The organism is Aquirufa sp. ROCK2-A2 (genome assembly GCF_054558485.1).
This window is the reverse complement of sequence record NZ_JBPXKA010000008.1, coordinates 1-57,671: the sequence shown is the minus strand read 5'-3', so window position 1 is coordinate 57,671 and position 57,671 is coordinate 1. Positions and strand designations below refer to the sequence as shown.

General features: G+C 36.2%; 55 protein-coding genes, 1 tRNA gene and 1 pseudogene (1 of these 57 running past the window's edge). 38 read left to right on the top strand and 19 right to left on the bottom strand.

The annotated features are described in order from the left end of the window. On the bottom strand, positions 1-174 hold the beginning of the coding sequence (locus V7S76_RS10535; RefSeq protein WP_459510063.1) for an MFS transporter. Its footprint begins 1,386 nt before the window's first position; the window shows 174 of its 1,560 coding nt (coding positions 1-174); its start codon is at positions 172-174; its stop codon lies off the left edge, out of view. A gap of 196 nt (positions 175-370) precedes the next feature. Here V7S76_RS10535 and V7S76_RS10530 point away from each other — a divergent pair, with 196 nt between their 5' ends. The 5 genes and pseudogenes from V7S76_RS10530 to V7S76_RS10510 all read left to right on the top strand — a co-directional run bounded on the left by V7S76_RS10530 (position 371) and on the right by V7S76_RS10510 (position 3,414). After that, positions 371-856, top strand: coding sequence for a hypothetical protein (locus V7S76_RS10530; protein ID WP_459510062.1), 486 nt, complete (start codon positions 371-373; stop codon positions 854-856). Positions 857-865: 9 nt separating this feature from the next. Then, positions 866-1,753 carry a tRNA (adenosine(37)-N6)-dimethylallyltransferase MiaA gene (miaA, locus tag V7S76_RS10525; protein ID WP_459510061.1) on the top strand — a complete coding sequence of 296 codons (888 nt, stop codon included), beginning with the start codon at positions 866-868 and terminating at the stop codon, positions 1,751-1,753. An 18-nt stretch (positions 1,754-1,771) separates the two neighbouring features. After that, on the top strand, positions 1,772-2,650 hold the full coding sequence (locus tag V7S76_RS10520; protein WP_459510060.1) for a sulfurtransferase: 879 nt from the start codon (positions 1,772-1,774) through the stop codon (positions 2,648-2,650). A gap of 82 nt (positions 2,651-2,732) precedes the next feature. Next, positions 2,733-2,960: pseudogene (locus V7S76_RS10515) on the top strand (HNH endonuclease); the annotation flags it as partial. A 58-nt stretch (positions 2,961-3,018) separates the two neighbouring features. Then, the gene (locus V7S76_RS10510; protein ID WP_459510144.1) at positions 3,019-3,414 is read left to right on the top strand and encodes a hypothetical protein; all 396 of its coding nucleotides are present in this window, start codon (positions 3,019-3,021) and stop codon (positions 3,412-3,414) included. A 139-nt stretch (positions 3,415-3,553) separates the two neighbouring features. Here the strand turns inward: V7S76_RS10510 and V7S76_RS10505 are convergent, their stop codons facing one another. Next, positions 3,554-3,832, bottom strand: coding sequence for a rhodanese-like domain-containing protein (locus tag V7S76_RS10505; RefSeq protein ID WP_459510059.1), 279 nt, complete (start codon positions 3,830-3,832; stop codon positions 3,554-3,556). A 652-nt stretch (positions 3,833-4,484) separates the two neighbouring features. Then, positions 4,485-5,528: a LuxE/PaaK family acyltransferase gene (locus V7S76_RS10500; RefSeq protein ID WP_459510058.1), complete on the bottom strand. Its 1,044-nt coding sequence runs from the start codon at positions 5,526-5,528 to the stop codon at positions 4,485-4,487. Positions 5,529-5,603: 75 nt separating this feature from the next. On the opposite strand from V7S76_RS10500, the gene V7S76_RS10495 reads away from it, so the two are divergent. The 3 genes from V7S76_RS10495 to V7S76_RS10485 all read left to right on the top strand — a co-directional run bounded on the left by V7S76_RS10495 (position 5,604) and on the right by V7S76_RS10485 (position 9,124). Next, positions 5,604-6,158: a hypothetical protein gene (locus V7S76_RS10495; RefSeq protein WP_459510057.1), complete on the top strand. Its 555-nt coding sequence runs from the start codon at positions 5,604-5,606 to the stop codon at positions 6,156-6,158. A gap of 8 nt (positions 6,159-6,166) precedes the next feature. After that, positions 6,167-8,353 carry a S9 family peptidase gene (locus V7S76_RS10490; RefSeq protein ID WP_459510056.1) on the top strand — a complete coding sequence of 729 codons (2,187 nt, stop codon included), beginning with the start codon at positions 6,167-6,169 and terminating at the stop codon, positions 8,351-8,353. A 114-nt stretch (positions 8,354-8,467) separates the two neighbouring features. After that, entirely contained in the window at positions 8,468-9,124 is a 657-nt protein-coding gene (locus V7S76_RS10485; RefSeq protein WP_459510055.1) for a phosphatidylserine decarboxylase family protein, read from the top strand. A gap of 480 nt (positions 9,125-9,604) precedes the next feature. Here V7S76_RS10485 and V7S76_RS10480 read toward each other — a convergent pair whose 3' ends face one another. The 6 genes from V7S76_RS10480 to V7S76_RS10455 are packed head-to-tail and all read right to left on the bottom strand — an operon-like array spanning position 9,605 to position 14,585. Continuing rightward, positions 9,605-10,099, bottom strand: coding sequence for a GAF domain-containing protein (locus V7S76_RS10480; RefSeq protein ID WP_459510054.1), 495 nt, complete (start codon positions 10,097-10,099; stop codon positions 9,605-9,607). After that, positions 10,100-10,600, bottom strand: coding sequence for a hypothetical protein (locus V7S76_RS10475; RefSeq protein ID WP_459510053.1), 501 nt, complete (start codon positions 10,598-10,600; stop codon positions 10,100-10,102). It lies immediately after the preceding gene. A 3-nt stretch (positions 10,601-10,603) separates the two neighbouring features. Continuing rightward, complete coding sequence (locus tag V7S76_RS10470) at positions 10,604-11,383, bottom strand: (Fe-S)-binding protein (protein ID WP_459510052.1); 780 nt, start codon at positions 11,381-11,383, stop codon at positions 10,604-10,606. Continuing rightward, a complete protein-coding gene (locus V7S76_RS10465; RefSeq protein ID WP_459510051.1) occupies positions 11,383-12,264 on the bottom strand; it encodes a sterol desaturase family protein in 882 nt (293 codons plus the stop codon). Before V7S76_RS10465 ends, V7S76_RS10470 begins: the two co-directional genes overlap by 1 nt. Before the next feature lies 1 nt (position 12,265). Beyond that, positions 12,266-13,258 (bottom strand): alpha/beta hydrolase, encoded by a 993-nt coding sequence (locus V7S76_RS10460; RefSeq protein ID WP_459510050.1) that lies wholly within the window; start codon positions 13,256-13,258, stop codon positions 12,266-12,268. 1 nt (position 13,259) lies between these two features. After that, a complete protein-coding gene (locus tag V7S76_RS10455; RefSeq protein WP_459510049.1) occupies positions 13,260-14,585 on the bottom strand; it encodes a 4Fe-4S dicluster domain-containing protein in 1,326 nt (441 codons plus the stop codon). A gap of 309 nt (positions 14,586-14,894) precedes the next feature. Between V7S76_RS10455 and V7S76_RS10450 the strand changes: the two genes are divergently transcribed. The 13 genes from V7S76_RS10450 (at position 14,895) to V7S76_RS10390 (ending at position 24,528) form a co-directional block, all read left to right on the top strand. Next, positions 14,895-15,755, top strand: a complete 861-nt coding sequence (locus tag V7S76_RS10450) for a TraB/GumN family protein (RefSeq protein WP_459510048.1) — start codon at positions 14,895-14,897, stop codon at positions 15,753-15,755. 26 nt (positions 15,756-15,781) lie between these two features. Continuing rightward, the gene (locus V7S76_RS10445) at positions 15,782-15,922 is read left to right on the top strand and encodes a hypothetical protein (protein ID WP_459510047.1); all 141 of its coding nucleotides are present in this window, start codon (positions 15,782-15,784) and stop codon (positions 15,920-15,922) included. Between the two features lie 53 nt (positions 15,923-15,975). Next, positions 15,976-16,671: a hypothetical protein gene (locus V7S76_RS10440; RefSeq protein ID WP_459510046.1), complete on the top strand. Its 696-nt coding sequence runs from the start codon at positions 15,976-15,978 to the stop codon at positions 16,669-16,671. A gap of 213 nt (positions 16,672-16,884) precedes the next feature. After that, positions 16,885-17,361, top strand: coding sequence for a hypothetical protein (locus V7S76_RS10435; RefSeq protein WP_459510045.1), 477 nt, complete (start codon positions 16,885-16,887; stop codon positions 17,359-17,361). Positions 17,362-17,676: 315 nt separating this feature from the next. After that, a complete protein-coding gene (locus V7S76_RS10430; protein ID WP_459510044.1) occupies positions 17,677-17,895 on the top strand; it encodes a helix-turn-helix transcriptional regulator in 219 nt (72 codons plus the stop codon). Then, positions 17,892-18,215, top strand: coding sequence for a HipA N-terminal domain-containing protein (locus tag V7S76_RS10425; protein WP_459510043.1), 324 nt, complete (start codon positions 17,892-17,894; stop codon positions 18,213-18,215). The genes V7S76_RS10430 and V7S76_RS10425 overlap by 4 nt, the downstream gene beginning before the upstream one ends. Before the next feature lies 1 nt (position 18,216). Further along, positions 18,217-19,200 carry a HipA domain-containing protein gene (locus tag V7S76_RS10420; protein ID WP_459510042.1) on the top strand — a complete coding sequence of 328 codons (984 nt, stop codon included), beginning with the start codon at positions 18,217-18,219 and terminating at the stop codon, positions 19,198-19,200. Between the two features lie 440 nt (positions 19,201-19,640). Further along, positions 19,641-19,850 (top strand): response regulator transcription factor, encoded by a 210-nt coding sequence (locus V7S76_RS10415; protein WP_459510041.1) that lies wholly within the window; start codon positions 19,641-19,643, stop codon positions 19,848-19,850. Between the two features lie 147 nt (positions 19,851-19,997). Next, positions 19,998-20,216: a hypothetical protein gene (locus V7S76_RS10410; protein ID WP_459510040.1), complete on the top strand. Its 219-nt coding sequence runs from the start codon at positions 19,998-20,000 to the stop codon at positions 20,214-20,216. Positions 20,217-20,246: 30 nt separating this feature from the next. Further along, the gene (locus tag V7S76_RS10405; RefSeq protein ID WP_459510039.1) at positions 20,247-20,402 is read left to right on the top strand and encodes a hypothetical protein; all 156 of its coding nucleotides are present in this window, start codon (positions 20,247-20,249) and stop codon (positions 20,400-20,402) included. Positions 20,403-20,462: 60 nt separating this feature from the next. Continuing rightward, entirely contained in the window at positions 20,463-21,128 is a 666-nt protein-coding gene (locus V7S76_RS10400; protein ID WP_459510038.1) for a hypothetical protein, read from the top strand. A gap of 108 nt (positions 21,129-21,236) precedes the next feature. Beyond that, positions 21,237-22,379: an HlyD family secretion protein gene (locus tag V7S76_RS10395; protein WP_459510037.1), complete on the top strand. Its 1,143-nt coding sequence runs from the start codon at positions 21,237-21,239 to the stop codon at positions 22,377-22,379. A 1-nt stretch (position 22,380) separates the two neighbouring features. Further along, entirely contained in the window at positions 22,381-24,528 is a 2,148-nt protein-coding gene (locus tag V7S76_RS10390; RefSeq protein WP_459510036.1) for a peptidase domain-containing ABC transporter, read from the top strand. A gap of 470 nt (positions 24,529-24,998) precedes the next feature. Here the strand turns inward: V7S76_RS10390 and V7S76_RS10385 are convergent, their stop codons facing one another. The 3 genes from V7S76_RS10385 to era all read right to left on the bottom strand — a co-directional run bounded on the left by V7S76_RS10385 (position 24,999) and on the right by era (position 28,730). Further along, positions 24,999-26,363 (bottom strand): TrpB-like pyridoxal phosphate-dependent enzyme, encoded by a 1,365-nt coding sequence (locus V7S76_RS10385; protein WP_459510035.1) that lies wholly within the window; start codon positions 26,361-26,363, stop codon positions 24,999-25,001. A 128-nt stretch (positions 26,364-26,491) separates the two neighbouring features. Further along, positions 26,492-27,817, bottom strand: coding sequence for a ribosome biogenesis GTPase Der (gene der / locus V7S76_RS10380; RefSeq protein WP_459510034.1), 1,326 nt, complete (start codon positions 27,815-27,817; stop codon positions 26,492-26,494). Between the two features lie 10 nt (positions 27,818-27,827). After that, positions 27,828-28,730, bottom strand: coding sequence for a GTPase Era (gene era / locus V7S76_RS10375; RefSeq protein ID WP_459510033.1), 903 nt, complete (start codon positions 28,728-28,730; stop codon positions 27,828-27,830). A 99-nt stretch (positions 28,731-28,829) separates the two neighbouring features. On the opposite strand from era, the gene V7S76_RS10370 reads away from it, so the two are divergent. Further along, positions 28,830-28,902 (top strand) — tRNA-Met (locus tag V7S76_RS10370). 1,169 nt (positions 28,903-30,071) lie between these two features. Here the strand turns inward: V7S76_RS10370 and V7S76_RS10365 are convergent. After that, the gene (locus tag V7S76_RS10365) at positions 30,072-31,088 is read right to left on the bottom strand and encodes a hypothetical protein (protein ID WP_459510032.1); all 1,017 of its coding nucleotides are present in this window, start codon (positions 31,086-31,088) and stop codon (positions 30,072-30,074) included. Between the two features lie 50 nt (positions 31,089-31,138). Then, positions 31,139-34,366 carry a T9SS type A sorting domain-containing protein gene (locus V7S76_RS10360; protein ID WP_459510031.1) on the bottom strand — a complete coding sequence of 1,076 codons (3,228 nt, stop codon included), beginning with the start codon at positions 34,364-34,366 and terminating at the stop codon, positions 31,139-31,141. Positions 34,367-34,596: 230 nt separating this feature from the next. Here V7S76_RS10360 and V7S76_RS10355 point away from each other — a divergent pair, with 230 nt between their 5' ends. Further along, positions 34,597-36,264, top strand: a complete 1,668-nt coding sequence (locus tag V7S76_RS10355) for a glutamine--tRNA ligase/YqeY domain fusion protein (protein WP_459510030.1) — start codon at positions 34,597-34,599, stop codon at positions 36,262-36,264. A gap of 96 nt (positions 36,265-36,360) precedes the next feature. Here the strand turns inward: V7S76_RS10355 and ftsY are convergent, their stop codons facing one another. The 3 genes from ftsY to rpmG form a co-directional block, all read right to left on the bottom strand. Continuing rightward, positions 36,361-37,335 carry a signal recognition particle-docking protein FtsY gene (gene ftsY, locus V7S76_RS10350; protein WP_459510029.1) on the bottom strand — a complete coding sequence of 325 codons (975 nt, stop codon included), beginning with the start codon at positions 37,333-37,335 and terminating at the stop codon, positions 36,361-36,363. Between the two features lie 104 nt (positions 37,336-37,439). Then, on the bottom strand, positions 37,440-37,592 hold the full coding sequence (locus tag V7S76_RS10345; protein ID WP_127805456.1) for a DUF4295 domain-containing protein: 153 nt from the start codon (positions 37,590-37,592) through the stop codon (positions 37,440-37,442). A gap of 18 nt (positions 37,593-37,610) precedes the next feature. Further along, positions 37,611-37,793: a 50S ribosomal protein L33 gene (gene rpmG, locus V7S76_RS10340; protein WP_459489554.1), complete on the bottom strand. Its 183-nt coding sequence runs from the start codon at positions 37,791-37,793 to the stop codon at positions 37,611-37,613. Between the two features lie 155 nt (positions 37,794-37,948). On the opposite strand from rpmG, the gene V7S76_RS10335 reads away from it, so the two are divergent. The 7 genes from V7S76_RS10335 to lon all read left to right on the top strand — a co-directional run bounded on the left by V7S76_RS10335 (position 37,949) and on the right by lon (position 46,507). After that, on the top strand, positions 37,949-39,163 hold the full coding sequence (locus V7S76_RS10335) for an NADH-quinone oxidoreductase subunit D (protein WP_459510028.1): 1,215 nt from the start codon (positions 37,949-37,951) through the stop codon (positions 39,161-39,163). Positions 39,164-39,172: 9 nt separating this feature from the next. After that, the gene (locus tag V7S76_RS10330; protein ID WP_459510027.1) at positions 39,173-40,150 is read left to right on the top strand and encodes a polyprenyl synthetase family protein; all 978 of its coding nucleotides are present in this window, start codon (positions 39,173-39,175) and stop codon (positions 40,148-40,150) included. Between the two features lie 48 nt (positions 40,151-40,198). Next, the gene (locus tag V7S76_RS10325) at positions 40,199-40,822 is read left to right on the top strand and encodes a rhomboid family intramembrane serine protease (protein WP_459510026.1); all 624 of its coding nucleotides are present in this window, start codon (positions 40,199-40,201) and stop codon (positions 40,820-40,822) included. A 5-nt stretch (positions 40,823-40,827) separates the two neighbouring features. Next, positions 40,828-41,988 (top strand): 1-deoxy-D-xylulose-5-phosphate reductoisomerase, encoded by a 1,161-nt coding sequence (locus V7S76_RS10320; RefSeq protein ID WP_459510025.1) that lies wholly within the window; start codon positions 40,828-40,830, stop codon positions 41,986-41,988. Between the two features lie 16 nt (positions 41,989-42,004). After that, positions 42,005-43,396 (top strand): RIP metalloprotease RseP, encoded by a 1,392-nt coding sequence (gene rseP / locus V7S76_RS10315; protein ID WP_459510023.1) that lies wholly within the window; start codon positions 42,005-42,007, stop codon positions 43,394-43,396. 8 nt (positions 43,397-43,404) lie between these two features. Continuing rightward, positions 43,405-43,938 carry a DUF6702 family protein gene (locus V7S76_RS10310; protein WP_459510022.1) on the top strand — a complete coding sequence of 178 codons (534 nt, stop codon included), beginning with the start codon at positions 43,405-43,407 and terminating at the stop codon, positions 43,936-43,938. A 91-nt stretch (positions 43,939-44,029) separates the two neighbouring features. After that, complete coding sequence (gene lon, locus V7S76_RS10305; protein ID WP_459510021.1) at positions 44,030-46,507, top strand: endopeptidase La; 2,478 nt, start codon at positions 44,030-44,032, stop codon at positions 46,505-46,507. Between the two features lie 84 nt (positions 46,508-46,591). Here lon and V7S76_RS10300 read toward each other — a convergent pair whose 3' ends face one another. Both V7S76_RS10300 and V7S76_RS10295 read right to left on the bottom strand, forming a co-directional pair. Further along, positions 46,592-46,954, bottom strand: coding sequence for a four helix bundle protein (locus V7S76_RS10300; RefSeq protein ID WP_459510020.1), 363 nt, complete (start codon positions 46,952-46,954; stop codon positions 46,592-46,594). 147 nt (positions 46,955-47,101) lie between these two features. Next, a complete protein-coding gene (locus V7S76_RS10295) occupies positions 47,102-49,024 on the bottom strand; it encodes a RecQ family ATP-dependent DNA helicase (protein WP_459510019.1) in 1,923 nt (640 codons plus the stop codon). Positions 49,025-49,161: 137 nt separating this feature from the next. Here V7S76_RS10295 and V7S76_RS10290 point away from each other — a divergent pair, with 137 nt between their 5' ends. From V7S76_RS10290 to V7S76_RS10255, 8 genes are all read left to right on the top strand, one after another. Continuing rightward, positions 49,162-50,637: a DUF4301 family protein gene (locus V7S76_RS10290; protein WP_459510018.1), complete on the top strand. Its 1,476-nt coding sequence runs from the start codon at positions 49,162-49,164 to the stop codon at positions 50,635-50,637. A gap of 264 nt (positions 50,638-50,901) precedes the next feature. Further along, on the top strand, positions 50,902-51,420 hold the full coding sequence (locus tag V7S76_RS10285) for a hypothetical protein (RefSeq protein WP_459510017.1): 519 nt from the start codon (positions 50,902-50,904) through the stop codon (positions 51,418-51,420). 63 nt (positions 51,421-51,483) lie between these two features. Further along, a complete protein-coding gene (locus V7S76_RS10280) occupies positions 51,484-51,993 on the top strand; it encodes a hypothetical protein (protein WP_459510016.1) in 510 nt (169 codons plus the stop codon). Between the two features lie 42 nt (positions 51,994-52,035). Continuing rightward, positions 52,036-52,521: a hypothetical protein gene (locus tag V7S76_RS10275; protein ID WP_459510015.1), complete on the top strand. Its 486-nt coding sequence runs from the start codon at positions 52,036-52,038 to the stop codon at positions 52,519-52,521. A 39-nt stretch (positions 52,522-52,560) separates the two neighbouring features. Continuing rightward, positions 52,561-53,748, top strand: a complete 1,188-nt coding sequence (gene uxuA / locus V7S76_RS10270) for a mannonate dehydratase (RefSeq protein ID WP_459510014.1) — start codon at positions 52,561-52,563, stop codon at positions 53,746-53,748. 1,774 nt (positions 53,749-55,522) lie between these two features. Beyond that, on the top strand, positions 55,523-55,933 hold the full coding sequence (rpsL, locus tag V7S76_RS10265) for a 30S ribosomal protein S12 (RefSeq protein WP_459510013.1): 411 nt from the start codon (positions 55,523-55,525) through the stop codon (positions 55,931-55,933). Between the two features lie 75 nt (positions 55,934-56,008). After that, a complete protein-coding gene (gene rpsG, locus V7S76_RS10260; protein ID WP_459490751.1) occupies positions 56,009-56,476 on the top strand; it encodes a 30S ribosomal protein S7 in 468 nt (155 codons plus the stop codon). Between the two features lie 209 nt (positions 56,477-56,685). After that, positions 56,686-57,093, top strand: a complete 408-nt coding sequence (locus V7S76_RS10255; RefSeq protein ID WP_459490752.1) for an RrF2 family transcriptional regulator — start codon at positions 56,686-56,688, stop codon at positions 57,091-57,093. Positions 57,094-57,671: the final 578 nt, after the last annotated feature.

Below are 57,671 nucleotides of genomic sequence, written 5' to 3'. Positions count from 1 at the left end.
GGCGAAAGTCGCCAAGGTATTTAAGAAGGCTGCAGTGGGATTATCGGTTGGGAAAAACTTGGTTGATAAAACCGTTGCTAAGCTCCCGAAAATGTAAAAATCATACCATTCAATCAGCGTGCCAACGGAACTAGCACTGATAATATAAGCAAGACTTTGCTTTTTTTGATTCATAATTGTTCCAAGGTTTAAAGCTGATTTAATTCCCGAAAATCATTTTTCTAAGAAGAAATTAAATCTTTACAATTTAAAAAAATTAATTCTAAAGGCGGACAATCCTTTCACATATTTGCTCAATTTTTTAATTTTTTCTTCTTTTTGATGGCCTAAATAAATGTTCTACTTTTGCATGATTGAAAAATGTGCTTATATGACTGAACAACTTTTTTCTGAAAATCAACGATTTAGTAAATGGTTTCGTTGGCCTATATTATTATTAATTGTTTGGTTAGCTTATTCGCAGTGGGATTTTTTGAGTGTTGAAGAACGCTTTAAATCTTGGAAAAATTGGGAAATAGTTGTGGTACCCATGGTACTTTTTGTGCTTTTTAGTATTCTTCAATTAAAAACCCACATTTCAAAAGAAGGGGTTTCCGTGCAATTTTTACCTTTTCATTGGAAGCCAAAATTGTATTCTTGGGATTCCATATCGACTATTGAGATTCGAAAATACAGTCCTATTCAAGAATATGGCGGTTGGGGGATTAAATATGGTTGGGGTGGACAAGGAATTAGCTATACGGTTTCAGGTTCTATCGGTTTGCAATTGACTTTGAAAAATGGCAAAAAAGTCTTGATTGGAACCAAAAAAGGAGAAGAAATCAAAGAAGTTTTACAACAATTAAACAAGGGGTAATTCAATTTCATGCAAGAAGGAAATTCCAAAAAGCTTTTAATGGTGGTTGCAGGGCCGACGGCGGTTGGTAAAACGGCTTATTGCGTGGAGTTAGCCAAGAAATATCAAACTGAAATTATTTCAGCTGATTCGCGACAGTTTTACAAGGAATTGTCCATTGGAACTGCCAAGCCTAGTGCGGAGGAGCAAGGCGGAATTAAACATCATTTTATTGATTCTCATTCGATAGAGGAATATTTTTCTCCTGGCGATTTTGAGCGGGAGGCCTTGAAGGTGCTCGAGGAATTGTTCAAAACAAAGGAAGTGGTAATTGTTACTGGTGGATCAGGTTTATATCTTAAAGCGCTGATGCATGGCTTGGATGATATGCCTGAAGTGGATTTGATTTTGCGCGAGCAATTGGGGAATCGATTAGCATCGGAAGGAATTGATGTATTGTACCAAGAATTGGCTTTGTTGGATCCTGCATATGCCGCGCAAGTGGACGCCAAAAATCCACAAAGAATCATGCGGGCCTTGGAAGTTTGTTTATCTACTCAACAAACCTATACTAGTTTTCGAACAAAATCTCAGGCTGTTCGGCCATTTGATATTCAGGCGATTTGTTTGGATCGTCCGAGGGAAGAATTGTACCAACGGATTGATGATCGAATGGATCAAATGTTGGCCAATGGATTAGTTGAGGAGGCGAAAGCCTTTGAGGACAAACAACATTTGTATGCATTGAAAACCTTGGGTTATAAAGAGGTGTATGGTTTTCTTCGAGGAGAATACGATGAAGCGGAAATGATTCGTTTATTGAAACGTAATTCGAGGCATTATGCCAAAAAACAATTGACCTGGTTTCGGCACCAAGGAGATTTCGAGTGGGTGGGTTTTTCTATGTGTCCCCTTTAGGTGTTTTTTGTATAAACCTTGGCCTTTAAAAAAATAGAAATTAATATGAGAATACCATCAATTATTGAAGTAGATGAATTACTGAGAATTTATAAAAATTCTGACGTAATGATTTTCGATGTAAGCTACAGTAAAAATGCTAAATCAAATTACGATTTGGAACATATGGAAGGCGCATTTTTTGTTGACCTAAACACGCAATTAGCTGACATCAAAAGCGATTTTGCAGAAGGCGGGCGACATCCATTGCCCTCAATAGAAACTTTTGCCAAAACTTTGACAGATTTAGGGATTTCAAAAAACACACATGTAGTCATTTATGACGACAAAAATGGTTCGAACGCTTCTGCAAGATTTTGGTGGATGTTAAAATCAGTTGGACACGAAAAGGTTCAAGTTTTAAACGGTGGATTAAATCAAGCTAAAAACAATAATTTCCCATTGAGTTCTAAAAAGGAAAGAGTTCAATCAGCTTCAGAATTATACCAAATTGACCAATGGAATTTACCAACAATAGAAATTAACGAGCTAGAAAGCATATCATTAAACCCAAATTATTTAGTCGTTGATGTTCGAGACAAAGAACGATATGACGGTATAACCGAACCCATTGATTTGATAGCAGGACATATTCCGGGTGCGGTAAATATTCCTTTTACGGAAAATTTAGACGAAAACGGATTATTCCTTGATCCTATCGAATTAAGAAATAAATATGAAACAATATTTGGAGAGATAAATAATGAAAATATTGTAATCCATTGTGGTTCAGGAGTTACAGCTTGCCATACTTTATTAGCCTTAGACTATGCTGAAATGGGAACACCAAAGTTATATGTTGGATCATGGAGCGAATGGAGTAGAAACAATAAGCAGATAAATAAAACAAATGCCTAGCCGGAATAACCCTTAGCGACAAACGCAACATGTAACTCATACAAAGGTATCCATCAAATTATGATAAAAAATAGAAAAAGAAATGAGCAAAATATTTTTATTGCTACTACTCTTTGCCAGTATTTCTTGTTTCTCCCAGAGTCGTTATATCTCAGAGACAACCAAAAAAATTGTCTACACAAGGGATGGTGGCGTTTGTAAATGCTGCGGAAGTTCTTCAAAATTAGAGTATGATCATATCACGCCATACTCTTGTGGAGGAAGTAGCGATGTTTCAAATATTCAGTTGCTTTGCCTAAAATGCAATCGAAGCAAGTCCAATAGTTGTATATGTAAAGTGCATGACACGATAGTTGGAACCGATTGTTGTGACAAAAAAACAATCAAAAAATCGGCAAGTATTTCAAGCCAATGCTACGGAACAACAAAAAAAGGAAGTAGATGCAAAAACAAAACAACGAATTCAAATGGCCGATGCCATTTACACTAAATCTAAAGAGCAAAATCATTTAACTGATATGAAAAAGACACTCCTATTCGCCATAGATCTCAAAACCGAAGAAATACTCGTTTCAGAAACTGAAAAAGGCAGCAATAAAGTACATCTCATCGAGCGAATTAAACGAGATAAAAATCAAATACTGTTTGATGCTGTTGTCACCTTAAATAGAATTGTAAATTCATCCGATTTTGATGTAGCAATTTTTAAGGCAATGGATAAAGTCTGCCAAATGGTCTACATCAAACATGCAGATAATAAATAGTCGAACACGCACAGAAAGAAAAACAGTGCCAATAATCTTGCTATAGAGTCTTGGATCATAGTTTTTTCACATTAAAGGCAGTATTTATAATTCAAGTAGAATTAACTCTTCAGCAAATCATCTTTTGGGAATAACTGGCTTACAAACTCAAATACCCCTCAATTCCCCCTTCCAAATGTTGGCATTGAAATCCTTTGGAATTTAATAATCGGCAGGCGATATAACTCTGTGTGCCATTGTAGCAGATGATGGTGTATCGAATCGTTGGGTCTAATTGGTCTATTTTCCCCAATAAATCGTCTAAGGGTAGATGAATTCCCCCGAAATTAAAATCATCCCATTCTCTTGGTGTGCGAATGTCCAAAATGTGTAATTGAGGTAGGGTTTCTTTAAATGTTAAGGGTTTAATTATGTTCATTTAAATGTTAATTGTATGTTATTATAACCTATTATCTTTTGTGTCCCCTGTCGTGAGAGCCTCAACTATCAGTCTTTTACCTAATTGTCTATTACCTATTGCCTAAAACCTTTTACCTATTAATTTTTACCTAATACCTATTACCTATTTCCCAAATTCCTCTTACCTATTACCCCTTCTCACCCCAACTTCATTCTTTTAAATATCAAATAGAGAAAAGTCTAAAAAATAAATCAGTTAATTGATGAAAAATATAAGTCGTCAATTAGCAATAACGTTGTCCTTTTTTTATGGGGAATGGGGCCCCTTACCCCCTGCAATTTAATGGTTTAAAAGTTCAGTTGTTTGATAAAATTATTTGGGTTGATTACCGTTTGATCATGGTAGTGTTTTTAACTGTAACCTATTGCCGATAAATGCGAATTAAGAGTTAAAATCCTTTTGAACAAATAATTCATTAATAGAAAATGGATTCAATAATCTTTGTGGTTAACCGGTCATTTTAACACGAAGAAGGAACAAAGTTTTTTCATATTTTACATCTTCATTTAGCGCATTAGGCATCGATACTTCAACAAACTCAGTAACCATACTTCAAGTCGCGCAGCAAACGGTCTATTACCTAATACCTTTTACCCAGCACCTCATACCATCAAATCGCCATCAAATTACAACCCCTCATTTCCGAGTTATCAAATCGGCCCAACACTTTAAATTGTATCCCATCTTCTTCAAGGGAGCCTAAATCTTTGGTTTCTATGAATGAACATGAATCGATATTGGCTAAATCAATGACTTTAATGCCCCCAACTTTATTTGCTTGTGTGATAATGGCTAAGGGGTCGGCAACTTCTCTGAGTAAAATTCGCATGCTGATACCCGGACTAAAAATTCCTTTATCTGTCGCATAAGCCTGGGAAAATAATTCGGTCATTCCATATTCAGATGCTATTTGGGTGGTCCCCATGTTTTCACTCATGAATTCATGCACCCTATCTCGAATCCATTCCTCCCTCCTCCCTTTCATTCCGCCCGTTTCCATGATCATAATTCGACCATCTTTCATGGCCTCCCTCCAAAATCCGAAATCCTGTCCAGAATCTATCCAATCCAATAAGCCAAACGTAACTCCAATTAACCAAATCTTCTTATCTGTTTCTAATGCCTTTTTGATATTTTTTGTCAACTCTTCATATTGATTTAAATAAAATCCCGATAGATTTGAACCCGATTCTTTGATGAAAAAATCCATCATAAATACCAACGAAGAACTGTTCCTTTCCAAATAAGAAGGCAATAAAGCAAAAATGTGAAATTGCTTCAATGGACCGTATTTTTCTTCAAAAATTCGTTTAGCTATTTTTTGGTAAAATACCGGATCACAAACCGGATGTTTCGATGGAATTTGTCCGGTAGTCCCTGAACTCTCAAAGTTGAACAAGACTTTTCCATTCCCTGTTTGGACTTGATGATTTTTGAAAAGTTCAATTGGTAAAAAGGGAATCTGACTTATTTGATGAATATCCTGCACATCGATTTTCATCAATTGTACATATTGACGATAAAGCGGATTGAATTCATATTGAAATCGAAAAACCTCTATTGCGATTGTTTCAAAATCACTTGCATGCATGTTTAGAACCTTGTTTTTCAATTCTATTTGAGCACTCTCCCACATGGATGAATCAAGTTGCATGCCTTTTATGTAAAATTTTGTACAAAATTAAAGCAAATCATTAACTTTACGGACTTTAATTTACCCTATTTCAACATGTTGAAACTAAGTACATTTATTTTTCTTATTGTAATTGCTCTCCTGGGCTTGGGGTCTTGTGTACAAGAACCGAGTTTCCCAGCGACTCCGGTCATTAAGTTCAATTCGATTCGCAAGATTGTAAAGACTTCATCAGATGGTTTAGGAGGTAAAATTAAAATTGATTCTGTCATCATGTCGGTCGATTTCCAAGATGGAGATGGCGATTTAGGTTTAACAGTTGCCCAAATCAAAGCTGACCCCAAATACAAAGATTTCAGCAATTTTATGGTGGATGTATTCATTCAAAAAAATGGAAAATTTGTCCCCATTACCTTTAGCCCTCGTTTAGGCGGTTTGGTGAATTTTCCTTTTTTGCCAAATCAAAAACCAGGACCTATTGAAGGTACTATCGACTATTCAACTCCTTTTGTTTATGCTTTTTACAAGGGATATTCGCCATTATTTACCGAAAAAAACGATACACTTAAATTTCAAATAAAAATTGTGGACAATGCTTTTAATGTGAGTAATACCATTGAAACAGCACCCATCATCATCTTTCAAGACTAAAAAACAACATGAAATTAACTACTTCAGCCTTCTTTGGCATTTGTCTTTATTTGACCATTCTGCAGCCTATTTCTGCTCAAAAGGAAATTACACTAGAAGACATTTGGAAAAACTATACCTTCCGTCAAAGGTCTATTCAAAACTTCAATTGGACTCGAGATGGACAGTCTTATACCGAATTAAAAGAAGGTAAAATTGTCAAATATTCCGTTGTTGATCCTCAAAAATCGGAAACTATTTTTGATCAAAACATCAATCTGACGGCTGATGGAAAGAAAATTGCCATGCAGGAATTTGCTTTCTCCAAGGATGAACAAAAAATTCTTATTTCAACTGAAATAGAATCCATTTACCGAAGATCGACCAAGGAAATCAATTATATTTTTGATATAAAAACTAAAAAATTAACCTTGTTGTCGAAAGGCGGAAAACAAATGCATGCTACTTTTTCACCTGATGGAAATCTAGTCGCATTTTCGAGGGACAATAACATGTTTTTAGTAAATTTAGCCACCAGCTCTGAAAAAGCGATCACCACTTCTGGTAAGTTCAATTCCATCATTCATGGAGTTTGCGATTGGGTTTATGAAGAAGAATTCTCTTTTTCGCAAGCTTTTGCTTGGTCGCCCGATAGCAAAAAAATTGCCTATTATACCTTTGATGAAACCAAAGTTCCAGAATACAACATGCAAATGTGGGGCGATCTATATCCAAAGGATTATCGTTTTAAATATCCTAAAGCGGGTGAAGCCAATTCAAATGTAACTCTATCGGTCTATCAATTGGAAAATAATAAAACAAATTTGGTAGATGCAGGTACAGAAAAAAATCAATATATCCCTCGTATGAAGTGGACAAAAGATCCGAACATCCTATCATTTATGCGATTGAATCGCTTGCAAAATCATTTGGATTTGATTCACTCAGATGTAAAGTCAGGGAAATCCACTGTCATTTATTCAGAGGATAGTAAGACTTCTTTGGAAATTGAATCTATTGGTAATGACTTAACTTATTTAAGCGATAATAAGCGAATGATTTTATCTTCTGAAAAATCAGGATTTAAGCATCTATATGTAGCAGATATTGCGACCGGAAAATTAACACCGATTACTCAGGGTAATTGGGAAATAGATGATTTCTACGGTTTTGATGAGAAAAGTCAAACTTTGTATTACAATGCTGCCGAAAAGTCGCCAATTAGTCGCCAAGTGTACCAAATTCAATTGGATGGTTCCAATAAAAAATTAATTTCTAGTGAATCAGGTACCAATTCTGCCAATTTTAGTCCCGATTATTCTTATGTAATTTTTAACCGTAGCTCGGCTAGAGAACCATTGACGATTACTTTGAAAACCACTCAAGGAAATCTTTTGCGTGTCTTGGAAGATAATGCCAAATTGAAACAACAGTTGAAAGATTATCAAGTATCTACGCGTGAATTTTTGGAAATTCCATTAGCAAATGGGGATCATTTGAATGCGTATTGCATCAAACCAGCCAACTTTGACCCAACGAAAAAATATCCTGTTTTAATGCACGTGTACGGCGGCCCAGGTAGTCAACAAGTATTGGACTCTTATCCTGGTACCGACCTATATTGGTATCAATTATTATTAAACAAAGGGTATTTGATTTATTGTGTAGATAACCGTGGAACTGGAGCAAGAGGCATCGATTTTGAGCGTATTACTTATCGTAATTTGGGTAAAATTGAAGTGCAAGATCAAATTTATTCAGCTCAATATTTGGGGAATTTGCCTTACGTAGATAAATCTAGAATTGGAATTTGGGGATGGAGCTATGGTGGATTTATGGCTGCGAATTGTTTGATGCAAGGAGCAGATGTATTTAAAGCTGCTATTTCAGTGGCGCCAGTTACCAATTGGAGATTTTACGATTCTATTTATACCGAACGTTATCAAGGTTTGCCACAAGATAATGCTTCCGGATATGATGACAATTCACCGGTATCGCATGTGAATAAATTGAAAGGTAATTTGTTGTTGGTGCATGGAACAGGCGACGATAACGTGCATTTTCAAAATGCTGTTTCTTTACAAGATGCCTTGATTAAAGCGAATAAACAATTTCAAAGTTTCTATTACCCAAATCGAAACCATGGAATTTCAGGCGGTAATACCCGTTTACATTTGTATCAAATGATGACAGATTTCTTATTGAAGAATTTATAATAATAAGGTAAAATTGCAATTTCGAGTTAGTTTTATCTAATTTTTAAACAAAATTGGCTAATTTTACTCTTTCAAATGAAGCCCTACGAATTTCGATTCGATAAATACTATTTTATGACCCTACACAGAGAAGGAAAAACTATTTTAATTAGCACATTAGTCATTGTTTTAACTATCAACGCTTTAATTGCCTATTTTTTTCCAGCAAATATCTATTTGAGAGAAAGTATAGTGGTAGTAACATCTTTATTTTTCTTAATTATTCTTCAATTTTTTAGGGTTCCCAAACGTATTACAGAAATCAATCCCAACCATATCATCGCTCCTGCCGATGGGAAAGTGGTAGTTATTGAAGAAACTGTTGAATCAGAATATTTCAAAGGTCCAAGACGCCAGGTGTCGATTTTTATGTCGCCATTCAATGTACACATCAATTTCAATCCTATTTCAGGAATTGTATCGTATTTCAAATATCACCCAGGTAAATATTTGGTGGCTTGGCATCCAAAATCGAGTACGGAAAACGAACGAACAACCTATGTGGTAAAACATGAAAATGGAACAGAAGTCTTATTTCGTCAAATCGCTGGTGCGCTCGCAAAACGTATTTGTTGGTACGCCAAAGAAGGAGAAGCTGTAACGCAAGGAACGGAATTTGGTTTTATCAAATTCGGAAGTCGTATCGATATTTTTCTTCCTTTAGATGCCAAAATATGCGTTCAATTGGGTGATAAGCCAGTCGGAGGAGAGACGGTGATTGCTACGATTTAATAGAAGAGAGTTATTAATTATTAGTTATTAGGTATTAGTTTTTGAAATTTTTAAATTAGGAACCTAATACCTAATACCTAATAATGTAAATTAAGGGTTAAAATATCCAATTTGCACTTTTCTTTTTACCGCTTTTGGCTTCGACTCAGCTCAGCCAATGCTAATTATTTTTTTTAGGACTTATAAATCAATTTGCGGTTAATCCGACGAAAGATTGGAACGAAGCGGTAGGCGGAGCTTTGATAATGCGCATGGGCGATGTGCGTCAGGGTCAAAGAAAATAGCCGAGAGCGAAGTGAAAATCGGTCAGCTTGCGGATTCTTCTTGGATTAACTGGCAGTAAATAAGTTTTTTTGTTTCTTTTTTTTTTAAAAAAGAAATGCCATGGAAAATAAATTAACCAATAAATAGCAATGCTATATGGAATGTTGAGATCTTAATGAATATTTTAACTCTTAATTCGCATTAATACCTAATACCTCAATTCCAGTTCTCCCAATTCTCCTCAATCAATCGAATAACCTTTTCTAATCCAATTTGGTCTATTTCTGAGAAATCGTTTAGTTGATCACTATCCAAATCAAAGACTAAAATGACATTGCCTTCAGAATCTTTAGCGGGCAAAACGATCTCCGATTTAGAGGCAGAGGCGCAAGCAATATGACCTGGAAATTCATCCACATTGGGTACAATGATGGTTTCTTGTGTCGAATACGCATGGCCGCAAACTCCTTTATGAAAGGGAATTCTGGTACAAGCCACTGGACCTTGAAAGGGACCCAAAACCAATTCTTTTCCTTTGTTCAAATAAAATCCAACCCAGAAAAATCCAAAAGTTTCATGAATAGCCGCCGCAATGTTGGCTAAATTGGCATATTTGTCTGTTTCTCCAGCCAACAAATGCTTAATTTGTGGAAAAAGTAATTGGTATTTTTCTTCCCTTGTCCCTTCGATTTTGATTAAATCTTCTGCCATTTAGGATGCACTAACTTGTTGAACAAAATATCTTTTTACCCACGATTCCGCAGCTAATTCTGGCCAATTATTTCGATAAAATTCCATATGAGGAATTAAGGGTGTTATTACCTTGCTGTCTGGAGTGATTTGCCCTTCTAGAACCGCTTTTTTTATGATAGGTAGCGCGTACATGTCTAGTTTATCTCCATCTACTACCGCTAATGTTCGGTCGAAAAAATCGATGTGTAATTCTGCCCCTAATTCTTTGAGCCATTTGGTAGAAGCGTCAATCGAACAACCAGATGCGGCATTGGCCGACTCATCTAATCCGATGATAACGACTTGATTGTATCGAATTTCAAAAGATCCTTTTAATCCTGCACCATGTGCATTCCATTCATGTATAGCCTGTGGTAAAAATGAAGAAATTTGGCTGTTTTCAGATTCCGAAAATGGTCTATTGCTTTGATATACCCAAATTCTAGCGTGAGATGGAAGTTCGTTGAAAGGGATATACATATATTATTTGTTTAATGACTGCTGAACTAATTCAGCTAAATCTACTACTTGGATTTGTTTATCATGCCCTGATTTATTCAAGCCATCTTGAAGCATTACCATGCAAAATGGACATGCTATCGCTACTTTATTGACACCCGATGCCACGATTTCCTCCGTTCTTCTAGCTTGCATGTCAATCTTACCTTCTTCGGGTTCTTTAAATACTTGAGCACCACCTGCACCGCAACATAAACCTTTGGTGCGGCAACTTTTTAGCTCTTTTACTTCTTTTTTTAAACCTTCAATAACGGCTCTCGGGGCTTCAAAGATACCATTTCCTCTGCCTAAATAGCAAGAATCATGAAAAGCAATTTCTTCTTTTGAAGAGTTATTGGTTTTTATTTGACCACTTTGCAATAATTCGGCCAATAATGTGCTGTGATGAATGACTTCATAATTCCCACCCAATGCTGGATATTCGTTTTTTAATGTATTGAAACAATGCGGACAGGCAGTGACAATTTTTTTGACTTGGTATAGATTCAGGGTCTGTATATTAGTTGCCGCTTGCATTTGAAACAAAAATTCATTTCCAGCTCTTCTTGCAGGATCACCCGTGCAAGCTTCTTCGGTTCCTAAAACAGCAAATTTGATTCCTGCCTCTTGTAAAATTTCACAAAATGCTCTGGTAACTTTCTTTTGTCTATCATCAAACGATCCAGCGCATCCTACCCAAAATAAGTATTCTGGACTTTCGCCTTTAGCGGCCCACTCGGCCATGGTGGTAATTTGTAATTCCATTATTTTTGAAATTTTTCTTTCTCCAATGCACGCATTTCTGACACGGTTAATTTACTTCCATCATGGCTCCATCCCGGAGGACCAAAGACATATAACCATGCGCTTTTAAAGGAATTAGCTTTCACTAAATCTTTGGCTATTTGTACCCATTCATAAAAAGCAATTTTAACTGGATTATAACTCTCAATTTGTGTGGTCAATCCATAACTCGGATGTTGCTCTTCTTTTTGAAAAGAACCAAACATGCGATCCCATATGATCAATACTCCACCATAGTTGGTATCCAAGTAGTTTAAATCTGTTCCATGGTGAACTCGATGGTGGGAGGGCGTATTGAAAATGTATTCAAACCACTTTGGCATTTTGTGAATGAATTCTGTGTGAATCCAATATTGGTACAATAAACTGACCTGTTGAAAGGTGATTAAAATCAAAGGATTAACTCCAATCAGTGGAAGCCAAAGATAAAAGACAAACATCCCAGAAATATTGGAGGTCCAAGTTTGCCTCAAGGCTGCCGCTAAATTATATTTAGGAGACGAATGATGCACAATGTGAGATGCCCAGAAATATCGAATTTCGTGTGACAGTCGGTGCATCCAATAATAGGTAAAATCTTCTGCCAAAAAGGTGAATACCCAAATAGGCCACCAATCAAATGCGAATTCCTGGAGTTTGAAATTCTCATAAACGTATAGAATACTGCCAAATCCAATGGCTTTGGTCAATATTCCGATTATTAAATTGCCGATACCTAAACTGATGGACGTTAATGAATCTTTTGCCTCAACAAATTTCCTCTTTTGTTTATAGGAAACATAAGATTCCCAAAGAACGGTTATTAAAAAAAAGGGGACCGCGTACAAAATAATATTTCTCATCTTAGTTGATTTTGACGGTTTCTTTCAAAAATTGAATACTCGCTTTTAATGGAATTTCAACATGTTCTCCTAATATTGGAGAGGTCATTACATGATAGCCTGATAAAGGAAATGCTTCTTCTTTTTTCAAATTTGACGGTGTGCCTAACAACGGATACATTTCTTTCATTGCTTTAACAGAAACCACGTTATCCTGATGCTCCTCATCCTTATAATAATAAGTTAAAAATACGGGACATTTAACTTCTTTAAATACTTCTTCCGTCATTTCATTCGTCAAGAAATTTTGCAAGGCAATGATGCCATCTACTTTGTAATGAAGACTCCAATATTGATCATGTAAAGGGTTTTTGGCAGGAATATCTCTAAATTCGCTTCCTAAAATCGCTTTGGCAATATGTTTTCCCCAAGGATTATCTAGCATCGTTGCATTGGGGTCAGCAACAGCAATGCATGGGCCATATAAAATCAATGCCTTGATTTCAGGATGCTTGCTTGCCAAAACCAATGATAAGGCTCCTCCAAAAGAGGTACCTAAAACGACCACCTCATCACCCAATTTTTTGGCCAAAGCATAGTAATTTTCTACACTCTCGTAAAAATCATCCGCTGTAATGTTCTCAAAAACATGGTCAGATGTTTTTTCACCATGACCTGCCACACGCGCTAAAACCAAATTGGCGCCATAGGCCTTGGCTAATTCGCGATGTACGGGATCGCCCTCCATTTGAGAAGCAGAAAATCCATGCACATAAAGAAATACGGTTTTGGTTTTCTTCGGATTCAGAGAATCAGCCCAAATGATTTTCCCTTCATTGTTGGCTTTTAAATTTGGATTTGCAGCCTCTTTATTCGCCAAATAGCTTTGAATTTGCGGTAGAGAATCAGGTATGTTTTTCCAAGTTACACCTCGGTCTAATTGGGGTTTTTCGGGACTTGGCCCTAAAAAGTACACTAAAATAAGTAGCGCAACAACAGCAAGGATTTTCTTCATATTAATTTTTTGCCCAATTTAAACGATCATTTGCATCGAATTTCCAGGGAGCTTGATTGGTTTCTATATTACTGAACATGGAATTCCAGGCTGCCGGAGCATCCGATAATTCCATGATTTGATACCTTCTTAATTCTAAAATAATATTAAGTGGCGAGAGCTCCATGGGACAAGCTTCTACACAAGCCATGCAAGAAGTACAAGCGCGTAATTCTTCCGGCTGTATATAATCTCCCAAAAGACTTTTGCCATCTTCTATCCATGCCCCTTTATTGGAAGTTAAACTTTTCCCAACTTCCTCCAAGCGATCTCGAGTATCCATCATGATTTTTCTAGGAGATAGCGCTCTGCCTGATTGGTTGGCAGGACATTGTTCCGTACATCGGCCACATTCTGTGCAACTGTATGCATCCAAAGCATGTTTCCAATTTAAATCTTTTACATCTTTTGCTCCAAACTTCATGTTTTCATTGACTTGAACATGTGGGTCAGTGGGCAATCCTAACATACTATTCACCTCATTGGTGATAGCAGGCATGTTGGCCATTTCTGCTGTTGGTTTCAAATTGGAAAAATAAGTAGCAGGGAAAGCTAAAAAAATGTGTAAATGTTTGGAGTGGGTAACATACAAGGCAAAACTCAAAATCCCTGCCATATGAAACCACCAAGCAAATCTTTCCAATACAATCAAAGTTCCAGTCGAAAGGTTTTCAAACAATGGAAGAAAGTTTTGCGAAATAACAAACGCTCCAACCGGCGAATAATGTTCTACTTGTCTACTTTGTAAAACTGCATCACTGGCATTCATGGTCCACAAAGCCATCATTAAGATTACTTCAATCAATAAAATAGTATAGGCATCTTGAATGGGAAAACCTTTAAGTTCTCGATGTTGATTGGCTTGTAAACGAGGTAAAGATAAAATGGCTCTTCGAGCAAAAAAGACGAGGCAAGCGACAAATACACCGAAGGAAAGTAATTCGAAAAAATTCAACATTAGGGGGTAAAATGTTCCCAAAATTGGAGCGAAAATCCGATGTGTTCCCGCTAATCCATCTATGATGATTTCCAAAATTTCAAGATTGATTAAAACAAACCCTATATAGATAAGAAAATGAAAAACGCCAACCAATGGTTTTTGGAACATCTTTTTTTGGCCAAAAGCCAATAAAAAAACACGCTTCCATCGCTCCGATGATTGATCGTTTAATTGCACGCGTTGCGTAAGATGAATACTGGCAGCAATTTGTTTAAATCGCTGAATAATTAGGTAAGACATACCTCCAAGCAATGCAATAAACGCTATTTGGGAAATAAGGGTGATCATATTGACATAGATAAATACATATCAAAATAGTGTGATTAGCATACTATTTTACAAGACTCAAATCTATTGATTTTTTTTGATGTATGGATAAAGTAAACTGATAATTTCTTGGAAATAGTTGGTAATTTTTTTTATTTAGAAAACTGAAATGATAAACCTAACTGCTATTTAATGTTTTCACGGAAAAATTTCCTCCTAAATGCTTGTCAGTTTTTGCTTTTGGCCACTCATTTTGACCGAAACGCTGTACTTTATCACTTCTAATAGAATTTTTTGAATTAATGAAATCACTCTAAAAAACTTAAAAAAATGAAAAAACTACTAAGCATCGCCTTCCTTTTATCTCTATTTTCGGTTCAAGCACAAGAATTACAAAAATCATTATTGTGGAAAATTTCTGGAAAAGGAATTGAAAAACCATCTTACATTTTTGGAACTATCCACATCACATGCGATGCGAAGTTAAGTCCAAAAGTCATGAACGCCCTGAAAAATACGGATCAATTATGCCTAGAAATGGATATGGATAATCCCAAGATGCAATCAGAAATGATGAGCGCTATGATGATGAAGAATGGAATGTCAATGAGCAAACTAGCTAGTAAAGAAGACTTTGAGTTGGTGGATGCTTACCTAAAAGAACAAATGGGTTATTCATTAAACATGTTAAATGGTTTCAAGCCATTTATTGTAAGTGCAATGTTTTATCCAAAACTAATAGATTGTAAAATGCAGTCGTATGAGGGGGAATTGATGAAGAGTAGCCAAGAACAAAAAAAGGAAATTATTGGATTAGAGACTGTTGAGGAGCAAATGGGTCTTTTTGATGTGATTCCTTATCAAGAACAAATGAATGAGCTCATCAAATCAGTAAGAAATAAATTAGTCAATGATAAAAAGGAACTCATCGAAGCTCTTAACGTGTATGAAAAAGAAGATTTAAATGGAATTATGCAAGTTTTTGAGAAATCGGAAAATGCAATGGTGGCAAAATACAATGATCAATTAGTAGACAATCGAAATCATAATTGGATTCCCAAAATAGAAAAGGAAATTGCGCTAAAGCCTACTTTTTTTGGTGTTGGCGCAGGCCATTTAGTAGGTAAAAATGGTGTCATTTTGCTTTTAAGAAAACAGGGCTATACAGTTGAGCCTGTATTTAACAATTAATTTTTAACCATTAACTAATTTTTCAAATGAAAAAGAACACAAAAACCATCATCGGATTTATTTTAGGAGTTGCCATCGGCATCTATTGTTACAAAGTTGTTTTCCCCGACCTTGTAAGCGGTTTTAGGGAAGGTTGGAATTCAGCAAAAAAAGAGCGAAGTAAGTAGTAGATCGTCTAATCTACTTGTATTAACTTTTAACTCAATACCTAACCACCAATATGCTCAAATCATTTTTTCAATTTTTAATTCATCCTGAAATAAAAGAGAATGACGGTGTTTTTACTTGGAAACATTTGAAAGCGATTTTCCTTGTTTACTTTGTCCGCCTTGTAATTACGGCCATACTTTGTGTAATTATCCGTTTAATAAATGGCGATCTGTTAAAAAGTACGTTGGTTTTGCTTAGATCTACTTTTTCAGGAGAAAACTATGTTCATCCTGTGTATATAGTTATTGTAGCACCTATTTTGGAAGAGTTGCAATTTCGGTTACCAATGGATTTGAAAAGGAATTCAATTTGTTTGGGACTCGCTATTTTTTTAGGGAATTTTATTTTGTATTTTTTAAATATCCCACTTTTTTATGACGATTTTCAGGTCTTAACGTTTTTAGAATTCCTTTTTACTTATGGTGTTTTGTTTTTTGTTTTTACTTGGATTCATAAAACTTACTTAGATAATTGGCGAATGGATATCCCCAATTATCTGGTATTTTATTTTTTATCCATTCTGTTCGCCATCATGCATTTATTCAATTATGTCCCTTTAGATACGAACTTATCATTCGAATATTTGAATCTTGTTTGCCTCTATTTTGTTGGCGCCATTGCACTAGGCTATCTAAGGTGTCATTACGGATTTTGGTGTGGAGTTTTGTTACATATATTATTTAATTTTTTATATATTTTTCGTTAAAATCATTACAAGAATGAATCCATTATTTTTTAAAAAATTATACAATAAATTTTCACCCTTTATCATTTCTGTCACATGCAGTGGCCTTTTTGTTAGTTGTGTTCAGTATGAACAACACAATGTACAAATTGGAGGGCACCATCATGTTTAAACTAACTATTTTGAGAAGAAAGTCAAGATAAAGTCGGATACGGTAAAGATGAAAGTGAAGAAATGAAATCGTATAATTCTGTCTTAATTTATATTTTTAGACTATTTGTCCTTGTTTTCATAGGTTGGTTTTTTGATCTTATCAATTACTATATCTATGGAAATATAGCTGGGCAAACTGGTGAATATGAATTAACTAAACTTAGGTTTTATAGTGCAGTTTTTATTGCTCCTTTTGTAGAAACCTACATATTTTGGATGGGTCCTATATTATTGTTCAAAAAATACATAAGCACCTCATATCGTTTTTTAATCTATTTTCTCTTTTCTATCATTTGGGCTTATTGGCATTATTATAATGTTGTTTATACCATTTCATTGTTACTCATGGCATTGTTTTATTGGTATATAAGGGAGAAGGATACATGGAGTAAATGGAAATATTTCTTTTACATATCTTCTTTACATTCCTTATATAATTTAATTGTTTCAATTACGAATTATGGCTTATTGGATAAATTTGATTTATTATTTAAATGATATCTTTTACCAACAACCTGATAATCTACTTTCACCTATTTCTTTTCTCAAATCCCTCTTTTAAATTTACACTCAATACCTAACCAAACAACTATGTACCACATTGGAGACCACATTGAAAATTTACTCATTATTCATTTCAATTTTTGATTTCTATGTAATTGGTTTTCTTTACCCATTTTACACTATAGAAATAGATTTTACCCTTTGTTTTTTTGAATAGCTTAATAAAATAATACTATTGAAGGGGCATTAAATAGCACATATTATTGTTGTATTAAATAAATTCGATAAATTTGTGTAAAATAGAGCATTATGTCGCACTTTTCATTACTTATTACGCAAATAAAAGAAAGAAGAGAAATGCTGAAGATTACCCAAGAAAGTTTGGCTGATCTATCCGGGGTTGGACTTCGAACCATTAAGCTATTGGAAGCTGGTAAAGCCAATCCAACCTACAAAACTTTACAAGAAATTACAGATGTGCTTGGAATGGAACTGGTTTTACAGGTTAAAAAGCTAAATGGTTTATGAGATCGGGACAGGTTTATTATAAAAATGAGTTGGCTGGAGAGCTGAGTCAACAGGATGATGGAAGCTTTATTTTTAGCTATGCTCTACAGTGGTTGAAGGATAGCAATAAGCCTTCCATAAGTTTGACCTTGCCAAAATCAAAAGTGGAATTCCAATCGGCAACATTATTCCCCTTTTTTTTTAATCTGATTCCAGAAGGGGTAAACAAGCGTTTGCTTTGTAGTAAAAAGCGTATCGATCAGGATGATTATTTTGGTATTTTACTGGAGATTGCTGGTGGCGATACCATTGGCGCAGTTAGGGTGATCAAAAAAAGTTGATATGAGTAAATTGGAAATTAACCGGTGTCCTGGAACGCTATCCTTGGGGTTTACAACTTATAGCCGAACCTGCATAAAACGTGTTTTTAATGGCAGTAAGGTAAATCATGTGTTGCCATATAATTCCTTGCTGTCTAATCTGAATAGTGATGGGTCATTTGAAGAGAATGCAAGTCGGATATCTATTTCAGGCGTGCAAGAAAAGTTTTCACTCATTCAATTAAAAAATAAAATACGATTAACGAAAGAAGGCGAAAATGGCACTCATATCTTGAAACCTATTCCAAATGGTTCTAAAAATGCGGATCAAATGCCTGCCAACGAGCATTTGACGATGCAAATAGCCCGTCAAGTTTTTGGAATTGAAACGGCGGAGAATGCCATTATCTTTTTTGGAAATGGGGACCCTGCCTACATCACCAAGCGTTTTGATGTGTTACCCGATGGACGCAAATGGGCCCAAGAAGATTTTGCCTCGCTTGCGGGTAAGAGTCCACAAACTCATGGAACAGATTATAAATACCAAGGTAGCTATTGGGACTTTTTTGAACTGATGCGAAAAAATTTACCAAGTTATAAAGTTGAATCGCTCAAATTATTCAAACTGTTGGTTTTCAATTATTTGTTTTCCAATGGAGATGCTCATTTAAAGAATTTTTCAGTGATTGAAACACCGCTTGGTGATTTCAAATTGAGTCCAGCTTATGACCTATTGAACAGTCGCATCCACATTGATGATAAAGATTTTGCGTTGGATGAGGGTTTAATCCAAGCTGCATTGGGACAGGGAAATGTTGCAACACAATTTCGAATGCTTGCCAACCAAGCAGGAATTCCCGAAAAACAAATAACTTCCATTTTGGCATTGATGGTTTCTAGAACGGATGATGTTAAGAAATTAATTGATGCGTCATTTTTAAAAGAAAGTATCCAAAGAAATTATTTACAATCTTATCAGATGAGATTAAAGAAACTTAATAAATGATGAATTATGAGTTATGAATTATGTGGTATTCTATATAATTCATAACTCATCATTCACACTTTCTATGTTTCTTTCGTCTGATTAATCATTAGTTCATTTATAAGTTTTAAAAAAGAATAAATATCGTTGGTTGAGCGCGGTTGCTGAGCCTCTCGAAGCATCGGAGCCAAAAGTGGTAAGAGTTTTGTAAAATGTAGCTTTCATCGCTAGCACAATTGAAAAAATACATCAGACAAATTTCAACAGATGCTATCGTCATTATTTCTTCCAATGTCATTGAACAATTAATGGCCTTTATGATGAAATGCTATTGATTGAAAATTAACAAGTTGTAAATATATGTCAAATAGAACTAAAAAAAATTCATATAAATAGGCAGTTTTGTCATAATATTTATTTTACTTAGCATATCTTAAATAAATTACCTTACCGCTAAATAAATGAATCCAAGCAACCACCTTACCCGAAAAGAACTAGAGGTGTTAAACCTTGCCCGTTTAGGTTATTCCAATAAAATCATTGCAGCCAAATTAGTCGTGGCCATCACCACAGTAAAAACGCATCGTAAAAATATCATGCAAAAGTTGGGTATCACCGGCAAAGCCGAAATGACACGGTACTTGTTAAATTTACCCCCCCCCTTAACATAAAATATTATAAAAATATCCTACTAAAATCCTACTTAGGTAGGATTTTTACAAGTAAATTTCCTTTTAGTTTTGCCATGTACTTGCAAGCACTGGTGAATACCGAAAAACCATTAATAGAGTAGGTGATTAATTTCTATTTTTAATAAAATGAAAAATTTTGAAAATCTAGGTTTTAACGAACTTGGCATAACAGAACAAATAAATGAATCAGGAGGCTATTTCTTAAGGCCAGCAGGTGGATATGGTAATTCAACAGTGCTTTCCATTGCTGCGGCTTCTGCAGATTATGTTTTAGATTTCTTTCAAGGTATACACGAAGGACTAACAAATGGACTTAATGATTACAAAAAAGCTAAAAAGTGGTAAAAAAAGTTGAACATATAAAAATTAATTATCATGGATTTTAAAATAATGTCTGATTGTGAAATGATTGAAATTGTTGGTGGTCATAAAGGTACGACCTACAACGTTGGGTATGCAATAGGTCAAACTCTGGCTTTGGGTGCTGCGTGTATGGATATTCTCTCTACAGCCCTTGGTTTTAAGCATTAACTTTTATTTTCCCAATGGGGTGATTGAGATTCCTCATTGGGAAATTTTATATATATCGATATGTTTTTTTTAAAACCTGGGGTTTCCAAAGATGATGGTGTTTTCACTTGGAAACATTTGAAAATGATTTTCACTATTTTATTTTTCTATTATTTAATTCAAGGTACTTTTTTTCTACTTCTTAAGTTAATCGATGGAAATCTTTTTGATCGAACTTTTGATTTACTTAAATCGACTTTTACAGGTGAAAATTATGTTCATCCGATGTATTTGGTAATCATTGCTCCAATTTTGGAAGAAATCCAATTTCGTTTGCCGATGGATTTGAAGAAGAGTTCAATTTGTATGGGTCTCGCTATTTTTTTAGGAAATTTGCTTATGTGGTCATTACATATTCCACTTTTTTATGACGAATTTCAAGTCTTAGCTCTTCTAGAATTCGTTTTTGTTTACAGTGTATTGTTTTATGTTTTTTCTTGGATTCATATAACTTTTTTATATAATTGGCGAATTAGTGTTTCCAATTATGTTATATTTTACTTTTTTTCTATACTTTTCGCCCTTATGCACTTGATTAATTACCTACCTCTTGAATTAAATTTGAGCTTTGAATACATAATTATTGTTTTTAGTCATTTTATAAGTGCTTGTTTATTTGGTTACTTAAGGTGTCAATATGGCTTTTGGAGTGGGGTTATCATGCATGGATTCGTGAATTATTTTTGAAGCTATTCTATCTGTATAATTTTACCAACAACCTGATAATCTACTTTCGCCTATTTTTTTTCTCAAATCCCTCTTTTAAATTTACACTCAATACCTAATCAAAATACTATGTACCACATTGGAGACGACATTGAAAACTCGGTTGAGAATCTCATTGCCAAAAATCGGGAAAATACACTTTCCATTTATTTAGTTTTTATCTTGGCTATTGCTGGCCTTCTTTTTTCACTGCCTTATATCTGGGTAGATATCAGTTCCCAAAGTCGGGGGATCATTCGCTCTGCTGATGAAAATGTACCCCTTATTTCATTGGTTAATGGGAAAATCACCTACCTCAATATCCACAATAACCAAACGGTTAAAAAGGGAGACACGCTTTTAATGATTAATCCAGAAGTGATTCAGTCGCAAGAAGGACTTAATCAAGATTTCAAAACCCAAACCATTCAATCCATTCAAGATTTAGATCAAATCAATCAGTCGCCTCAACCTGTGTTTACCCAACAAAACATCAAAGAGGATTATCAAAAATTTATCCAGCAAAAAACGGAATTGGAAAGTAAACTTTCTTTGGCGGACATCAACTTTCAAAGAAACAAGAAACTCTATGATGATCACGTGATTTCCACCTCGGATTATGAGCGTTTTGTCTATGATCTGACCTTTGCCAAAGATGCATTAAATAGCTTTTTACAACAGCAAAAATTCGCTTGGGAAAAGCAGAAAAAAGAATTAACAGACGCCTTAAAAAATTATCAAAACACCTTAGAAAAATTGCGCCTAGAAAAAAAGAATTACGTGCTGACCGCTCCAATTAGTGGTACAATTGTCAATTTTAAAGGATTCCAGGCCAATTCGTTTATAGGTGGAGCTTCTACTATTGCAGACATTTCACCCAATCATGGCTTATTGGTGGAATGCCAAGTCCAACCCAAAGATATTGGACTCATTCGGCATGGCCAGCGAGTCCGTTTTGAATTAGATGCCTTTAATTATAACCAATGGGGCTTCATTGATGGAGAAGTGATGGAGATGGATCAAAATGTGAGTATCCAAGATAAAGAAGTGTTTTTTAAAGTCCGGTGTCTGTTGAACGAAACGCATTTAAAGTTGAAAAATGGCTATAAAGCCAAAGTGGGAAAAGGCATGACGCTCACCGGTCGTTTTATTCTCAACCGCAGAAACTTGTATCAATTGTTGTTCGATAAAATTGACAATTGGTTAAATCCAAACCAACAAGCATCCAATTAATATGGCTTCTGTGAAAATTAAACAGCACGATATCAAGGATTGTGGTGCTGCTTGCTTGGCTTCCATCGGAAATCATTACCAAGTTAATTTGCCCATTGCTAAAATTCGTTTATTGGCTCAAACCGATTTACGAGGGACCAATGTATTGGGAATTGTTCAGGCGGCAGAGAAAATGGGTTTCTCCGCCAAAGGAGTAAAAGGGACGTTGGAGTCTATTCCCAAAATTCCTCTTCCCGCCATTGCTCATGTGGTATTAAAAAATCAACTACATCATTTTGTGGTGATCTATAAAGTCTCGAAAAAATACATAGAGGTAATGGATCCCGCTTTTGGGAAAATGGAAAAACACAGCTGGGATGATTTTAAGGAAATTTGGACAGGCGTATTGATATTGTTTGCGCCTAGCGAAGACTTTCAAAAATACAATGCAACGGTTTCGCCCTTTAAGCGCTTTTGGGATTTGGTTCAACCACACAAAAGTATATTGTTGCAATCCATTTTTGGTGCGATGCTCTTTACGGTGTTGGGACTTGCCATGTCCATTTATATTCAAAAAATCACCGATTACGTATTGGTGGATGGCAATAAAAACTTGTTGAATTTAATGAGTATTGGGATGTTGATAGTGGTTGGCTTACAAGCTTTTATTGGAAGCAAGAAAAGTATTTTAATGATGAAAACGGGGCAACTAATGGATGCTCAATTGATTTTGGGTTACTACAAACATCTACTTCATTTACCCCAACGGTTTTTTGACACCATGCGCATTGGTGAAATTACCTCAAGAATCAATGATGCCATTAAAATCCGAAATTTCATCAATGAAGTAGCCATAGAAATGGTTGTGAATGTCTTTGTTGTGATTTTTTCCTTCGCATTGATGTTTACCTATTATTGGAAACTTGCCTTGGTCATGCTGATTTTGATACCCTTTTACACAACGATTTATGTCATCATGAATCACCTTAATAAGAAAGTGGAAAGAACCATCATGGAAAATGCTGCCGACTTAGAAACGCAGTTGGTGGAGTCCGTTAATCATATTCGGACCATCAAGGAGTTTGGAGTGGAGGATTTTTCCAATTTAAAGACAGAAAATAGATTTGTTAAACTCTTATTTTCTGCCATGCAATCGGGATATAATGCTGTTTTTGCGGGAACATCCACTTCCTTTATTTCATCCCTTTTTACCATTATATTGATGTGGCTAGGAGCAGGTTTTGTCTTAGAAAGACAAATTACCCCTGGTGAATTATTTTCATTTTATGCTCTGATTGGCTATTTTACTTCGCCTGTTGCTTCTTTAATTGGAGCCAATAAATCCATTCAAAATGCATTGATTGCAGCAGATCGATTATTTGAAATCATGGATTTGGAGAGGGAGTCTACCGAAGATAAGTTTACACTTCATAAATATGATTTGGGAGATATCAAATTGGATCGTGTATCATTTTCTTATGGTAATCGAGTACAGGTTTTCAAGAATTTTAGTGCCTGCTTCAAAAAGAACGAAATGACGGCAATTGTAGGGGAAAGTGGAAGTGGGAAAACATCCTTATTTGCCATTCTACAAAATTTATACCCTCTTAACGATGGAAAAATCCATTTTGGCGAATATTCCTTGGATAGCATTCATTACCAAAGCTTACGAAATTTGATTGGAGTTGTACCTCAACAAGTAAGTCTGTTTTCGGGAAATGTGATCGAAAACATAGCATTGGGAGATTCCTTTCCTGATATTAAAAGGGTGTTAGGATTATGTCAAGAGCTGGGCATTTCTGAATTTATTGAAAAATTACCTGCCAATTATCAAACCCCTTTAGGTGAAAATGGAGCTATGTTATCGGGAGGCCAAAAACAACGCATTGCGATCGCTAGAGCATTGTACAAAAATCCAGAGGTATTGTTATTGGATGAAGCAACATCATCATTGGATTCGAATGCAGAGGCTATGATACATGAGGTGATCCATAATTTCAAAACTCAAAATAAAACAGTGATTACTATTGCACATCGATTGTCTACCATTGTCTTAGCTGACCATATTTTGGTGATGAAAGAAGGCCAAGTGATGGAAGCTGGGAATCATCAAGAATTGATCAACAGGAGGGGATTGTATTTTGAGATGTGGAATAAGCAAGTGGCTTAAATTATGGGCTAGATGCAAATCAAATTTAGGTATTAGTGATTAGTTATTAGTGTTTAGTTAGTAATGCGAATCAAGGGTTGAAACTTCTAATTAAAATGTCTTTGTAATGCAGCTCTTCGATTCGTAACAGCCTTTACAAACGTGGCTTCGATATTTCGACAGGCTCAGTAAAACCGAGCTCAGCCAAGGCTATTTATTCTTTTTTAGAACTAATAAATGAATTTGCGGTTAATTCGACGACAGAAAATTAACAAATGATGAATGATGAAATTAAAAAATAACTCATCATTCATCATTCAAAATTTTGCCACTGAATTTAAAGTACTTATTTTAATCCTTGATTAGCATTAGTAATTATTAGTCTTTAGTTTTTTACCTCGTACATCTTACACCATTCACTAATAACTGATATCTAATAATGCTATAAGAAAATACATTTGGCTTCGAGAACCCCAGTTATCAAATATAATTTAGATAGCAGGAGTATTTAATTCCGCCAAAGAGGAATCAATTTGATCTTGAGTTACTTCAAAATCCACCAATTTGCCATTTAAATATTGTTCGTAAGAACCAAGGTCGAAATTACCATGGCCACACAAGTTGAATAAAATTGTTTTGGAAACTCCTTCTGCCTCTGCTTGTTTCACTTGACGAATAACCTCCGCAATTCCATGTGTAGCTTCTGGAGCAGGGATGATACCTTCTGTTCTAGAGAATAATATTCCTGCCTCAAAACACTCATTTTGGTTGATGGCATCGGCCTCAATCAAGCCATCTTTTAATAATTGACTTACAATAGCACCGGCACCATGGTAACGTAATCCACCCGCGTGAATAGGAGAGGGAACAAAATTATGACCCAATGTATACATCGGAATCAAGGGAGTCATGCCGACCGTATCTCCAAAATCATAGCGAAATACTCCACGAGTCAGCTTTGGACAAGAGGTAGGTTCAACCGCAATGGCACGTGTTTTAGGGCCACCGTTTAGGTTATTTTGTAAGAAAGGAAAAGCAATTCCAGCGAAATTCGAGCCACCGCCAAATGGTGCAACGATGATGTCAGGATAATCGCCTGCTTTTTCCAATTGTTTCATTGATTCCAATCCGATGATGGTTTGGTGCATCAATACATGGTTTAATACGGAACCTAAGGCATATTTTGTATCTTCATTCATGGCAGCAATTTCCACTGCTTCTGAAATAGCAATACCAAGACTGCCAGGAGAATTCGGATCTTGAGCTAATATTTTTCTGCCAGCCTCCGTTAAATTGGTGGGAGATGCATGTACTTTTGAACCCCAAGTATTCATCATAATTTTTCGGTATGGCTTTCCTTCGTAGCTTACTTTCACCATAAAAACCTCGCATTCGATATCGAATAATTTACAGGCAAAACTCAACGCCGAACCCCATTGGCCAGCACCTGTTTCGGTTGAAATTTTCTTTACCCCCTCTTTGGCATTATAGTAAGCTTGAGGAATGGCAGTATTAGGTTTATGTGATCCAGCAGGACTTACTCCTTCATATTTATAATAAATTTTGCAATTGGTTTTTAAGGCTTTTTCTAATTCCAATGCACGAAACATCGGAGTAGGTCTCCAAATGGAATATAAATTTCGTACTTCATCTGGTATTTCTACCCATCTTTCTTGACTTACTTCTTGTTTGATTAATTCCATCGGAAACAATGGAGCCAAAGCTTCTGGACCTATGGGTTGTTGGGTTCCGGGATGTAAAGGTGGAAGCGGTTTGTTGGGCATATCTGCCACGATGTTATACCAATGAGTAGGTATTTCAGATTCATTTAACAGGATTTTTCTCGACTGTGCCATAGGTAGAAATAGATTAAATTAAGTTGTTTAGCAAATAGTTCTAAAAATTATTCGTAAAATACTAAAATGACCTAAAAAAACAAAAAAGACCTTCTTTGGAAGGTCTTTTGAGATAGCATTTTTTTAATCTATTTTTTTCTAAAAAATAATGAAATCGGTGTACCGTCCAATTTGAAAGCTTTTCGCATTTGATTTTCTAAATAACGTTCATAGCTTTCTTTGATATACTGAGGTAAATTACAGAAAAAGATAAATGTTGGATAAGGTGTTGAAACCTGCGTGCAATATTTGATTTTAATGTATTTTCCTTTCCAAGCTGGAGGCGGGTAACTTTGAATGACATCCAGCATGACATCGTTTAATTTCGAAGTTGTAATTTTCTGAGATCTATTTTGATATACCTCTAACATTAATTCAATGACCTGAAAAATACGTTTTTTCTCCATTACTGAAGTAAAAATGACAGGCATATAATTCAAAGGAGCCATACGATCTTTGATTGCCTTTTCAAGACGAATTGCAGTATTGGTGTCTTTAGCTACTAAATCCCATTTATTAATCATTAAAACAATGCCCTTCTTAGCTTTATCAGCCATGCTGACAATATTCATGTCTTGTGCTTCCAAGCCTGTATTGAAGTCAATGGTTGTCGCGTCTATTAAAATAATAGCTACATCACATTCTTCTAAGGCTTTTATGGATCGTAGAACAGAGTAATATTCGATATTATCATCAATTTTTGCTTTCCGACGAATACCTGCTGTATCAGTTATGATGAAATCTTTTCCATACAAGGTATAATGGTTTTGGATGGCATCTCTGGTAGTACCTGCAATATCTGTAACAATCGAACGATCATTACCCAATAGAGCATTCAAAAATGACGATTTACCTACATTGGGACGTCCTAAGATGGCTACTCTAGGTACGCCAGCTTCTGGGTTTTCGATCCCTTCTTCTTTAAAGTGAGATACCATGACATCCAACATATCCCCCGTACCACTACCGCTTTCTGCCGCTATGGGGAAAGGATCACCTAAGCCTAATTCATAAAATTCGGCAGCAGCAAAGGCTTTTTCATGTGTATCTGCTTTATTTGCAACCAAAAGCACGGGTTTTTTAGAACGACGCAATACTTTCGCAAAGTCCTTATCTAAATCTGTAAGGCCAGTAGAACAATCTACCACAAAAAGTAAAACGGCTGCTTCTTCCATAGCCATTTCCACTTGTTCACGAATGGCACCTTCAAATATATCATCTGAACCGTGCACATAACCACCTGTATCAATTACAGTAAAAAATTTACCTGTCCACTGACCGTAACCATAATGGCGATCTCTCGTAACGCCAGACATGTTGTCCATGATGGCTTTCTTTTGCTCAATTAAACGGTTAAACAAGGTAGATTTACCTACATTGGGACGACCGACAATAGCAATGATATTTGTTGACATTTCTTAAAAATTAATCGAGTGAATACCCGAATGAACGCAATTTGTCTGACTTTGCACGCCAATCTGGCTCCACTTTGACAAACTGCTCTAAAAATATTTTTTTACAAAAGAATTTTTCCAAATCTTCTCTTGCTTGAATACCCACCTTTTTCAGGTTTTCTCCTTTATGGCCAATGATAATGGCTCTTTGAGAAACACGCTCCACATAAATTTCTGATGCGATGCGAATGATATCTGGGCTTTCTTTAAAAGATGTTACTACAACCTCACAAGAGTAGGGGATCTCTTTTTTGTAGTTCAGAAAAATCTTTTCTCGAATAATTTCCGCTGCAAAGAATCGTTCAGATTTATCGGTTAATTCATCCTTATCAAAAAATGGAGGATGAACCGGTAAGTAATCGATCAAATAATGAAAAATTTGATCCAAATGAACTTGTTCTAATGCTGAAATTGGCAGGACTGGCTTGTTTGGAAATATTAATTCCCAATATTCAACGCATTCCTTTAGCTTTTCAGCAGAAACTAAATCGATTTTGTTTAATAAGACAATGATTGGAGTTTGAGTATGGTCTTTCCAACTTGTCAAAAAATCCAAATCTTCATAGGTGTCAAATACGTCTGTCACATATAAAACGACATCCGCGTCTTCCAATGAATTTTTCACAAAAGCCATCATCGACTTATGTAATTCATATTTAGGAAGAAGAACGCCAGGCGTATCCGAATATACAATTTGATAAGGTGTTCCTTCGTGTTCTCCATTCAACATGCCCATAATTCGATGGCGTGTTGTTTGAGCCTTTGAGCTTACAATGGATAGGCGCTCGCCAACCAATGCATTCATCAAAGTACTTTTACCTACGTTGGGCTTGCCAATTATGCTAATAAATCCGGCTTTATGTTCTTGGTTCATGTCTTCCTAATTCTTCAACAACTATTAGTTTTTGGAATTATTTACAAAGATACTTGTTTTTCCCGAAACATTCCTGCATATTTGCACTCCGATTTATATCGCGGGGTGGAGCAGTTGGTAGCTCGTTGGGCTCATAACCCAAAGGTCGTCAGTTCGAGTCTGGCCCCCGCTACTAGAAAGACCTTTTTACGAAGGTCTTTTTTTGTTTAAAGGTTTTCTAGCACCTTCGGCTCATATCTGTCAGCTGACGGACGTCTTTCGAGTCTGGCCCCCGCTAAAGAAAGACCTTTTTACGAAGGTCTTTTTTTGAGGTAACAGAAACTCTTAAAGCACTTTATTTTGTTTCTCTCACTATCAAAATTAACCTATCATTTGCGGTTAATCCGACGAAAGATTTGAGCGAAGCGGTAGGCGGAGCTTTGACAATGCGCATGAGGCAATGTGCGTCAGGGTCAAAGAAAATAGCCGAAAGCGTAGTGAAAATCGGTCAGTCGCTAGACTGATTCGTCTTGGATTAACTGGCAGAATTTAAATTTTTTTGTTTCTTTTTTTCTAAAAAAAAGAAATGCCATAGAAAAAAAAGAACCAACAAATTGCATTGTTGTCGAGAGAAAAAAAATTATAAAATATTATTAATACCTTCAACGTTTGAATTTGTTCTTTTTTTTTTAAGGTATTTATAATTTTGGGGATGCATGTTTGGCTCATATCCGTCAGCTGACGGACGTCTTTCGAGTCTGGCCCCCGCTAAAGAAAGACCATTTTACGAAGGTCTTTTTTTGAGGTAAAAGAACTCTTCAAGTACTTTATTTTGTTTCTCTCACTATCAAAATTAACCTATCATTTGCGGTTAATCCGACGAAAGATTTGAGCGAAGCGGTAGGCGGAGCTTTGACAATGCGCATGAGGCAATGTGCGTCAGGGTCAAAGAAAATAGCCGAAAGCGTAGTGAAAATCGCGCCGCTTGCGGATTCGTCTTGGATTAACTGGCAGAATTTAATTTTTTTTGTTTCTTTTTTTTCTAGAAAAAGAAATGCCATAGAAAAAAAAGAACCAACAAATTGCATTGTTGTCGAGAGAAAAAAAATTATAAAATTTTATTAATACCTTCAACGTTTGAATTTGTTCTTTTTTTTTAAGGTATTTATAATTTTGGGGATGCACTTTGGGCTCATATCCGTCAGCTGACGGACGTCTTTCGAGTCTGGTCCCCGCTAAAGAAAGACCTTTTTTTATGAATGGTTTAGTTAATTCTTTGACTCTTTGTGTTAAAAGGTTTTCAATAAATATGCATCAATGTTTTCTTTTGATTTTATAGGTTAACACTTAAATTTTACAGCTTTAGGGTAATTTTAGCCGCCCAATCTCTCCTTTAGATCCTACGCCAATTAAATATCCATTGATTTCAATAATATTATGATAACCATTTTCCCCTAAACTTTTCCAAGTATTAGTTTTCGGATTATAAATGGCAGTTTCACTAGGTCCTGTCATAATCCAAAAGGGTTTAGACCAAATTACTTTTTCGATATAAAAATTGGGTTGTGATTTGATTCTATTCCAAGATTTTCCTCCATCATTTGTTTCAAGTAGAGGAATTTTATTCTCGGTCATTTTTAAATAATTTCCTCCTGCAACAACTAGTTCTTTGCGGTTTTTTTCTCCCATGCTAAAGAACCCACTCGAAGAGTCTGCTTCAACTTCTTGTGATTTTATTTTCCAATTTTGCAAATCACCTTTTTGACTTTGAATTATTCGGGCATATTGGGAACCTCCAGTAATCAAGGTAGCGATTTCATTATTGTAATGTAAACTACTTCCACTAGCCGCAAAGGCAGCTTCTCTGGGTAATAAGGACGGAAATTCATTTAATGAAATTGGTTGGAAATTTTCACCCTTCAGGTCGAAAGAATAAAATTGAAATTGTCCACCAACGGGATCTGAAACCAATAGACCTTTTTTACTTTTTTGATCAAATTGAATAGCATCAAAAAAGTAGCCGTTGCCATTTTGTTCAAATACAATTTCCCAATCTTTGCCACCATTACCACTTCTGAATATTTTTGCTTGTCCTGTTTCAGATGATCCAGCACTCATTGCTAATATGATGGTTGAATCTATTAAACAAATATCCCTGAAATCTAATTTTTCTGCCTTGTTAATTTTTTTAATCTCCCAGGTTTTACCTTGGTCTTTGGAGTGAATGATGGTACCTCCTGTACCAGATGCCCATAGATGGTTGTTGTATTTTTTCAATCCTCTAAAAGATACTTTTTCTTGAATATCAATTTTTTTCCATTGTGCATTTAGGCAGATAGGAATTACAATAAGTATTAATGTGATTATCTTTTTCATCATAAAAAAAGCCACTCTATTTGTAGAGTGGCTTTCAATTAAATTCTTACTTATTATTTATTAACTAAAATCTTACCTTGATATGATCTATCTCCAGTGCTAGATTTAATATTTAAAATATAAATACCTGAACCTAATGAACTTAAGTCAATTGGTAAGCTTTTTCCATTGGCTGTTTCAGAGTTCATTGTACCTGTATAAACCGCTCTTCCTACTAAATCATATACGGTAACACTTGCATTTTTCCATTCATCCAATAAGTCAATGTTAACTGTTCCGCTTGTTGGGTTTGGATAAACTGCAACTCCAGTAAAATCAGGATCACTTACAAAGGTATATTTAACGGTATTAGAGAAACATACAATGGGTGTGTTATCTACTGTAAAGGAATATTTTCTGCGTACTGAATAATCTCCATTACCATTGTTAGTAGCAGAAACCTTAATGTTGTTAGCAACACTAGTTTGTAGGGATGAACCTGCTTTCCATTGGAAATCACCTGGTGTTCCGTTTGTCCAGTCGCTTAATCCTTCTGATAGTAAACCGTAAGCACCTAATTTGCTAATTTTAGCACCTGCAAAATTTGGATTTGGAACAAAGCTTACTTTGATGCCCTCTGATTTTGGTGAATAACATCCGTTCTTATCCGTTTGGATAGAATAATAAGTTCCATTACTTGATATAGCAGCTAAATTAGCTGTTTTTGATAAAACAGACGATGATTCATTTTTGAACCATTCGTAAGCATATTTATCAGATGCGTTACTCACTGAGAATGCTACGGTAATTTGTTTATCGGTTTCATCTAATGCACAGTTCACTTTGTTTCCAGTGATGGCAATACTAGGTGCAACAGGACTAGTCCATTTCGAAATGGTGTATGCATCAGAACTTACAGACTCACATCCATTTCCGTCCGTAACAACCACTGAATACGTTCCTTCTGTTGTTACTGGGATAACTTTGGTTTTTACGACATTGTTCCATGTGTAAACAGCATCTCCTACCAAACTTGTGTTGGATGATTCTAATGTCAAATCAGACACAGGGAATTTGTAATCACAATAAGCATCCGCACCAGTTTTTCTGGTCACTACTGGTTTTTCTGGTCTTGTATATTTTGCAATCTCATAGGTAGCTGGTAGAGATACACACGAATTCTCATCTGTAACTGTTACACTGTATGTGCCTTCCGTTGTAACGGTTGAAGTTGCATCAGTCGATCCATTGCTCCAAGCGTAAATTGGAGAACCCACTAAACTTGTGTTACTAGATTGTAATGTCACGCTTGCAAATGGGATGGTATAATCACAATATGCATTCTTACCATTTACATTGGTGATGGTTGGTTTTTCTGGTCTAGTATATTTAACGATTTGATAAGATGCTTCAGGAGATACACAACCATTTTCATCTGTTAGTTTAACCGTGTAAGTCCCTTCTGTAGTAATGTTAGCTAAATTATCAGTAGATCCTGTGCTCCATAAGTATTTCGCTGTTCCAAATGTAGTATTACTAGACTCTAATGCGATGGCTTGGAATGGAATGTTATAATCACAATAAGCATCTTTGCCGTTTGTATTGGTAATGGTAGGTTTGCTTGGGCTGATGAATTTCGTTAACACAAACTTATCTGACGGTAATGAAACACATCCGTTACCATCTGTTAATATAACGGAATATTCTCCTTCTGTCATTGTTACATTGGATCCTTGTAATTGTTGGGTGTTACCTCCAATGCTATTGTTTCCAAATTTCCAAGCATAAACGGCATCCCCAGCTAAACTTGTATTGCTAGCCTCTAATGTTAAATCAACAGCTGGCAAGTTGTAATCGCAATAGCCATTAGAACCTGAAACTTTGCTAATAACGGGTTGTGCAGGTCTGCTGAAAGGGCTGATGGTGAATTCATCAGATACTGGCGCCACACAATTTGTGCCCAAGCTACTTTGCTTTAAGGAAACATAAGTTGCTTTGATAGTTCTGACATCATCTGCAATATTCAGAGTTGAACTAGTCTCACTATTTTGAACTCCATTTATATACCAAGTATAAGTATTTGGTTGAGTTAAGTCAGACACATTGGCAATCGCAACCGAACTATTTCCACCTGGACAAATATCTTTGTTTCCAGCAATACTTGGCTTTTCAATTTTGATGGCAGGTTTTAGTTCTCTATTGGTTGAAATATTGCTTGAAAAATCATAATTTCTTTCACATGCTGGAATTCCATTAGATAATTTTAACGAATATCTGCCAGGTGTATTTACTTGGATGTTTTTATTTCCTTTGCCCAAGTTATAGGCTGGTCCATTACCCGTATCAATACCCCAATACCAATCATAACCTCTTAAATCATAATTGCCATTCAATAATCCATGGGTTAAAGTAATAGACTCGTCTTCGCACAATTCCGCTGCAGATAAATTAGGTCTGTCTTTGAAATAAGCATAAGTAGTTAAATTGTTTGGCGCTGGGGCTGGAATAACGAAATTATCTGGGATTTTAGCATTTACCCCTGGTGTTAAACCTACAACTGTTGAATGCGATACCTCATCATAATATTGAATTTTACATTTAGCCAAATAAGTGGCCCCGGGTATAACATTACCCCCTGAAACATTTTTGATTGAATTATTGTTAATTGATTCCCAATAGCTATCTGCTCCAACACTTGAAGTGTTTGATGTCGAGTTTGGATGTACCCAAAATATTTCATTCGTAGGGCATCCCATGGTCGATAAGCGAACAATTAAATCTTGACCTGCATTGCAATTAGTATATTCTCCTATTGCAAAATTCGGATTGCCGACAGGATATTTATAAGTAGGGTTTGTTCTTTGGATGTAAATCTTTATTTTACCAGCAAGATGAGTAGATAATGGGGTTCCAAGATTCAATGAATCATTGCATTTGTAGGAGTATTCTACCCATTTTCTAGCATTACCACCTTCTCCTCCTATAGGTTGTGTATAATAGCTATTTCCAAGTGAATCAGCTAATAGATCTCTTGTAGGACCTGAACCTAAAAGCACATCACCTGTGATTGAACCATCCAATTTTTCTTGATTCCAATACCACATTGGACTGCTGCCAGCTGGACAACCTGAGATGGCAAATAATTGACCTTTGTCTTCAGGCCCAATAACAGTTGAATTGGCAGAGCCATTTATCAAAAGCTGCACAGGTCCGGGAATGTTTGTATTATCATTAGCCACCGCTAAAAAGCTAGCAGAAAGAATACCTTGAATGAAAAGTATTTTTAGTAATTTGTTCATCATTGTGTGACTTATTTGAGTAGATGATTGTACAATAATTGTTAATCAATAATTTGAGTACTAAATTAGAAAGATATTATGAAAGAAACAATATGTTTTTTTGGATTGTCGACTAATCAACGAATAATTATCAATTTTGTTATTATTCGGCATAAAATGTTTTAATAGTTTAATTATTCAGTATTTTTACATTTATATTCATCAAATTCAAAGTAAAATTAGTTTCATCTTTCATGGAAGAATTAAAACCTAAGTCGCTTAACTTTTTAGAAGAAATTATTCAAGAGGATTTGGCCGAAGGCAAGTTCAAAGAAGGAATACTTACCCGTTTTCCACCGGAACCCAATGGTTACCTTCATATTGGTCATGCCAAAAGTATCTGCCTAAATTTTGGTTTAGCACAAAAGTTTGGTGGGGCTACTAATTTACGTTTTGATGATACAAATCCCATTACGGAGGAAACAGAATATGTGGAATCTATTCGAAAAGATGTTTCTTGGTTAGGATTTCAATGGGCAGAGGAACTTTATACTTCTGACTATTTTGAACAATTGTATCAATTTGCCTTGGTTTTAATTGAAAAAGGATTGGCCTATGTGGATGATTCAAGTTCGGAAGAAATTGCCGCACAAAAAGGTTCTCCCACAGTGCCGGGAGAAAATAGTCCTTTTCGCAATCGGACCATAGCGGAGAATATGCAGCTTTTTACTCAAATGAGAGCTGGTGAATTTCCAGATGGAGCTAAAGTCTTACGTGCCAAAATAGATATGGCGCATCCCAATATGCATCTTCGGGATCCTTTGTTGTACCGTATTCGTCATGTGGAGCATCATCGAACTGGAAATGCATGGTGCATTTATCCTATGTATGATTTTGCGCATGGTCAAAGTGATTCCATTGAAAAAATCACCCATTCCATTTGTACCTTGGAATTTGATGTGCACCGCCCATTATATGATTGGTTTTTAGAAAAATTAGATATTTTCCCTTCTCATCAATATGAATTCGCCCGTTTGAATTTGTCTCATACGGTTATGAGTAAACGAAAATTGTTGCAATTAGTAAATGAAAAAGTGGTAAATGGTTGGGACGATCCTCGTATGCCAACTATCTCTGCTTTGAGAAGAAGAGGTTTTACTCCGGTTTCTATTCGTAATTTTTGCGAACGCATTGGTGTTGCAAAAAGAGACAATATGATTGATCTGAGTTTATTGGAATTTTGTATTCGTGAGGATTTGAATAAGTCGGCACATAGATACATGGCCGTTTTGGATCCAATCAAATTGGTGATTACCAATTACCCTGAAGGTAAAACTGAAGACCTTTTGGTGGAAAATAATCCAGAGGATCCCGAATCAGGAAAACGTATCGTTCCATTTTCCAAGGAATTGTATATCGAAGCGGAGGATTTTATGATTGATCCGCCTAAGAAATTTTTCCGGCTTGGACCAGGATTAATGGCTCGTTTGAAGGGCGCCTACATTGTTCAGGTAGAAGATTATATTTTGAACGAAGATGGTTCGGTGAAAGAAGTACATGCCAAATATTTCCCAGAAAGTAAATCCGGACAAGATACTTCCGGAATTAATGTCAAAGGAACGATTCACTGGGTGTCGATTCCTGATGCCCTGGAAGCAGAAGCTCGATTATTTGATCGTTTGTTGATCGTTGAGGATGCATCAGAATTAGGGGATGATTTTATGAAATTCATCAATCCTGAATCGCTTCAAATTTTAGAGAAAATTTACATTGAACCGGCTCTGAAAAATGTCGAAATTGGACAAGCCTTGCAATTTATTCGCAAAGGATATTATTGCTTGGATACAGACTCAAGCCCAGAAAAATTAGTGTTTAATCGTACAGTGACTTTAAAAGACACCTGGGCGAAGAATAATCATTGATGTAGAGAAGGAAGAAAAGAGGAAAGAGAAAAGAGGAGAGAGAAAAGAGAAGAGAGAAAACCTATTACCTATTACCTTTTATCTATTACCTCATAGCTATTTCTTAAACAAGGATTCCACAAAGGTTTTCTTGTTGAATACCTGTAAATCCGCGATTTTTTCTCCAACGCCAATGTATTTAACAGGGATTTTGAATTGTTCTGAAATTCCAATAACCACACCTCCTTTGGCAGTTCCATCTAGTTTGGTAATGGCCAAAGAACTTACTTCAGTGGCTTTGGTAAATTCTTGTGCTTGAATAAAGGCATTTTGGCCGGTTGATCCATCCAAAACCAATAGAACTTCGTGTGGTGCTTCTGGTATGAATTTCTGAATTACTCGTTTGATTTTGGTTAATTCAGTCATTAAATTAACCTTTGTATGAAGACGGCCCGCTGTATCAATGATAACAATATCAGCCTCCATTTCAACGGCTTTTTTTACCGTATCAAAGGCTACCGCCGCTGGATCTGTATTCATTCCATGGTCTATTACTGGAATTCCTACCCGTTCACCCCAAAGTTTCAATTGATCTACGGCCGCTGCACGAAAGGTGTCAGCTGCGCCTAAAACCACTTTTAATCCATTTTGGTGAAACTGAGAAGCCAATTTGCCGATAGTTGTTGTTTTGCCTACGCCATTTACTCCAACTACCATGATCACATAGGGTTTTTGCTTCGGTTCAGCAAAAGCATTATCCAAATCTGTCGAATGATTTTCCTCTAGAAGGGCGGCAATTTCCTCCCTCAAAACCACATCTAGCTCCTCCGTAGAAACGAATTTATCCCGCTCAACACGTCTTTCAATACGCTCAATAATTTTTAAAGTGGTTGGTACGCCTACATCTGAACTGAGTAGAATTTCTTCCAAATTGTCCAATATTTCATCATCTACCTTAGATTTTCCTAAGACAGCCCGACCCATTTTACTTAAAAAACCGTCCTTGGTTTTTTCCAATCCTTTCTCCAATGCTTCTAGCTCGGCTTGCTCTTGGGGCTCAGGTTTCTTTTTGAAAAAGTCGAATAATCCCATAATGAAGGATGAATATATTTGTAGAAAATGATTTAATAAAAAAAGTCCCTTCAAGAAGGGACTTCAATATGTAAGCAAAAACCAAAAAATGGGATTGAAAAATACTAGTTTTTCAATGCTGCATTCACATCATCTTGAAGAATGATTTCTTCTTTGAAGGTATATGCTCCTGTGTTTGGATTTTTAACCGCCTTAATGATTTTAGCGTACTTAACGCCACCTTCTTTCTTTAGTGTTGCAACTACTTTCTTTGCCATGATTCCTTGGTATTAAACCTATTTAATTTCTTTATGTAAAGTAACTTTTTTCAATACTGGATTGTATTTTTTTAACTCAATACGAGCCGTTGTATTCTTACGATTTTTTGTCGTGATGTAACGAGACATTCCCGGTACGCCTGACTCTTTGTGCTCCGTGCATTCTAAAATTACTTGAATGCGATTTCCTTTCTTTGCCATAATAGATAAATCTTTTAACGTCTCTTTTTGAAACGGAATGCAAAGATATAAGAATTATTTTTTGCTACAAATATTTATCCTAAAATAATTTATTAAATTAAAGCTAATTCGCAATTCCCTTTTTTTATCATGATTAAATTTAGCATTTTTGTTTAATGAAGTCCCAACAATACCATTTTCTTCCTGAAAATTTTGCCAATTCAGATCCCAACAAATACCAAGTGGAAGGTCTGAAATCGGAGGAAATGATAATTTCCATTGGACCACAACACCCTTCCACACACGGTGTTTTGCGTTTAGAAGTGGTTTCTGATGGTGAATTGGTCGTCGATGTTGTTCCTCATTTAGGTTATTTACACCGTTGTTTTGAAAAGCATGCTGAAGCTTTGCCATTCAATCAAATCATACCTTATGTGGATCGATTGGATTATATGGCTGCCATGAATTCCGAACATGCCTATGTCATGGGAGTGGAAAAATTGTTGAATTTAGAAGGCCAATTGCCCAAAAGAATTGAATATATCCGAGTGTTGGTTGCCGAGTTGAATCGAATTGCTTCCCATTTTGTGGCCATTGGAACTTATGGATTAGATATAGGTGCTTACACGCCTTTTTTGTGGTTAATGCGTGATCGAGAACATATTCAACGCTTGTTGGAATGGCTTTCGGGTGCAAGAATGTTGTATAATTATATTTGGGTCGGAGGTTTGTTTTATGATTTGCCTGTAGGCTTTGAAGAAAAAACAGCTGAATTAGTGCCCATTTTGAAAAATACCATCAAGGAAGTCATTGCTTTGGTGGAAGATAATACCATTTTTATTAAAAGAACAGCTAACATTGGGGTATTGCCGATGGATTTAGCCATCAATTATGGATGTACCGGACCCGTTTTGAGAGGTTCTGGGTTGGAATATGATTTGCGAAAAGTGGATGCCTATTCCGTATATCCAGAAATTGAATTTTCTGTACCTGTCGGAAAAGGAAAAATGGGGTCATTGGGCGACTGTTGGGATAGAAATCACGTTCGTATTAAAGAATGTGAGGAATCAATTAAAATCATTGAGGCTTGTTTGGTACAATTAACGGGTGACCATCGAAGAACCAGAACGTTTAATCCCCAAGAATTTGTCCCCAAAAAAATACGGCCTGCTGCCAAAGATTTGTATGTCCGTGCAGAAAATCCGAAAGGCGAATTAGGTTTCTTCTTTAGAACGGATGGTAGGTCGGATATTCCTCAACGCTTAAAAGTACGTGCTTGCTCTTTCCATCATTTATCCGTGATTCCAACCTTAGCAAAAGGGGCTTATTTAGCTGATTTAGTCGCTATCATTGGTTCTATGGATTTGGTCATGGGAGAAGTGGATCGATAACATTATATCATGATAAAACAATTTTTACCTGCTCTGGAAGACGAAGTTAAACAATTGGATTTGGGAGAAAACCCCATTGAATTGTATGAGCCAATCCGTTATCTAATGGCACTCGGTGGCAAAAGAATGCGACCTGTGTTGAGTTTATTGGCCTATTCTTTATTCAAAAACAATTGGCAAAATGCCATTCGTCCTTCTTTGTCCATTGAGATTTTTCACAATTTCACGTTGATGCATGATGATATCATGGACAAGGCGCCGATTCGAAGAGGGAAACAAACCGTACATGAAAAATGGAACGATAATATTGCCATTCTTTCCGGGGATGTGATGCTGGTGAAGGCTTATGATTATCTGAATGATGCCAAAAATATTTCTCTTGCCGATTTTCAGTATATCTTACAACGTTTCAATAAGACCGCAGCGGAGGTTTGTGAAGGTCAGCAATTGGATATGAATTTTGAAACCAGGGAACAAGTTACTTTGCCTGAATACATTGAGATGATTCGATTAAAAACCTCTGTTTTGGTTGGATTTTCCATGGAATTAGGTGCATTGTTGGCAGGGGCTTCTAGGGAGTTGTCTACTCAGCTTTATCAAATTGGTGAATTAGTTGGTTTAGGTTTTCAGCTCAAAGATGATTTGTTGGATGTTTACGGTGACCCTGTCAAATTTGGCAAACAGGTTGGTGGGGATATTTTAGCGAACAAAAAAACCTATTTGTTGATAAATGCATTAGAAAAAGCTCAAGGGAAACAGTCAGTTGAATTGCAAGATTGGTTATCTCAAACGCAACCTGATCCGCAAGCAAAAGTGGCCGCCATCACACAGATTTATAATTCCTTGTCCATCCATCAACAAACCTCTGAGGAAATTCAATCTTATTTTGATCAAGCATTTGAACGAATGACAGCTCTGGATATCTCAGAAGATAGAAAATTAAGTCTGCTGAACTTTATGTCGGGGTTGGTTGATCGAGAAGTTTAATGTAGATTTGTGACTATTAACGAGCTTCGAATAGAAGCTTTTTGTTTTATGTGGAACTCCATCAGTTTTTTTATTATTCTTGTCAGTATTGCCATCTCATTTATTGCTTTTAGAAGCGACGATTGGATGTCTAAAATGACCATGAATCCGTACCGAATTGCCAATAAGAAAGAATACTGGCGATTTATAACCTCCGGATTCATCCATGCTGATTTTACGCATTTGTTCTTTAACATGTTTTCCTTCTTTTTCTTTGGACTGCAGTTGGAACAAATTTTCATGATTTTATTTCCCAACGTCGGGAATGTGTTATACGTTTTTTTCTATCTATTAGCCATTGTTGTAGCTGATTTGCCTACTTATTTCAAACAAATTAAAAATCCTTATTATAATTCATTAGGAGCTTCTGGTGCGGTTTCTGCTGTGATTTTTGCTGGAATATTGTTTTTCCCAGTGGAGAAAATTTACCTTTTTGGAGTGATTGGAATTCCGGGTTTTATCTATGCAGGTTTATTTACTTGGTATTCCATTGCCATGGATAAGCGTGGAGGTGGTTTTGTGAATCATTCAGCACATTTGTATGGGGGACTTTTTGGATTGGCTTTTATGACTATTTTGTATCCATCTGCTTGGATTACGTTTTTTCAACAAATTAAAACGATGATATGGTAGGCGGAATGAAAAAAATTGCGATTCTTGGTTCGACAGGTTCCATCGGTACTCAAACTTTGGAAGTCATTGAACAGCATCCTTCTCTTTTTCAAGTGGAGGTTTTAACTGCTCAAAATAGTACAGATTTACTGATTGAACAAGCTTTGAAGTGGAATCCTGCCCATGTGGTGATCGGGAATGAAGATCAATACAGCAAAGTAAAGAACGCCTTAGCCTCTACTACTATAGAAGTTCATACAGGTGCCAAAAGTTTAGAGGATCTCGTGCAATTAGATTCGGTGGATGTCGTTTTAACAGCGCTCGTGGGTTATGCAGGATTATTACCGACTATCAAAGCCATTCAAGCGAAGAAAACCATTGCCTTAGCCAACAAAGAAACTTTGGTGGTAGCGGGCGCTTTAATAATGCCTTTGGCTGCCCAAAAAGGAGTTTCTATTTTACCAGTCGATTCAGAGCATTCTGCCATTTTCCAGTGTTTGATGGGAGAACAGCATAATCCGATTGAGAAAATTATTTTAACTGCCTCCGGTGGCCCATTTAGAGGATTTAAAAAGTCGGATTTGGCAAAAGTGAGTCGTGAACAAGCGCTTAAGCACCCAAATTGGTCGATGGGGGCCAAAATTACCATCGATTCAGCTAGTTTGATGAATAAAGGTTTGGAGGTCATTGAGGCAGCTTGGTTATTTGATTTAAAAGCTAGTCAGATTGATGTGGTGGTTCACCCGCAATCCATCGTTCATTCTTTGGTTCAATTTGAAGACAGCTCCATTAAAGCTCAATTAGGATTACCAGATATGAAACTGCCGATTCAATTTGCGTTGGCTTATCCGAATCGAATTTTGGCTAATTTTCCAAGATTTGATTTCAAAAATTACGCTAATTTAACATTTGAGGAAGCGGATACAGATACATTTAGGAATTTGGGTTTGGCTTTTCAAGCATTGGATAAGGGTGGAAATATGGCTTGCATGCTAAATGCAGCGAATGAAATTGCTGTTGAATCATTTTTGAAAAATGAAATTGGATTTTTAGAAATGTCAGATTTAAACGAATATTGCATGTCGGAGGGAACTTTTTTGAGCTCTCCAAGCTTAGATGACTATATTCAAACGGATAAATTAAGTAGAGAATTGGCGAAAGCCTGGGTAAAAAATAACAAGAATTAATAAATAGAAAGATCGCATGGAAGGTTTGATTATGGCTGGGCAATTGATTTTAGGATTGTCAATATTGGTTACACTACACGAATTTGGGCATTTTATTACTGCCAAATGGTTTAAAATGCGGGTAGAAAAGTTTTATCTTTTTTTCGATTTTTTATTTCCTATTCCTACCGTATTGAATTTTGCTTTGTTTAAAAAGAAAGTAGGAGATACGGAATATGGTTTAGGTTGGTTTCCTTTAGGAGGTTATGTTTCTATTTCAGGTATGATTGATGAAACGCAAGATGCGGAAACGTTATCTAAGGAACCAGAGCCTTGGGAATTCCGTGCAAAACCCGCTTGGCAACGCTTAATCGTTATGTTGGGTGGTGTGATCGTGAATGTCATTACAGGTGTTGTGATTTTTGTTTGTTTAACCTATTCGAACGGGAATAACTACATTTCTAAAAATGATTTGAATAAAAATGGGATCGTTGCGCTGGAATTAGGGAAGCAAATTGGATTAAAAACGGGAGATAAAATATTGAAAATAAATGGGGCCGACTTTAAAAGCGCTGCTGATTTAAGAGCATCCGATGTGCTTTTAGGAGACAATTCTTCCTACACTGTTTTGCGTGGAAATCAAGAAATTGTTGTAAAGATTCCTTCTAATTTCATTGAGAAATTGAGTGATAAAAAGGCGGCCTTTATTGAGCCTATGTCGAAATTCCGTGTTGCGGAAGTTGCAGCACCGAATCCTCCTTCATTATTGGACAAGCTTTTTGGTAGTAAATCGGAAGAAATGCTTCCTGCTTTAGCGGCAGGCTTAAAAGCTGGAGATTTTATTACTTCGGTCAATAATCAACCTATTCAATTTTATCACGAAGCAAAGGAGAAATTAGCTCAAGAAGCTGGAAAGCCTATTAAATTAGGAATCTTGCGAAATGGCAAAGCGGATACTTTGAGCATGGTGGTGGCGAATTCTGGTCAAATTGGATTCTTAGCAGAGATGTTATTGAAGCCTACCCATGAAGATTATACCTTTTCTGAAGCCGCTGGTATTGGTACTTCTCGCGCCTTTTCTGTGATTTCGGATAATATCCGTGGATTTAAGAAAATAGCCACAGGTGATGTATCTGCTTCGAAGGCATTAAGTGGCCCGATTGGTATCGCACAAATGTTTGGTGGTGTTTGGGATTGGAATCGTTTTTGGATGTTGACCGGATTATTATCAATGGCATTGGCTTTCATGAATATTCTGCCAATTCCAGCTTTAGATGGTGGACATGCTATATTTTTATTATACGAAATGATTACGGGTAAGCCTGCGTCTATTAAAGTGTTAGAACGCGCGCAACAAATTGGAATGATGATTTTGTTGGCTTTGATGGCCTATACTTTTGGTAACGATTTATTCAAAGCTTTCTTTTAAATTCATCGATGAATCATCTTTTTTTTAATACCATTATTCGAAAAGGATTATTCATCGGTTTTTTGTGCATCTGTTCATTTGAAGTTCTTGCTACTTCAAATTCAGAAATACACCCTTTTCATACTTCTGTAAGTGAATGTGTTTACAATGAAAAAGAGAAAGTTTGGGATCTTAGCATTCGCTTGTTTCAAGATGATTTTGAGCAAGCCTTGAGTGCATTTCAATCCAAAAAATTTCAATTTCAATTCGCTTCAGAGGCAGATGCCTTGTTGGAAGCTTACATTCGAAAAAATGTAGGCTTTCAAGTGAATAAAAAATTGCAAACCCCATATCGTTGGATTGGTTGGGAAACCCAGGGGGATGCTGTTTGGATCTATATAGAAATACCTACGGAAAGTGATTTTTCAGGAGTCTATTTTCAAAATAGTCTGCTTTGTGAAACCTTTTCTGACCAAACTAATTTATTACATGTTGCCAAAAAAGAGCAGAAACGGTCTTATTTATTTCAAAAAAATCAAGTTGTTCATCCACTATCTTGGTAAATAGGTATGACAACTTGTCTTGTGGCATACTTTTTGCCAATAAGTGGTTCCGTTAAAGCAAACGTGCAGAGAAATTTTAATATATGTGTCTATGAATAACCCAAATGACATTTTTAAGCATTTGAATTTATCCGATATGTCGGATTTTGAAAATATTGAATTAATACCCATCGGTTCTGAAGGAGTTAATCAAGATGACAAAATGAGCGTTTTGTCAGATGAACTTTCCATTCTACCCATTCGAAATATTGTTTTATTTCCTGGAATGGTGATTCCCATAACGGTTAGTCGCCAAAAATCTGTTCGTCTTGTAAAAAAAGCCTACAAGGGTGACCGTACGATTGGAGTTATTACGCAATCCAATAATTCCAAAGATGAACCCAAACCAGACGACTTATATAAAGTGGGAACGGTGGCACATATCGTTAAAATGTTTGTTTTGCCGGGTGGAAATACCACAATTATCGTTCAAGGCAGAAAGCGTTTTGAAGTGAAAGAATACGTCAAAACAGAACCAAATTTAGTTGCCAAAGTAGAATATTGGGAAGATAATTTCCCTAAAAAATTGAACAAGGAAAACAAAGCTTTGGTATCCACTTTGAAAGAATCCGCATTAAAGATTTTAAATCTGAATCCGGAAATTCCAAGAGAAGCTCAAATTGCGATCGATAATATCGAAACCTCTGCCTTTTTGGTTCACTTTTTATCTTCCAATATCAATGCTGAATTGAAGGATAAACAAGCTTTGTTGGAAACGAAAGATGGTATCGAACAAGCTACTCATTTGTTGGAATTTATGTTGAAAGACATCCAACATTTAGAATTGAAAAGAGAAATTCAGAGTAAAGCCTCTAGCGATATTGATCAACAACAAAGGGATTATTACATCCGTCAGCAAATCAAAGTGTTGCAAGAAGAATTGGGAGTTGAAAGTCCAGAGCAAGAATTGGATGGACTACGTTCCAAAGGGGCAAAAAAGAAATGGAGTAAAGAGGTGAATGACTTTTTCAACAAAGAATTAGCTAAGCTTCAACGAACCAACTCCATGTCGGCAGAATACCCGATGTTGATGAATTTTGTCGAATTATTGGTGGATTTGCCTTGGGCAGAATATACCAAAGACAATTTTGATCTTCAGAAAGCGAAACGAATTTTAGATGCTGATCATGCTGGATTAGAGAAAGTCAAGGAAAGAATCATCGAATATTTGGCTGTTTTGAAAATGAAAGGCGATATGAAGGCCCCTATTTTATGTCTTTATGGCCCTCCGGGGGTTGGTAAGACATCTTTGGGGCGTTCCATTGCCAAAGCGATTGGCCGTAAATATGTTCGGATGGCTTTAGGAGGCTTGCGAGATGAAGCTGAAATCAGGGGACATCGTAAAACCTATATCGGTGCTATGCCGGGGAAAGTCATTCAAAATATTAAAAAATCAGGTTCTTCCAATCCGGTATTTATTTTAGATGAAATTGATAAAGTAGGTTCTGACCACCGAGGTGATCCTTCTTCTGCTTTATTGGAAGTATTGGATCCAGAACAAAACAATAGCTTCATGGATAATTATTTGGAGGTTGAATATGATTTGTCGAAAGTTATGTTCATTGCTACTGCCAATAATTTAGATACCATTCATCCTGCTTTGAGAGACCGTATGGAAATCATAGAAGTGAGTGGTTATACCATTGAGGAGAAGGTCCAAATTGCCAAAAAGCACTTGTTGCCTAAACAAAAGAAAGAGCATGGTGTAGAAAAAGCGGTTTTTAATTTAAGTGATGCAGCTATTCAAAAATTGGTGGAAGGTTATACCCGTGAATCGGGTGTACGTAAATTGGAACAAGAAATTGGTCGCTTGGTTAGAAAAATCACCAAATCCATTGCGATGGATGAATCTTTCCCTTCGAAAGTGCAGCCAGCAGATGTGGTCCGCTTATTGGGACAAGAAATTTTTGACAAGGATACCTATGAAAGCAATGAATATGCTGGAGTTGTAACGGGTTTGGCATGGACACCGGTGGGAGGGGATATACTTTTCATTGAAACCTTGTTGAACAAAGGAAAGGGTCAATTGACGCTTTCGGGTCAATTAGGGGATGTGATGAAGGAATCTGCTATGGCGGCTTTGAGTTTCTTAAAGGCTCATTCTGATGATTTAGGAATCGATTATCGAGTGTTTGATCAATACAATTTACATATTCACGTTCCAGCAGGAGCGGTACCCAAAGATGGTCCTTCGGCAGGTATTACTATGTTGACAGCCATTGCTTCTGCCTTGACACAAAGAAGAGTAAAATCCAATTTGGCCATGACAGGCGAGATTACGTTGCGAGGAAAGGTCTTACCGGTAGGAGGAATCAAAGAAAAAATCTTAGCGGCCAAACGCGCGGGAATCAAGGAAATCATCATGTGCTACAAAAACCGCAAGGATGTGGAAGAAATTGAACCCAATTATATCTCTGACTTGACGTTCCATTATGTGGAAAATGCCAATGAAGTATTAAAAATTGCTCTGTTGGAAGAGAAAGTAAGTAATCCGGTTAACTTTGTTTTTCAGGAGGAAAAAGCGAAATAGGTAAAAGAAGAGAGAAAACTGGAAGAGAGAAGAGAAAAAATGGGAAGAGAGAAGAGAAAAAATGGGAAGAGAGAAAATGGGATTTTACTTGTTGTTATTTCTTTTCAATGTATGAATGCTTGCTACAATTATATTCAGCATTTCTTCAATTTCATTCAATAAATTATCCGATTGAAATTGATCCAAAAAATTTAATTCCTTAAGAAGTCGAATCCAATAACGAGATTCAAGAGCTACTTTGTGAACAATTGATAATTTGAAATTAAAATCATTTTTCGAAAATCCGCCAATTGCCTCTTCTAGATTTGCTCCAATGGAAGTAGAGGCCCTAATTAACTGTTTTGTAAGAATATACTCATTATCTCTTTTACTGATAATTCTGCAAATAGTAAAACAATTTATGGCGAAAATAAATGCCTTTTTTTGAAGAATATTTTCTCGTTTCATATCGGGTTATTTTTCCTCAAAATTGATAATTCGGAATTTATTCCAGAAATATTTTCTTGATAAAATTATCCAACTTACTTGTAAAAATATATCTTCCCGTTTTCTCTCTTCTCTCTTCTCTCTTCTCTCTTCTCTAAAATCTAATAACTATTTCCCTGTCAATCCAATTTCGTCAAAACTCGTATAAATCACCTCGCCTTGATCTAGGCAATATTGAACTAGTTTGATCACTTCTTTTTCGGCCATTGGACGCAGGCAGTCGACAATCATTTGTATGGATAATGATCCATTTTTAAGATAATTCAACAATAATATTCTTTCTTCTTCATTTCCTTCTGGAAATGCCTTCCCGGTACTTTCTTTTTTTCGTTGGATGCAGACATCGCAAATGCCACAATTTTGATCCAAATTTTCTCCAAAATAGGCCACGATTTGCCTGGTTCGGCAACTATTTTTTTGGCGAACGAAATGTTCAACAGCCTCTATTTTCAATAAGCTTTTATTCTTTTTGGTCAAATAATTCGACCAATTGATCGGTAAGTGTTGAATGCTAGCTCGAGGTGTTAGGAAGGAAATTTTGGGTAATCCATTTTGTTTGTCGTAATCCAATACCTCAAATTTTTCCAATAATGACAAGGATTTTTCCACCTCCGCAATGGGCATTTTCACCTGTTGAGAAATTTGAAATTCAGATATATTGGCAAAATCGGTATATAGGTTACCTCCATATAATCGCAAAAGAGCCTTTAAAATAGATTCAAATTTTTTGTTCCGAATTTGAAAATCATATAATTCGGTGGCGTTAATATTGATTTTGATTTTGGAAGATTGATTCGATGCTTCATTTAATAATATGAGTCCTTCACTTTCCAATACTTTCAATGCATAAAATGTTTCAGAACTTGGAAGTTGAAAGCGTTTGGCGAGTTCTTGCCAATTGAAATCATAGGTTGCAAATTCCGCACTTCCTTCTGCGACTTGTAGGTAATTACAAATGGCTTGATAGGTTCTTTTTAAAATATCAGCATCGGGGAAGGATTTTTCCCATTGTGCTTTTAATTCGATCAGATCTTTTTCTTCCAATAATACGGCTGCGTAAGCTTTTTTTTCATCTCTTCCCGCTCTACCAGCTTCTTGATAATAGGCTTCCAAGGAATCGGGTAAATCCATGTGTACCACCAAACGTACATTCGGTTTATCGATACCCATTCCAAAAGCATTGGTAGCCACGATACAGTCAATTTTTCCTTGAATCCAGTCGCTTTGTCTTTGACTTCTTGTTTTAGTGTCCAATCCAGCATGATAAAAATGGGCATTGATGCCATTTTTGCTCAAATGTTCTGCTATTTCTTGGGTTTTTCTTCTGTTTCTAGCGTAAACAATGGAAGATCCAGGGACACTTTGAAGCATTTTTAGTACTTTTTGGTCTTTATTTTCCTCCCAAATGACGGAATAGGATAGGTTGGCCCGACTAAAACTTTTCTGAAAAATTTGAGGTTTTTTTAGTTCTAGTTTTTGAATGATGTCCATCTTAACTTCTTCATTGGCGGAGGCAGTTAAAGCAATACACGGAACGAGCGGAAATAAATTTTTAAACGAACTAATTTCTAGGTATGGAGGACGGAAGTCGTAACCCCATTGTGAAATGCAATGTGCTTCATCGATTACCAAAAGTCCGATTTTCATCAATTTGGCTCGTTCAATGAATAATTCCGTTTTTAGTCTTTCTGGAGAAACATACAGGAATTTCGTTTTTCCGTAGATGCAATTGTCTAAAAGGATATCAATTTGACGGGCATGCATTCCAGAGTAAATGGCTACTGCCGAAATACCTCGTTTATTTAATTGTTCCACTTGGTCTTGCATCAAAGCAATTAAAGGCGAAATAACGATGCAAATTCCTTCTTTAGCCAAAGCGGGCACTTGAAAGCAAATGGATTTTCCCCCTCCGGTTGGCAATAGGGCTAAGGTATCATGGTTATCGATCACAGAAAGAATGATTTCTTCCTGCATTGGGCGGAATTGAGAATAACCCCAATTGTTTTTTAAAATCTGATGTATGCTCTCCATGAATATTCAAAGCTACCAAAAAAACTAATTGACTAGTAGGTAAAAAAAATAGAAATAAATAAACTGATAATCTTTTCTAAATAAAATTTGGTGTATATGGTCTTAAAAAACTATTTTTATGCTCAATCTCAATAATTATGCTGACAGAAAACGACAAAATTCAACTCGCTCAAAAAGGTATTAGTCAAGCTGAAATAAATCAGCAAATTGATTTTTTTAGAAATGGGTTTCCATGGATGAATTTAGGTAAAGCAGCCACTCCCAATGATGGTGTCTTGCAATTATCCTCAGCAGAGATTGAAAAGTATCAACAATTATTTGATCAAAAGAAATCAGAACTCTCTATTTTGAAAATGGTGCCTGCTTCGGGCGCTGCCACGAGGATGTTTAAATCCTTGTTTGAGCATTTAACAGAAGATAAAGAGAACAAGGAATCCAAAGTGTTTTTCGAGCGTATTAGTGAATTTGCTTTTGCTCCCGCATTGAAGAAGTTGTTGCCTGAATGGTCTACGGAAAAAGAAATTTTGGAAACTCTTTTGCTTTCTTATGGACTTGATTACGGTTCTTTACCCAAAGGATTGTTGGCTTTTCATTTTTATCCAGAAGGGCCTAGAACTCCTTTAGAGGAACATTTGGTGGAGGCGGCTGCTTATGCTTCCGATAGTAAAACCGCTAAATTGCATTTTACCGTTTCTCCGGAACATCGGTCCCGTTTTGAGACCTTGGTCGCTCAAGTGGTGCCAGCAATGCAAGAAAAATTTGGCATACAATTTAATATTTCCTTCTCTGAACAAAAACCTTCCACAGATACCGTTGCGGTTGATTTGAACAATGATTTATTCAGAGAATCGGATGGTGCTTTATTGTTTAGACCCGCGGGCCATGGTGCCTTGTTGGAAAATTTGAACGACTTAGATGCTGACATCATTTTTATCAAAAATATCGATAACGTCGTTCCAGATCATTTGAAGGAGCCAACCATTGTCTATAAAAAGGTGCTAGGGGGCTTATTGATTGAAATTTTGAGTAAAATCATTGAATTGATTTCGCGTTTACGTACAATTCCAACCGACGCTTCCATTGAGGAGGCAAAATCGTTTGCGGCACAATTTTTAGGAATGGAATTGGCAGATAATTTTGAATCCAAAACCTTATCAGAAAAAATAGATTTGTTATCCTCGGTATTGAATCGGCCTACCCGGATTTGTGGGGTGGTGAAGAATACGGGAGAACCCGGAGGTGGGCCATTTTGGTGCAAAGATATCGAAGGAAACAGCACTCTGCAGTTGGTTGAATCGGCGCAAGTGGATGCTTCGGATGCAAGTCAAATGTCAATTTTCACCGGATCAACGCATTTTAATCCCGTTGATTTGGTGTGTTCGTCTAGAGATATTCATGGCGAAAAATTTGATTTATTGCGTTATAGAGATATGTCGACAGGTTTTATTACCGAAAAAACCAAAGATGGCAGAAAATTAAAAGCACAAGAATTGCCAGGTTTGTGGAATGGCGCGATGGCTTATTGGAATACGATTTTTGTGGAAGTTCCCTTGGAAACATTTAATCCAGTGAAAACGGTCAATGATTTGCTGAGAGATTCGCACCAAAACTAAATAGGTTTTTGGCTTTATAAAAAAAGCACTATTTTTGTGGACTTTAAGAAATTAGAGTAAAGTATATAAATGCTTGATTACTCAAACCTTGTTTGGACTCCAGACAAGGTTTTTTGTTTGTTGGCAGTGAGGAAAGGTAAGATAAAGGAGATAAATTGATGGAACGAAAACATGTTCAATAAAAAATCCGTAAAAATTTAAATGTTTCAAAAATAAAATTAATTTTGAGAAACCAAGTGAACCTAACCTCTACTATTTCAACTAATGGAAAAAGTCTATTTTCAAAATAACAATGCCAACTTGCCGATAGAGCTCAATTTGAATAATGCAAATTTGGTGTCTATTTTGCCACAATTCGAAGACTCAGTTTTTCTTCCTTCCGGTACTATTGAAATGACCATAAGTACTCGAATTTTGGGTATCAAACTCGTAAAGGAAAAGCATATCATCGACATAAAGGAGGGGGTTAATAATGTATCTATTCAATTAGATGAAATTTTAGATAAGGTATATGGTCATCAAATAGGAGCTATTTGGTGTGGAATTCTACTTCTACAATCCACGATAAATTCTAAGAAAATAGCATTTAATTTTACCAATCTTTCCTATTATTTCAAAGATTTACTGTTTTTAATAGGTTTCTTTTCTTTGGTATTTTTTACCTCATCCTACCTTTATTTAAGTTTTCGGGATTACCACAGATATAAGAAATTGGCCCATATTTTTGTAGTGAGTAACTCGCGTTTGGCTGTACCTAGCGCGAACGAAGAATTGAACTTTTAGTATATTTATTTAACAATACGTAGAAACGATACCTTTAATAACAATTTCAACTTAACCTAAAACATGGAAAAAGTCTACTTCCAAAACCACACTAAATTGCCAATCCAAATCTATTCAGGCACTACCAAAGAAATAGCCATTAGTCCTTACTCAGAGGATTGGTTTAGGCTACCTGTTGGTACATCTGACATTCTTATTGACGCCACAATGGATGGCTATACGAGGAGAAGAGAAAGTCATAAAATTTTTGTAGGAGAGGGGGATAACCACGTGAATATTCGAACAGATAAGATTTTTGAAAAAAAACACACCATCATTTCTTTGGTTTGGGGTTTATTCTTTTTGATAAATTCGTTCATCCATCCTCCTCATTGGACCTTTCATTTAGGTTTTCTGACCATCGATTTCTATTACATCTACTGGACTTTTTTTATTTCCTTTTTTGGTTTTCATTGTTTTCAGGCCATGCGGATGTATAAAATGCTGAAAGAAATGCCTACCTTATTTAAACTTGAAGCGAATGCTTCCTCAATTTCTGAAACGGTGACTGAGGCTCTCGAAGCCACAAAATAATTGATTCAATAAATTCAACATCCTCTACCTAATTGCCAAACCATGGAAAAAGTCTATTTTCAAAATTATACCACGCAGCAGATTAATCTAAATATTGATAATAGGGAAATACATTTAGCTCCGCAATTTGAGGAATGGACTATTCTACCACAAGGACCTACAAATATCATTCTTACTTCTTATTTAGGTGGTTTTAAAAAGAAAAGGGAAACCTTTCAGATTGAAATTAAGGAGGGAACAAATTATGTCGATATTCTCATGGATGAGGAGGTACAAAAGTATTCACCTCGTCCAACTAACTTATTGACAATTATATTTCTTTTGAATGTCATTCCATCCTTTGTGAATGAGCACAAGCCTTTAATAGATATGCGTTTTTTTGTGTTTGACACCTTTCATTTGAGTTTAAGCATTGCAGTCATGATGGCATTTTCACAATTAAATTCTAACCTGAAAGCTCAACGAAGAATTCAACAATTATCAACTGTTTTTGTATTAGACGTTCATTCATCAAATTTGAGTAAATAAGCGGCTGTTTTTTCTTTTCTTTGTATAAAAATGAAATTTATGGCATTAGAGCAAACATGGCGTTGGTTTGGCCCCAACGATCCTGTCAAATTAAGTGATGTGCGTCAAGCAGGTGCTACAGGAATTGTTAGTGCCTTGCATCAAATTCCGAACGGTCAAGTTTGGGAACTAGCCGATATATTGGAAAGAAAAAGCATCATTGAAGCTGCTGGTTTAACATGGTCAGTGATTGAAAGTATTCCAATTCATGAAGATATCAAAACAAAAACGGGTAATTATAAGACTTATATAGAGAATTATAAGCAATCCATTCGAAATGTAGGCAAGGCAGGATTGAAAACCGTTTGTTATAATTTCATGCCGATATTGGATTGGACAAGAACAGATTTGGATTTTAGATTTCCAGACGGTTCCACAGGATTGCGATTTGATGCCGCCGAATTTGCTGCATTTGAATTATTTTTATTGAAGAGGCCAGGCGCAGAGGAGCATTATTCTGCTGAGCAAAAAGGTAGAGCCCAAAAATGGTTTGAACAATCGTCTACTGCACAACAAGAGAAGTTGATCCGAAATGTGATTGCTGGCCTTCCAGGTAGCGAAGAAAGTTTTACCTTAGTTTCTTTCCAAAAAGCTTTGGATACATATAAAGAAATCGGAGATGCTGAATTGAGACAGCATTTGTATGAATTTATTCGGGAAATTAGTCCTGTTGCTGAGGAGGAGGGTGTTAATTTATCCATTCATCCGGATGATCCACCTTATCCTATTTTGGGTTTACCTCGTGTGGTCAGTACGGAATCGGATGCGCAACAATTGTTGGCGGCATACGAAAGTCCTGTGAATGGTTTGTGTTTTTGCACGGGCAGCTATGGTGTTCGGGAAGACAATGATTTAGTGGGCATGGTGGAACGCTTAGGTGATCGAATTAATTTTATTCATTTAAGAGCTACTAGACGAGATGAGTTTGGTAATTTTCATGAAGCAGATCATTTGGATGGAGATGTGGATATGTTTGGAGTGATGAAAGCCTTGGTCATGCAACAGAAAAAAAGGGAGCAGGAGGGTAGAGCTGATTTAAGTATGCCATTTAGACCTGACCACGGACATCGAATGTTGGATGATTTACAAGAAGGCAAAAAAACAAATCCAGGTTATACCGCGATTGGTCGTTTGCGTGGCTTGGCAGAATTACGCGGTTTGGAAATGGGGATAAGGGGGATGTTGTAATTATGAGTGATGCGTGATGAATTATGAGTTATGGATTATAAGGCATGAATATATTGTAAACTATTAAGTCAATTTTTTACAATCATATTTCATAACTCATAATTCAATTTATCATGTTTTTTTATGGGAGAATACCTTCCCCTTACCCCCTGCAATTTACGGGTTAATAATTTCAGTTGTTTGATAAAATGCTTTTGATCCCACCGCCAAACATAGTGGGTTTTTAAAACGGAATTTTAGAGATTAGACATAAGTGCTTCAGGCCGGGTCCTGTTAATGCCGAACGAAGGAGTAATCCAGTTCGTTTAGAAAACAATAGTTAATAATGCGGATTATGGGGTAAAACCTCTAATTGAATTTTTTCGTGCTGCTGGTTGTAAAAAACATGATAAACATAGCCGCTATAAATCGACAGGCTCAATAACCCTACTGCGACAAGCTCAGTAACCGCGCACAGCCACCTTTGGCAATCACAAAAAAATTGTTTTGAAAGTTAACTAATCTTGTCTTTAATGGTTAATCCGACGAAAGATTTGAACGAAGTGGTAGGCGGAGCTTTGACAATGCGCATGGGGTATGTGCGTCAGAGTCAAAGAAAATAGCCGATAACGCAGTGAAAATCGATCAGTCAGCCGACTGATTCGTCTTGGATTAACTGGCAGAAAATGAGTTTTTTTGTTTCTTTTTTTCTAAAAAAAAGAAATGCCAAAGAAAAAGAATTAGCCATTAAATGGCAATGTTATATGGATTGTTGAGATATTAATGAATATGTTAACTCTTAATTCGCAATAGTTGATTTGAAATATCAGTTTCTAATTAGTTAATCTGATTTTCTTTTTTTAGGGGGACATGGGTCCCCTTACCCCCTGCAATTTACGGGTTAATAATTTCAGTTGTTTGATAAAATGCTTTTGATCCCACCGCCAAACATGAGGGTTTTTAAAACGGAATTTTAGAGACTTGATATATGTGCTTCAGGCAGGGTCCTGTTTATGCCGAACGCAGGAGTAATCCAGTTCGTTTAGAAAACAATAGTTAATAATGTGGATTATGGGGTAAAACTTCTAATTGAATTTTTTCGTGCTGCTGGTTGTAAAAAACATGATAAACATAGCCGCTATAAATCGATAGGCTCAATAACCCCCTACTGCGACAAGCTCAGTAACCGCGCTCAGCCACCTTTGGCAATCACAAAAAAATTGTTTTGAAGGTTAAATAATCTTGTCTTTAATGGTTAATCCGACGAAAGATTTGAACGAAGTGGTAGGCGGAGCTTTGACAATGCGCATGGGGTATGTGCGTCAGAGTCAAAGAAAATAGCCGATAACGCAGTGAAAATCGATCAGTCAGCCGACTGATTCGTCTTGGATTAACTGGCAGAAAATGAGTTTTTTTGTTTCTTTTTTTCTGAAAAAAAATGCCAAAGAAAAAGAATTAGCCAATAAATGGCAATGTTATATGGAATGTTGAGATATATAATGAATATGTTAAGTCTTAATTCGCATTAATTGATTTGAAATATCAGTTTCTAATTAGTTAATCTGATTTTCTTTTTTTAGGGGGACATGGGTCCCCTTACCCCCTGCAATTTACGGGTTAAAAAGTTCAAGTGTTTGATAATATTTCAGGTAATATCATTTTAGGAAATTTCTTTGTTTGTTCCAAAAATCTTTTTAACTTTGCACCCCCGTTCTTATGTGATTGTCGATTTAGGTCTGATTATCAGCATGAAAGGGATAAAAGAAATTTAAAATTTAAACGGTAATTATTTAAAATGCCAACTATTCAGCAATTAGTGCGCAAGGGCCGTGAGCAAATGACTTGGAAATCTAAGTCACCAGCTTTGGATTCTTGTCCACAAAGAAGAGGAGTTTGTACTCGTGTATACACGACAACTCCAAAGAAACCCAACTCGGCTATGCGTAAAGTAGCCCGTGTTCGTTTAACGAACCAAAAAGAAGTTAATGCTTACATTCCAGGTGAGGGTCACAACTTGCAAGAGCACTCAATCGTTTTGATTCGTGGTGGTCGTGTGAAGGATTTACCAGGTGTACGTTATCACATCATTCGTGGAGCCTTGGATACAGCCGGTGTTAGCGGTCGTTTACAATCTCGTTCGAAGTATGGTGCTAAGCGTCCAAAACCAGGTCAAGTAGCTGCTCCTACTAAAGGAAAGAAAAAGTAATTAATTATTATTAACTGAAAGATCCAGTATGCCTAGTTAGGGCAGAAGTTGGGTTGAATTTAAAAAATTAACAAAATGAGAAAGGCGAAACCAAAAAAACGCTATATTTTACCAGATCCTAAATTCAGGGATGTATTAGTAACCAAGTTTGTCAATAACTTAATGTACGACGGAAAAAAATCAGTGGCTTTCACGATTTTTTATGATGCGTTAGATAAAGTAGAGGAGCGTACAAAGGAAAATGGCTTAGAGACTTGGAAAAAAGCATTAAACAATGTAATGCCATCTGTAGAAGTAAAGAGTCGCCGTGTAGGTGGCGCTAACTTTCAGGTTCCAACCGAAGTGCGAGCTGAACGCAAAGTAGCGTTAGGAATGAAGTGGTTAATTTTATATGCTAGAAAGCGTGGAGACAAAACAATGATGGATCGCCTAGCGAACGAAATCATTGCAGCGGCGAAAGGTGAAGGAGCAGCAGTTAAGAAAAAAGATGATACTCACCGTATGGCGGAGGCGAACAAAGCGTTCTCTCACTTCCGTTTCTAGTTTGAATCAATTCTTGATTATAGTAAAAAAGGCTTCAGAAATGAAGCCTTTTTTTAGTTATTTGTTATTAGTTTTTAGTTATTAGTTTTTTTACTTACCTCTTAAATTTACCTACTACCTACTACCTTACCTCTCTACTTTCTCTATAGATTTGACTATTCTTGTTAAATTGTTTAGCTTTGAAGGCATTTCTAACAAATTGAATAAATATGATTTCCAAAAAGGCTAAATATGCTTTAAAAGCATTGAAGGTATTGGCGCAAGCGTATGATAAAGGACCTTTATTGATCTCACATATCGCTGAATCGGAAAATATTCCCAAAAAATTTTTAGAAGCTATATTACTCGAATTACGTAATCACGGAATTTTGCAGAGTCAAAAAGGCAAAGGCGGTGGATATTATTTACGAATTCCACCCGATCAAGTGACGTTTGCTAAGATTATTCGAATTGTTGATGGCCCCATTGCGCCTGCATTGTGTGTTTCCTTGCATTTTTATGGGAAATGTGACGATTGTGTGGACGAGGAAACATGTAAACTGCGGACCGTTTTGGCACAATGGAGAGACGCCAATTTATCGGTGCTAGAAAAAACTACATTGGATCAGTTGCTGTAGTTGAAGGGAGAATAGAGGAATACCTATTACCTATTACCTAAAAATGCCATTTATTGGATAATTTATTTTCCATGGCATTTCTTTTTTTAGAAAAAAAGAAACCTATTTTCTTCCAGTTAATCCAAGACGATTCAGTCAGCTGACTGACCGATTTTCACTACGCTTTCGGCTATTTTCTTTCACCCTGACGCACATCGCTCATGTGCATTGTCAAAGCTCCGCCTACCGCTTCGCTCAAATCTTTCGTCGGATTAACCGCAAATTCCTTTATAAGATCTAAAAATAAATAACGTTCGCTGATCTCGTTTACCGAGCCTGTCGATTCTGGTTACTGAGCTTGACGAAGTATCGAAGCCAAAAGCGGTAATTAAGAGATTAATCATTGGAAAATTCAACCCTTAAATCGCATTATTAGTGTTTGGTTATTAGTGTTTGGTATTTAATTTTTAACTTACCTATTACCTATTACCTATTACCTATTACCTATTACCTATTACCTATTACCTATTACCTATTACCTATTACCTATTACCTATTACCTATTACCTATTACCTATTACCTATTACCTATTACCTAT

What these genes read in the sequence shown, in the direction of transcription:
- V7S76_RS10530 (WP_459510062.1), top strand. Translation starts at nt 371, where the DNA reads ATGACTGAACAACTTTTTTCTGAAAATCAACGATTTAGTAAATGGTTT.
- miaA (WP_459510061.1), top strand. Translation starts at nt 866, where the DNA reads ATGCAAGAAGGAAATTCCAAAAAGCTTTTAATGGTGGTTGCAGGGCCG.
- V7S76_RS10505 (WP_459510059.1), bottom strand. Translation starts at nt 3,832, where the DNA reads ATGAACATAATTAAACCCTTAACATTTAAAGAAACCCTACCTCAATTA.
- V7S76_RS10500 (WP_459510058.1), bottom strand. Translation starts at nt 5,528, where the DNA reads ATGCAACTTGATTCATCCATGTGGGAGAGTGCTCAAATAGAATTGAAA.
- V7S76_RS10495 (WP_459510057.1), top strand. Translation starts at nt 5,604, where the DNA reads ATGTTGAAACTAAGTACATTTATTTTTCTTATTGTAATTGCTCTCCTG.
- V7S76_RS10490 (WP_459510056.1), top strand. Translation starts at nt 6,167, where the DNA reads ATGAAATTAACTACTTCAGCCTTCTTTGGCATTTGTCTTTATTTGACC.
- V7S76_RS10485 (WP_459510055.1), top strand. Translation starts at nt 8,468, where the DNA reads ATGACCCTACACAGAGAAGGAAAAACTATTTTAATTAGCACATTAGTC.
- V7S76_RS10480 (WP_459510054.1), bottom strand. Translation starts at nt 10,099, where the DNA reads ATGGCAGAAGATTTAATCAAAATCGAAGGGACAAGGGAAGAAAAATAC.
- V7S76_RS10475 (WP_459510053.1), bottom strand. Translation starts at nt 10,600, where the DNA reads ATGTATATCCCTTTCAACGAACTTCCATCTCACGCTAGAATTTGGGTA.
- V7S76_RS10470 (WP_459510052.1), bottom strand. Translation starts at nt 11,383, where the DNA reads ATGGAATTACAAATTACCACCATGGCCGAGTGGGCCGCTAAAGGCGAA.
- V7S76_RS10465 (WP_459510051.1), bottom strand. Translation starts at nt 12,264, where the DNA reads ATGAGAAATATTATTTTGTACGCGGTCCCCTTTTTTTTAATAACCGTT.
- V7S76_RS10460 (WP_459510050.1), bottom strand. Translation starts at nt 13,258, where the DNA reads ATGAAGAAAATCCTTGCTGTTGTTGCGCTACTTATTTTAGTGTACTTT.
- V7S76_RS10455 (WP_459510049.1), bottom strand. Translation starts at nt 14,585, where the DNA reads ATGATCACCCTTATTTCCCAAATAGCGTTTATTGCATTGCTTGGAGGT.
- V7S76_RS10450 (WP_459510048.1), top strand. Translation starts at nt 14,895, where the DNA reads ATGAAAAAACTACTAAGCATCGCCTTCCTTTTATCTCTATTTTCGGTT.
- V7S76_RS10445 (WP_459510047.1), top strand. Translation starts at nt 15,782, where the DNA reads ATGAAAAAGAACACAAAAACCATCATCGGATTTATTTTAGGAGTTGCC.
- V7S76_RS10440 (WP_459510046.1), top strand. Translation starts at nt 15,976, where the DNA reads ATGCTCAAATCATTTTTTCAATTTTTAATTCATCCTGAAATAAAAGAG.
- V7S76_RS10435 (WP_459510045.1), top strand. Translation starts at nt 16,885, where the DNA reads ATGAAATCGTATAATTCTGTCTTAATTTATATTTTTAGACTATTTGTC.
- V7S76_RS10430 (WP_459510044.1), top strand. Translation starts at nt 17,677, where the DNA reads ATGTCGCACTTTTCATTACTTATTACGCAAATAAAAGAAAGAAGAGAA.
- V7S76_RS10425 (WP_459510043.1), top strand. Translation starts at nt 17,892, where the DNA reads ATGAGATCGGGACAGGTTTATTATAAAAATGAGTTGGCTGGAGAGCTG.
- V7S76_RS10420 (WP_459510042.1), top strand. Translation starts at nt 18,217, where the DNA reads ATGAGTAAATTGGAAATTAACCGGTGTCCTGGAACGCTATCCTTGGGG.
- V7S76_RS10415 (WP_459510041.1), top strand. Translation starts at nt 19,641, where the DNA reads ATGAATCCAAGCAACCACCTTACCCGAAAAGAACTAGAGGTGTTAAAC.
- V7S76_RS10410 (WP_459510040.1), top strand. Translation starts at nt 19,998, where the DNA reads ATGAAAAATTTTGAAAATCTAGGTTTTAACGAACTTGGCATAACAGAA.
- V7S76_RS10405 (WP_459510039.1), top strand. Translation starts at nt 20,247, where the DNA reads ATGGATTTTAAAATAATGTCTGATTGTGAAATGATTGAAATTGTTGGT.
- V7S76_RS10400 (WP_459510038.1), top strand. Translation starts at nt 20,463, where the DNA reads ATGTTTTTTTTAAAACCTGGGGTTTCCAAAGATGATGGTGTTTTCACT.
- V7S76_RS10395 (WP_459510037.1), top strand. Translation starts at nt 21,237, where the DNA reads ATGTACCACATTGGAGACGACATTGAAAACTCGGTTGAGAATCTCATT.
- V7S76_RS10390 (WP_459510036.1), top strand. Translation starts at nt 22,381, where the DNA reads ATGGCTTCTGTGAAAATTAAACAGCACGATATCAAGGATTGTGGTGCT.
- V7S76_RS10385 (WP_459510035.1), bottom strand. Translation starts at nt 26,363, where the DNA reads ATGGCACAGTCGAGAAAAATCCTGTTAAATGAATCTGAAATACCTACT.
- der (WP_459510034.1), bottom strand. Translation starts at nt 27,817, where the DNA reads ATGTCAACAAATATCATTGCTATTGTCGGTCGTCCCAATGTAGGTAAA.
- era (WP_459510033.1), bottom strand. Translation starts at nt 28,730, where the DNA reads ATGAACCAAGAACATAAAGCCGGATTTATTAGCATAATTGGCAAGCCC.
- V7S76_RS10365 (WP_459510032.1), bottom strand. Translation starts at nt 31,088, where the DNA reads ATGATGAAAAAGATAATCACATTAATACTTATTGTAATTCCTATCTGC.
- V7S76_RS10360 (WP_459510031.1), bottom strand. Translation starts at nt 34,366, where the DNA reads ATGATGAACAAATTACTAAAAATACTTTTCATTCAAGGTATTCTTTCT.
- V7S76_RS10355 (WP_459510030.1), top strand. Translation starts at nt 34,597, where the DNA reads ATGGAAGAATTAAAACCTAAGTCGCTTAACTTTTTAGAAGAAATTATT.
- ftsY (WP_459510029.1), bottom strand. Translation starts at nt 37,335, where the DNA reads ATGGGATTATTCGACTTTTTCAAAAAGAAACCTGAGCCCCAAGAGCAA.
- V7S76_RS10345 (WP_127805456.1), bottom strand. Translation starts at nt 37,592, where the DNA reads ATGGCAAAGAAAGTAGTTGCAACACTAAAGAAAGAAGGTGGCGTTAAG.
- rpmG (WP_459489554.1), bottom strand. Translation starts at nt 37,793, where the DNA reads ATGGCAAAGAAAGGAAATCGCATTCAAGTAATTTTAGAATGCACGGAG.
- V7S76_RS10335 (WP_459510028.1), top strand. Translation starts at nt 37,949, where the DNA reads ATGAAGTCCCAACAATACCATTTTCTTCCTGAAAATTTTGCCAATTCA.
- V7S76_RS10330 (WP_459510027.1), top strand. Translation starts at nt 39,173, where the DNA reads ATGATAAAACAATTTTTACCTGCTCTGGAAGACGAAGTTAAACAATTG.
- V7S76_RS10325 (WP_459510026.1), top strand. Translation starts at nt 40,199, where the DNA reads ATGTGGAACTCCATCAGTTTTTTTATTATTCTTGTCAGTATTGCCATC.
- V7S76_RS10320 (WP_459510025.1), top strand. Translation starts at nt 40,828, where the DNA reads ATGAAAAAAATTGCGATTCTTGGTTCGACAGGTTCCATCGGTACTCAA.
- rseP (WP_459510023.1), top strand. Translation starts at nt 42,005, where the DNA reads ATGGAAGGTTTGATTATGGCTGGGCAATTGATTTTAGGATTGTCAATA.
- V7S76_RS10310 (WP_459510022.1), top strand. Translation starts at nt 43,405, where the DNA reads ATGAATCATCTTTTTTTTAATACCATTATTCGAAAAGGATTATTCATC.
- lon (WP_459510021.1), top strand. Translation starts at nt 44,030, where the DNA reads ATGAATAACCCAAATGACATTTTTAAGCATTTGAATTTATCCGATATG.
- V7S76_RS10300 (WP_459510020.1), bottom strand. Translation starts at nt 46,954, where the DNA reads ATGAAACGAGAAAATATTCTTCAAAAAAAGGCATTTATTTTCGCCATA.
- V7S76_RS10295 (WP_459510019.1), bottom strand. Translation starts at nt 49,024, where the DNA reads ATGGAGAGCATACATCAGATTTTAAAAAACAATTGGGGTTATTCTCAA.
- V7S76_RS10290 (WP_459510018.1), top strand. Translation starts at nt 49,162, where the DNA reads ATGCTGACAGAAAACGACAAAATTCAACTCGCTCAAAAAGGTATTAGT.
- V7S76_RS10285 (WP_459510017.1), top strand. Translation starts at nt 50,902, where the DNA reads ATGGAAAAAGTCTATTTTCAAAATAACAATGCCAACTTGCCGATAGAG.
- V7S76_RS10280 (WP_459510016.1), top strand. Translation starts at nt 51,484, where the DNA reads ATGGAAAAAGTCTACTTCCAAAACCACACTAAATTGCCAATCCAAATC.
- V7S76_RS10275 (WP_459510015.1), top strand. Translation starts at nt 52,036, where the DNA reads ATGGAAAAAGTCTATTTTCAAAATTATACCACGCAGCAGATTAATCTA.
- uxuA (WP_459510014.1), top strand. Translation starts at nt 52,561, where the DNA reads ATGGCATTAGAGCAAACATGGCGTTGGTTTGGCCCCAACGATCCTGTC.
- rpsL (WP_459510013.1), top strand. Translation starts at nt 55,523, where the DNA reads ATGCCAACTATTCAGCAATTAGTGCGCAAGGGCCGTGAGCAAATGACT.
- rpsG (WP_459490751.1), top strand. Translation starts at nt 56,009, where the DNA reads ATGAGAAAGGCGAAACCAAAAAAACGCTATATTTTACCAGATCCTAAA.
- V7S76_RS10255 (WP_459490752.1), top strand. Translation starts at nt 56,686, where the DNA reads ATGATTTCCAAAAAGGCTAAATATGCTTTAAAAGCATTGAAGGTATTG.